Origin of the sequence: Paenibacillus sp. FSL H3-0329, from assembly GCF_037963285.1 — a bacterium.
Classification (GTDB): domain Bacteria; phylum Bacillota; class Bacilli; order Paenibacillales; family Paenibacillaceae; genus Paenibacillus_AQ; species Paenibacillus_AQ odorifer.
In genome coordinates this window covers 403,701-461,371 of record NZ_CP150150.1, presented here as the reverse complement: position 1 = coordinate 461,371, position 57,671 = coordinate 403,701, and the positions used below count along the sequence as shown (strand labels likewise).

54 protein-coding genes and 2 riboswitches (2 of these 56 cut by a window edge) are annotated in these 57,671 nt (G+C 44.0%); of the genes, 30 read left to right on the top strand and 24 right to left on the bottom strand.

Annotated features, from left to right (window positions below):
• The 8 genes from NSQ66_RS02060 to NSQ66_RS02025 form a co-directional block, all read left to right on the top strand.
• On the top strand, positions 1-836 hold the 3' portion of the coding sequence (locus NSQ66_RS02060) for an MFS transporter (RefSeq protein ID WP_076215041.1). The gene continues 385 nt to the left of window position 1, outside the view; the window shows 836 of its 1,221 coding nt (coding positions 386-1,221); the start codon falls outside the window, past its left edge; it ends in the stop codon at positions 834-836.
• 72 nt (positions 837-908) lie between these two features.
• Entirely contained in the window at positions 909-2,372 is a 1,464-nt protein-coding gene (locus NSQ66_RS02055) for a hypothetical protein (protein WP_076101301.1), read from the top strand.
• Positions 2,373-2,530: 158 nt separating this feature from the next.
• A riboswitch (TPP riboswitch) is annotated at positions 2,531-2,641 on the top strand.
• A 161-nt stretch (positions 2,642-2,802) separates the two neighbouring features.
• On the top strand, positions 2,803-3,852 hold the full coding sequence (locus NSQ66_RS02050) for an ABC transporter substrate-binding protein (RefSeq protein ID WP_076101299.1): 1,050 nt from the start codon (positions 2,803-2,805) through the stop codon (positions 3,850-3,852).
• A gap of 339 nt (positions 3,853-4,191) precedes the next feature.
• Positions 4,192-4,350 (top strand): hypothetical protein, encoded by a 159-nt coding sequence (locus tag NSQ66_RS02045; protein ID WP_339279521.1) that lies wholly within the window; start codon positions 4,192-4,194, stop codon positions 4,348-4,350.
• Between the two features lie 62 nt (positions 4,351-4,412).
• Positions 4,413-4,706 (top strand): MTH1187 family thiamine-binding protein, encoded by a 294-nt coding sequence (locus NSQ66_RS02040; RefSeq protein ID WP_036682688.1) that lies wholly within the window; start codon positions 4,413-4,415, stop codon positions 4,704-4,706.
• A complete protein-coding gene (locus tag NSQ66_RS02035; protein ID WP_036682669.1) occupies positions 4,703-5,464 on the top strand; it encodes an ABC transporter permease in 762 nt (253 codons plus the stop codon). The genes NSQ66_RS02040 and NSQ66_RS02035 overlap by 4 nt, the downstream gene beginning before the upstream one ends.
• Before the next feature lie 34 nt (positions 5,465-5,498).
• The gene (locus NSQ66_RS02030; protein WP_076101297.1) at positions 5,499-6,332 is read left to right on the top strand and encodes an ABC transporter ATP-binding protein; all 834 of its coding nucleotides are present in this window, start codon (positions 5,499-5,501) and stop codon (positions 6,330-6,332) included.
• Between the two features lie 229 nt (positions 6,333-6,561).
• The gene (locus NSQ66_RS02025; RefSeq protein WP_339192698.1) at positions 6,562-7,257 is read left to right on the top strand and encodes a hypothetical protein; all 696 of its coding nucleotides are present in this window, start codon (positions 6,562-6,564) and stop codon (positions 7,255-7,257) included.
• A gap of 632 nt (positions 7,258-7,889) precedes the next feature.
• On the opposite strand, the gene NSQ66_RS02020 is transcribed toward NSQ66_RS02025, so the two are convergent.
• Entirely contained in the window at positions 7,890-8,639 is a 750-nt protein-coding gene (locus tag NSQ66_RS02020; RefSeq protein ID WP_038568435.1) for a WecB/TagA/CpsF family glycosyltransferase, read from the bottom strand.
• A gap of 363 nt (positions 8,640-9,002) precedes the next feature.
• Positions 9,003-9,884: a nucleotidyltransferase domain-containing protein gene (locus NSQ66_RS02015; protein ID WP_076101246.1), complete on the bottom strand. Its 882-nt coding sequence runs from the start codon at positions 9,882-9,884 to the stop codon at positions 9,003-9,005.
• Between the two features lie 186 nt (positions 9,885-10,070).
• Here NSQ66_RS02015 and NSQ66_RS02010 point away from each other — a divergent pair, with 186 nt between their 5' ends.
• From NSQ66_RS02010 to NSQ66_RS02000, 3 genes are all read left to right on the top strand, one after another.
• A complete protein-coding gene (locus NSQ66_RS02010) occupies positions 10,071-11,117 on the top strand; it encodes a YncE family protein (RefSeq protein WP_051491257.1) in 1,047 nt (348 codons plus the stop codon).
• Positions 11,118-11,213: 96 nt separating this feature from the next.
• Positions 11,214-11,903: a helix-turn-helix domain-containing protein gene (locus NSQ66_RS02005; protein WP_076142611.1), complete on the top strand. Its 690-nt coding sequence runs from the start codon at positions 11,214-11,216 to the stop codon at positions 11,901-11,903.
• Between the two features lie 20 nt (positions 11,904-11,923).
• Positions 11,924-12,778: an IS3 family transposase gene (locus tag NSQ66_RS02000; protein ID WP_081390719.1), complete on the top strand. Its 855-nt coding sequence runs from the start codon at positions 11,924-11,926 to the stop codon at positions 12,776-12,778.
• Between the two features lie 118 nt (positions 12,779-12,896).
• Here the strand turns inward: NSQ66_RS02000 and NSQ66_RS01995 are convergent, their stop codons facing one another.
• Positions 12,897-14,420, bottom strand: a complete 1,524-nt coding sequence (locus tag NSQ66_RS01995) for a DHA2 family efflux MFS transporter permease subunit (RefSeq protein ID WP_036682711.1) — start codon at positions 14,418-14,420, stop codon at positions 12,897-12,899.
• A gap of 204 nt (positions 14,421-14,624) precedes the next feature.
• Here NSQ66_RS01995 and NSQ66_RS01990 point away from each other — a divergent pair, with 204 nt between their 5' ends.
• The 5 genes from NSQ66_RS01990 (at position 14,625) to NSQ66_RS01970 (ending at position 20,087) form a co-directional block, all read left to right on the top strand.
• A complete protein-coding gene (locus NSQ66_RS01990; protein WP_249267784.1) occupies positions 14,625-15,515 on the top strand; it encodes a TetR/AcrR family transcriptional regulator in 891 nt (296 codons plus the stop codon).
• Between the two features lie 77 nt (positions 15,516-15,592).
• Entirely contained in the window at positions 15,593-16,282 is a 690-nt protein-coding gene (locus NSQ66_RS01985) for a response regulator transcription factor (RefSeq protein ID WP_076124606.1), read from the top strand.
• Positions 16,279-17,283: a sensor histidine kinase gene (locus NSQ66_RS01980; protein WP_038568424.1), complete on the top strand. Its 1,005-nt coding sequence runs from the start codon at positions 16,279-16,281 to the stop codon at positions 17,281-17,283. The genes NSQ66_RS01985 and NSQ66_RS01980 overlap by 4 nt, the downstream gene beginning before the upstream one ends.
• Before the next feature lie 106 nt (positions 17,284-17,389).
• Complete coding sequence (locus NSQ66_RS01975; RefSeq protein ID WP_038568421.1) at positions 17,390-18,151, top strand: ABC transporter ATP-binding protein; 762 nt, start codon at positions 17,390-17,392, stop codon at positions 18,149-18,151.
• A complete protein-coding gene (locus NSQ66_RS01970; protein ID WP_038568418.1) occupies positions 18,141-20,087 on the top strand; it encodes an ABC transporter permease in 1,947 nt (648 codons plus the stop codon). Before NSQ66_RS01975 ends, NSQ66_RS01970 begins: the two co-directional genes overlap by 11 nt.
• Before the next feature lie 164 nt (positions 20,088-20,251).
• Here NSQ66_RS01970 and NSQ66_RS01965 read toward each other — a convergent pair whose 3' ends face one another.
• Complete coding sequence (locus NSQ66_RS01965; RefSeq protein ID WP_076142319.1) at positions 20,252-20,923, bottom strand: O-methyltransferase; 672 nt, start codon at positions 20,921-20,923, stop codon at positions 20,252-20,254.
• Between the two features lie 228 nt (positions 20,924-21,151).
• Here NSQ66_RS01965 and NSQ66_RS01960 point away from each other — a divergent pair, with 228 nt between their 5' ends.
• Complete coding sequence (locus tag NSQ66_RS01960) at positions 21,152-22,048, top strand: LysR family transcriptional regulator (RefSeq protein WP_076142320.1); 897 nt, start codon at positions 21,152-21,154, stop codon at positions 22,046-22,048.
• Positions 22,049-22,113: 65 nt separating this feature from the next.
• Here the strand turns inward: NSQ66_RS01960 and NSQ66_RS01955 are convergent, their stop codons facing one another.
• The 3 genes from NSQ66_RS01955 to NSQ66_RS01945 form a co-directional block, all read right to left on the bottom strand.
• On the bottom strand, positions 22,114-22,596 hold the full coding sequence (locus NSQ66_RS01955; RefSeq protein ID WP_076142321.1) for an NUDIX hydrolase: 483 nt from the start codon (positions 22,594-22,596) through the stop codon (positions 22,114-22,116).
• A 35-nt stretch (positions 22,597-22,631) separates the two neighbouring features.
• The gene (locus tag NSQ66_RS01950) at positions 22,632-24,347 is read right to left on the bottom strand and encodes an ABC transporter ATP-binding protein (protein ID WP_076142322.1); all 1,716 of its coding nucleotides are present in this window, start codon (positions 24,345-24,347) and stop codon (positions 22,632-22,634) included.
• 306 nt (positions 24,348-24,653) lie between these two features.
• The gene (locus NSQ66_RS01945) at positions 24,654-26,906 is read right to left on the bottom strand and encodes a glycoside hydrolase family 127 protein (protein ID WP_076142323.1); all 2,253 of its coding nucleotides are present in this window, start codon (positions 26,904-26,906) and stop codon (positions 24,654-24,656) included.
• A 145-nt stretch (positions 26,907-27,051) separates the two neighbouring features.
• On the opposite strand from NSQ66_RS01945, the gene NSQ66_RS01940 reads away from it, so the two are divergent.
• Positions 27,052-27,945, top strand: coding sequence for a helix-turn-helix transcriptional regulator (locus NSQ66_RS01940; protein WP_036682739.1), 894 nt, complete (start codon positions 27,052-27,054; stop codon positions 27,943-27,945).
• Between the two features lie 111 nt (positions 27,946-28,056).
• Here the strand turns inward: NSQ66_RS01940 and NSQ66_RS01935 are convergent, their stop codons facing one another.
• The 7 genes from NSQ66_RS01935 to NSQ66_RS01905 form a co-directional block, all read right to left on the bottom strand.
• Entirely contained in the window at positions 28,057-28,911 is an 855-nt protein-coding gene (locus NSQ66_RS01935; RefSeq protein WP_081388102.1) for an IS3 family transposase, read from the bottom strand.
• 20 nt (positions 28,912-28,931) lie between these two features.
• Positions 28,932-29,621 (bottom strand): helix-turn-helix domain-containing protein, encoded by a 690-nt coding sequence (locus NSQ66_RS01930; protein ID WP_036683516.1) that lies wholly within the window; start codon positions 29,619-29,621, stop codon positions 28,932-28,934.
• A gap of 103 nt (positions 29,622-29,724) precedes the next feature.
• Positions 29,725-30,702 (bottom strand): phosphotransferase, encoded by a 978-nt coding sequence (locus NSQ66_RS01925; protein WP_038568402.1) that lies wholly within the window; start codon positions 30,700-30,702, stop codon positions 29,725-29,727.
• Between the two features lie 102 nt (positions 30,703-30,804).
• Complete coding sequence (locus tag NSQ66_RS01920) at positions 30,805-33,195, bottom strand: ABC transporter permease (protein ID WP_076142324.1); 2,391 nt, start codon at positions 33,193-33,195, stop codon at positions 30,805-30,807.
• Positions 33,196-33,461: 266 nt separating this feature from the next.
• Positions 33,462-35,036 carry a sigma-70 family RNA polymerase sigma factor gene (locus tag NSQ66_RS01915; RefSeq protein ID WP_076142325.1) on the bottom strand — a complete coding sequence of 525 codons (1,575 nt, stop codon included), beginning with the start codon at positions 35,034-35,036 and terminating at the stop codon, positions 33,462-33,464.
• 85 nt (positions 35,037-35,121) lie between these two features.
• Positions 35,122-35,451 carry a carboxymuconolactone decarboxylase family protein gene (locus NSQ66_RS01910; RefSeq protein ID WP_036682746.1) on the bottom strand — a complete coding sequence of 110 codons (330 nt, stop codon included), beginning with the start codon at positions 35,449-35,451 and terminating at the stop codon, positions 35,122-35,124.
• A gap of 1 nt (position 35,452) precedes the next feature.
• Positions 35,453-35,857 (bottom strand): tautomerase family protein, encoded by a 405-nt coding sequence (locus NSQ66_RS01905; protein WP_038568393.1) that lies wholly within the window; start codon positions 35,855-35,857, stop codon positions 35,453-35,455.
• 110 nt (positions 35,858-35,967) lie between these two features.
• On the opposite strand from NSQ66_RS01905, the gene NSQ66_RS01900 reads away from it, so the two are divergent.
• Together NSQ66_RS01900 and infC are read left to right on the top strand one after the other, a co-directional pair.
• Positions 35,968-36,873 (top strand): LysR family transcriptional regulator, encoded by a 906-nt coding sequence (locus NSQ66_RS01900; protein WP_076142326.1) that lies wholly within the window; start codon positions 35,968-35,970, stop codon positions 36,871-36,873.
• Between the two features lie 61 nt (positions 36,874-36,934).
• Positions 36,935-37,453 (top strand): translation initiation factor IF-3, encoded by a 519-nt coding sequence (gene infC / locus NSQ66_RS01895; RefSeq protein WP_076142327.1) that lies wholly within the window; start codon positions 36,935-36,937, stop codon positions 37,451-37,453.
• Positions 37,454-37,985: 532 nt separating this feature from the next.
• Here infC and NSQ66_RS01890 read toward each other — a convergent pair.
• The 9 genes from NSQ66_RS01890 to NSQ66_RS01850 form a co-directional block, all read right to left on the bottom strand.
• Positions 37,986-38,162: a histidine phosphatase family protein gene (locus NSQ66_RS01890; RefSeq protein ID WP_143758693.1), complete on the bottom strand. Its 177-nt coding sequence runs from the start codon at positions 38,160-38,162 to the stop codon at positions 37,986-37,988.
• Between the two features lie 18 nt (positions 38,163-38,180).
• On the bottom strand, positions 38,181-38,783 hold the full coding sequence (locus NSQ66_RS01885) for a response regulator transcription factor (protein WP_036682756.1): 603 nt from the start codon (positions 38,781-38,783) through the stop codon (positions 38,181-38,183).
• On the bottom strand, positions 38,780-39,934 hold the full coding sequence (locus NSQ66_RS01880) for a sensor histidine kinase (RefSeq protein ID WP_076215715.1): 1,155 nt from the start codon (positions 39,932-39,934) through the stop codon (positions 38,780-38,782). Before NSQ66_RS01880 ends, NSQ66_RS01885 begins: the two co-directional genes overlap by 4 nt.
• A gap of 4 nt (positions 39,935-39,938) precedes the next feature.
• Entirely contained in the window at positions 39,939-40,673 is a 735-nt protein-coding gene (locus tag NSQ66_RS01875) for an ABC transporter permease (RefSeq protein ID WP_036682760.1), read from the bottom strand.
• Between the two features lie 2 nt (positions 40,674-40,675).
• On the bottom strand, positions 40,676-41,584 hold the full coding sequence (locus tag NSQ66_RS01870) for an ABC transporter ATP-binding protein (RefSeq protein WP_036682763.1): 909 nt from the start codon (positions 41,582-41,584) through the stop codon (positions 40,676-40,678).
• Positions 41,585-41,779: 195 nt separating this feature from the next.
• On the bottom strand, positions 41,780-42,532 hold the full coding sequence (nfsA, locus tag NSQ66_RS01865; protein ID WP_076101226.1) for an oxygen-insensitive NADPH nitroreductase: 753 nt from the start codon (positions 42,530-42,532) through the stop codon (positions 41,780-41,782).
• A 31-nt stretch (positions 42,533-42,563) separates the two neighbouring features.
• Entirely contained in the window at positions 42,564-45,026 is a 2,463-nt protein-coding gene (locus NSQ66_RS01860) for a heavy metal translocating P-type ATPase (protein WP_036682766.1), read from the bottom strand.
• Between the two features lie 113 nt (positions 45,027-45,139).
• Entirely contained in the window at positions 45,140-45,340 is a 201-nt protein-coding gene (gene copZ / locus NSQ66_RS01855; protein WP_036682768.1) for a copper chaperone CopZ, read from the bottom strand.
• A 53-nt stretch (positions 45,341-45,393) separates the two neighbouring features.
• Positions 45,394-45,741 (bottom strand): metal-sensitive transcriptional regulator, encoded by a 348-nt coding sequence (locus tag NSQ66_RS01850; RefSeq protein ID WP_051491259.1) that lies wholly within the window; start codon positions 45,739-45,741, stop codon positions 45,394-45,396.
• Between the two features lie 259 nt (positions 45,742-46,000).
• On the opposite strand from NSQ66_RS01850, the gene NSQ66_RS01845 reads away from it, so the two are divergent.
• The 8 genes from NSQ66_RS01845 (at position 46,001) to NSQ66_RS01810 (ending at position 52,773) form a co-directional block, all read left to right on the top strand.
• A complete protein-coding gene (locus tag NSQ66_RS01845) occupies positions 46,001-47,521 on the top strand; it encodes an MDR family MFS transporter (RefSeq protein WP_339279520.1) in 1,521 nt (506 codons plus the stop codon).
• A gap of 5 nt (positions 47,522-47,526) precedes the next feature.
• Positions 47,527-48,093, top strand: a complete 567-nt coding sequence (locus NSQ66_RS01840) for a PadR family transcriptional regulator (RefSeq protein ID WP_076134833.1) — start codon at positions 47,527-47,529, stop codon at positions 48,091-48,093.
• Between the two features lie 89 nt (positions 48,094-48,182).
• Positions 48,183-48,398, top strand: coding sequence for a hypothetical protein (locus NSQ66_RS01835; protein ID WP_051491260.1), 216 nt, complete (start codon positions 48,183-48,185; stop codon positions 48,396-48,398).
• Between the two features lie 52 nt (positions 48,399-48,450).
• Complete coding sequence (locus NSQ66_RS01830; RefSeq protein ID WP_036682775.1) at positions 48,451-49,428, top strand: aldo/keto reductase; 978 nt, start codon at positions 48,451-48,453, stop codon at positions 49,426-49,428.
• Between the two features lie 379 nt (positions 49,429-49,807).
• Positions 49,808-50,983, top strand: a complete 1,176-nt coding sequence (locus NSQ66_RS01825; RefSeq protein ID WP_038568378.1) for a hypothetical protein — start codon at positions 49,808-49,810, stop codon at positions 50,981-50,983.
• A gap of 1 nt (position 50,984) precedes the next feature.
• Positions 50,985-51,575 carry a signal peptidase I gene (locus NSQ66_RS01820; protein ID WP_076101220.1) on the top strand — a complete coding sequence of 197 codons (591 nt, stop codon included), beginning with the start codon at positions 50,985-50,987 and terminating at the stop codon, positions 51,573-51,575.
• A gap of 90 nt (positions 51,576-51,665) precedes the next feature.
• A complete protein-coding gene (locus NSQ66_RS01815) occupies positions 51,666-52,274 on the top strand; it encodes a TasA family protein (RefSeq protein ID WP_036682781.1) in 609 nt (202 codons plus the stop codon).
• Positions 52,275-52,443: 169 nt separating this feature from the next.
• Positions 52,444-52,773, top strand: a complete 330-nt coding sequence (locus NSQ66_RS01810) for a helix-turn-helix domain-containing protein (RefSeq protein ID WP_036682795.1) — start codon at positions 52,444-52,446, stop codon at positions 52,771-52,773.
• A 107-nt stretch (positions 52,774-52,880) separates the two neighbouring features.
• Here NSQ66_RS01810 and NSQ66_RS01805 read toward each other — a convergent pair whose 3' ends face one another.
• Positions 52,881-53,036: an anti-repressor SinI family protein gene (locus tag NSQ66_RS01805; RefSeq protein ID WP_232061118.1), complete on the bottom strand. Its 156-nt coding sequence runs from the start codon at positions 53,034-53,036 to the stop codon at positions 52,881-52,883.
• Between the two features lie 27 nt (positions 53,037-53,063).
• A riboswitch (cyclic di-GMP riboswitch) is annotated at positions 53,064-53,148 on the bottom strand.
• Between the two features lie 470 nt (positions 53,149-53,618).
• Here NSQ66_RS01805 and NSQ66_RS01800 point away from each other — a divergent pair.
• Positions 53,619-56,486, top strand: coding sequence for a 2-oxoglutarate dehydrogenase E1 component (locus NSQ66_RS01800; protein ID WP_076142329.1), 2,868 nt, complete (start codon positions 53,619-53,621; stop codon positions 56,484-56,486).
• Between the two features lie 52 nt (positions 56,487-56,538).
• Positions 56,539-57,671, top strand: partial view of a 2-oxoglutarate dehydrogenase complex dihydrolipoyllysine-residue succinyltransferase gene (odhB, locus tag NSQ66_RS01795; protein WP_076142330.1) — the 5' portion only. Its footprint extends 154 nt past the window's final position; the window shows 1,133 of its 1,287 coding nt (coding positions 1-1,133); the start codon lies at positions 56,539-56,541; its stop codon lies beyond the right edge, outside the window.

The window sequence follows — 57,671 nt, the reverse complement described above, 5'->3', positions numbered from 1 at the left end:
GCCGGCTCGAAGTTCTATTCGGGATAGGCGCACTCGTGATGCCGCTTATCGCCAGTCCGCTCATTGCTGCCGGAGCGTGGAGATTGGCCTTTCTAATCGTCGCTGCCTTCTCTTTGATTTCTCTTATCCTCTGGGCAAGAGGACACTTCGGTAATCTACAACGCATGCTGGATGAACGTGCCTCTGTCCAAGGAGCAGACAATTCGCATTCCTCAAGCTCACGTTCTAACAAAAAATTTCCGTATAAAGGTAAGCAATGGATTCTGCTAGGGATCTTCATCGTTTTCTTTTTTCTTTATGTAGGCACAGAGATGAGTTTAGTCAACTTTATGCCGGCTATCTTTATTGCCAAGCTAGGGATGACAGAGTCTGCGGCAGCACTGACAGTCACTTTCTTTTGGCTGGCGATGTCTACAGGAAGATTGTTTGCGGGTGTAATTGCCGAAAAAATATCTTATCGCGTGTACATTCTCAGCAGCTGTTTACTAACCTTGTTACTGCTGACACTCTTTCCGTTCACTGACAATCGAATGACTGCTTTCATTGTAATTCTGCTGCTGGGGCTGTTTATGTCCGGTATTTTCTCCATTGCATTGGTTTTCTCCAGCAAAATGCTGCCTGGCACCGAAGAGTCAACACCCAGCATTATGATTGCTTCCGGAGGCGTTGGTGGTGCTTTGCTACCTCTGTTTACGGGCTGGTCTATGGACCATTTAGAAGTGGCACAAACAGCCGGATTACTTGCCACTTTTGCTGCCTTCTTGTTCCTGCTAAGCATTGCCGCATGGAGATTCCAAGCCAGGCAAGCGGTGGAAGGAAAGAGTTCCCGTATTTAGAATAGTATCAACGTTATCCTTTTAGGGTAATGTGATCTATAAGCATATTCTGAGCACAAGGATGGACAATGAATGAATGAGTCTTTAAATGAGTCTTCAACTGAGCCTTTGTTACATACTGCGCTTATGCAGTTTATATTTCCCTTCTCTATAAAAAAGGGCGATTCTAAGCAGCTTATCCAGCAATTACAGGACGACGGATTCACACGTTTTTTTCTGGATAACAAAGAACTGGAAGCTGCCTATTATGGAGAAGGTTACTGTGTTTCCCATGAACGAATGGAGCGCACCTATTTACCGTTTGCCGCACACGTCCTTTTTCCGCGCAGGAAGGATGCCGACTCGTTTCGCCGTTTTTCCAGAGTAAATAATCTCGACTGCATTCTGGAGATTCCGCAGCAATCTATATTTTTCAAAATTCTCTCGACGGATATATTCATATGTCCCTTTCAGCTTGGATTCGTGACGATACGTGTCCAGCTGGAGGGGGATTCGATTCCCTTTAGTATTGCCCTAGAATTCGCGGATCGTTTCCGTGCGCTAGAGAAAACCTTCATACAGGATGACTACACTTATATTCATTGCGGGGAACAGACCTATGAGATGGTAGAGGATTTTGTCTTCCGAAATTTGGTGGATGGACTGGAGCCATATCTGGATCAATCGGATATCAATGGGGCTTATTTTGAGACCCTTCCTTTTTTCGTAGATGAAAGAATGCAGGTACAAGCTTTTTACGGCTTTCAGAATGAAGAAAGTTCTGATGAGATTAGTGTAAATCTACGCTATCGCGCCTCACAGCTTGATGGAATTGATCTGAACGGAAAGCCCTATGCCAGTGCAAGCGATCCAGCGTATATTGCAAACTATTGTCATGAGCATTCCTATAATCGCTGGGGCCCAGACACGTATTATATGATGAATGAGCAGACCTTTTGCTGCATGACCCGCGCTGAACAGGAAATTGCTGTTAGTCTAGCCAACCAGATGTACGGGCAATATTATTACGGATTTTTACTCAATATTTTCCACAAAATCGTTCTGCTAAAGCTTGCCAACATGCACTCCCGACTTCGGATTAATCATGATTATGAGGAAATAGACAATCTAATCTACTCCATTAATAAGTTCTCGGCAAAGTTCTACTTCTTGGAGTTGATTTCCCAGTCGCAGGGCCGGGAGATATTTCTTCAGCTGCGTAAAGTATACGGAAACGACGCTTTGTTCGAGGAAGTGAAAGAAACCTTAAATGACCTGTTTCAGTATCAGGATAAGTTTCAATCCAAGCGACGGGATAATCTGCTGATGATTCTCACTGTATTTACGGTAGTAAGCGGGATTTACGGCATGAATCAGGTCATTGACGATCTGGATGGAAAAATCCAATGGAGTAAAATGATTGGTTATTCCCCCTTTGAATTTCTTGCCCTCTTCGTGATCATGAGCGGGATTCTGATCAGCGTTGTCCTCACGCTAGGGGCGCTGGTTAGTGAGCTTAAACGGCGTCACCGCAAGAAATATAAAGATCTAGACTAGCAAAAAAGAAACTACTGGATTGGAAAAATTCAGGAGTGCACTACTAGACATTCCGAGTACAGCCGTCTATAATACACCGTATGCGAGAAATATAAGATATAAAGTATGGGTACAAAACTTATACTTACTTATATTGCACATAGAAATACCCGTTAACTTCATAGAACCAGGGGTGCTGGAATTGGCCGGCTGAGATTGTATCCCACAAGATACTGACCCTTATACCTGATCTGGATAATGCCAGCGTAGGAATCGCCAATTGGTTCTGGTCCCTGTGACCTTGACTAACCTTGCGCCAAGCCAGCGTCCCGATCACTCGGGGCGCTTTTTTTGTAAGATCACTAAAAGATGTAGAAAAACGTACATACTACACTTTACGGTTCATGTTGTGAAGACGGGATTCTTGTAACCTTAAAGGAGAGAAGAAGACATGCACCTCAAAAAAGCACTTACGTTGTGCCTCACCTGTGTACTCATTCTTGCCATTGCCGGATGCGGCAGCAACAATGGGAATACAGCCGGAAACAAAGCAAATGCTACTGATCCAACTGCAGCGGCTGGCACGGATGCTCCAAAAGAGCTCACCAAAGTTAAAGTCGCACTCGACTGGACACCGAACACGAATCATACCGGTCTATACGTAGCTAAGGATCTTGGTTACTACGCTGAAGAAGGTCTGGACGTCGAAATCGTTCAACCAGGCGCAGCGGGTTCTGATACTATGGTTACTTCTGGCGAAGCCGCATTTGGCATCAGCGCCCAAGAAGGATTAACGCTAGCCCGTCTACAAGGCGTACCCCTTGTCTCGATAGCAGCTATTATTCAGCATAATACATCGGGATTCGCCGCTCCAGTAGATCGCAATATTAAATCACCAAAGGATTTCGAAGGTAAAACCTACGGAGGCTGGGGCTCACCGGCCGAAGAAGCAGCCATGAAGGCCATCATGGATCCTGAAGGTGGCGATGTGAAAAAGGTGAAGCTGATCAGTATCGGTGAAGCTGATTATTTTACCGCCGTCAAACGTGACATTGATTTCGCCTGGATTTTCTACGCTTGGACTGGAGTTGAGGCTGAGTTGCGTGGCCAGCCATTGGATATGCTGTACTTAAAGGATTATGCGCCACAGCTCGATTATTACACGCCTGTGCTGACGACGAGTGAGAAGCAAATTGCAGATCATCCTGAGCTGGTGAAGGCCTTCATGAAAGCCACATCAAAAGGTTATCAATATGCTATTGATCATCCGGAAGAGGCTGCCGGTATGTTATCGAAGGCCGTTCCTGACCTGGACGCCGACCTTGTCCTAGCTAGCCAAAAATGGCTTAGCCCAAAATACAAGGACGATGCTGCCCGCTGGGGCGAGCAAAAAACCGAGGTCTGGCAAAATTACGGCGACTGGATGTATGATCTGAAGTTGCTGGATAAACCGCTGGATGCTGCTAGTGCATTCAGTAATGATTTTTTACCGGCGGAGTAGAGAGCGGACTTCAGAACCAAGAAGGTTGGACGTTACTTGAGGAAGGAGGAACGGAGCGTAGTGATGTGCTACGTGAGTACCGGACTTCCCAAGTTCGTTCAAGATTCGATGTCGAGTTTGCTTCCTGAGTTACTTCGTTATCAAAGTTGGCTTTTTGAACTTACCTTATAATTTAAGAGCTCAAAAAGTCGGCTTTCAGAACCAAGAAGGTTGGACGTTACTTGAGGAAGGAGGAACGGAGCGTAGTGATGTGCTACGTGAGTACCGGACTTCCCAAGTTCGTTCAAGATTCGATGTCGAGTTTGCTTCCTGAATTACTTCGTTATCAAAGTTGGCTTTTTGAACTTACCTTATAATTTAAGAGTTCAAAAAGACGGCTTTCAGAACCAAGAAGGTTGGACGTTACTTGAGGAAGGAGGAACGGAGCGTAGTGATGTGGTACGTGAGTACCGGACTTCCCAAGTTCGTTCAAGATTCGATGTCGAGTTTGCTTCCTGAATTACTTCGTTATCAAAGTTGGCTTTTTGAACTTACCTTATAAAATGAGAGGATTGATTATTGTGGCTAACACCCTACTAAGCATTCAAGTAATTCCAAAAACTCCGAACAATGAGGATTCCATCCCATACGTAGATAAAGCGATTGAGGTCATTCAAAAATCCGGTGTTAAACATCAGGTGAATCCGCTGGAAACCACAATGGAAGGTGAGCTTAGCGAGCTGCTGGAGGTTGTGCGTCAGATGCAAGAGGCGTTGATCGAAGCAGGCAGTCCAAGCGTAATTTCGCAGATCAAAATCGCTCATAATCCTAACGGAATCAGCATGGATAAATTGACGGAGAAATATCGGCCGTGAGATCGACCTGGAAGCTAATATGGCCGCCCCTTGTGGCGGTCGTCTTCTTTTTAACCGTATGGCAGCTATCTGTATCTGTATTTCATATTGAATCCTGGATTCTGCCGAGTCCTGCTGATATTGCCCGTGAATCCACCAGTAACGCTTCTGGTCTTTGGGCTCATACGATGGCTACGCTGCGGCTCACTTTAATTGGTTTTCCCATCGGTACGGGGGTAGGTCTGATCGTCGCTTTGCTTTTGCATCTTTTGCCTTGGGCTAGACGGGCTTTTTATCCACTCATTATTCTGAGTCAAAATGTTCCCTCCATCGCGCTCGGCCCCCTGCTCATTATCTGGTTCGGCTTTGGTCTTTTGCCCAAAATCGTGCTGATTACACTAGTATGTTTCTTCCCTGTAGCTGTCGCTGCGATGGGCGGCCTGGCCCAAAGTGATCAGGTCATGATGAATTATATGAAAATGGCTGGCGCAAGCAAGTGGCAAATCTTTACCAAGCTGGAGCTGCCCTCTTCTATCCCGGCACTATTTTCCGGTGTAAAAATATCTGCTACTTATGCGGTTATGGGCGCCGTGGTCGCTGAATGGATTGGCGCGGATAAAGGTATTGGCTATTATATGCTTCTGCAGAAATCCGCTTATCGTACGGATCGGATGTTTGTCGCTATTGTTATTATTGTGCTTTTAAGTCTTGTACTCTTTGCTATTATTGCATTGCTGGAAAAATGGCTGGTTCGCTGGAAGCCGCGCCGTAACTCATAGAAAGGAAGATGCCTGTATGTCTCAAGCGACGCAAATGCAACACAGAACAACAGAAGTTATAAGCTCCCCTGAAGCTCATACCGTGGCACCCGCCCTTGAAGTGAGCGGCATCTCCAAATCTTTTTTCCATCGTCGCCGTAAGACAAAAGTTCTGAATAATGTCTCTCTCAAGGTAGAGCAACAAGAATTCGTTTCGATCGTTGGTCCTTCCGGCTGCGGAAAAAGCACCTTATTCCATATGATTGGCGGCCTTGTGAAACCCGATGCAGGCACGATCCGCATGAACGGTAAGGTCGTTACAGGTCAACGCGGTGAAATTAGTTATATGCCGCAGCAGCCTGCTCTTTTTCCTTGGCGTACGATTGAGGATAATGTGCTGCTTGCTGGGGAGATCAAGGGCGCACTGCGGGATGGAGCCCGCGAGGAAGCACGCCAGTGGCTTGCCAAGGTTGGGTTAAGCGGGTTCGAACATGCTTATCCGCATATGCTGTCTGGCGGGATGCAGCAGCGTGCAGCTTTTCTCAGAGCATTGCTCGCTCCGCAGGAGCTAATGTTGCTGGATGAACCTTTCAGCGCACTCGATGCACTAACTCGCAGTGAAATGCAGCGCTGGCTGCTTGAGCTGTGGGAAGAGAATCGCCGCTCTGTGCTGTTCATTACTCACAACATCGAAGAAGCGTTGCTGCTCTCTAATCGTATCTATGTATTTTCCGGCCGCCCCGGCTCCATTCTGCATACAGTCGATGTGCCATTTCCGCGGCCACGCCGTGATGAGATTACGGACTCTCCCGAGTTCCTTAAGCTCAAACGCCAGTTGTCACAGTGGATGCGAGAGGAACAAGCTAAAAATAGGCAGCCGCTAGCTTAATCGCTAAGCACTGTAAACTGATATCGCTGGTATAGCGGTGTCAGTTATTTATTTGCAGCGATAAATTCCCTAACATATTTACAATTGGTGCGGATGTATCTGCTCATTTAACAAATTTCACTCATCCTAGTAGGGATCACATTAAATGTGTGGCGAAAACGGCCTCCGTGTTGGTAATGGATAGTAACCGGGTTGGGCTGGGGACATTTACGGGATTTATACCGTTGATTTGTTTCGTTGGGCCGGATTCGGCTCATTCTACGGGATTTATACCGTTGATTTGCTTCGTCGGACCGGACTCGGCTCATTCTACGGGATTTATACCGTTGATTTGTTTCGTCGGGCCGGATTCGGCTCATTCTACGGGATTTTTACCGTTAATTTGCTGCTTCGGGCCGGATTCGGCTCATTCTGCGGGATTTATACCGTTGATTTGCTGCTTCGAGCCAGACTCGGCTCATTCTACGGGATTTATACCGTTGATTTGCTGCTTCGGGCCAGATTCGGCTCATTCTACGGGATTTATACCGTTGATTTGCTGCTTCGGGCCAGGTTCGGCTCATTCTACGGGATTTATACCGTTGATTTGCTGCTTTGGGCCAGATTCGGCTCATTCTACGGGATTTATACCGTTGATTTGCCTCTTCGGGCCGGATTCGGCTCATTCTACGGGATTTATACCGTTGATTTGTTTCTTCGGACCGGATACGGCTCATTCTACGGGATATATACCGTTGATTTGCTTCGTCGGGCCGGACTCGGCTCATTCTACGGGATTTATACCGTTGATTTGCTGCTTCGGGCCAGATTCGGCTCATTCTACGGGATTTATACCGTTGATTTGCTGCTTCGGACCGGATTCGGCTCATTCTACGGGATATATACCGTTGATTTGCTGCTTCGGGCTGAATTGCACCCGATCTAGGGCATTTTTGCCTTTCTTTTACCACTTCGGGCGGAATCGCACCGATTCTAGGGCATTTTTGCCTTTCTTTTGCCTCTTCGGGCGGAATTCCAGTGACTCAAGGGAATTTATCCCCTTATTGTACCCCTTTAGCTTTTAGCTTGAATTAAATACGAGGCTATGGCATCAACCAGAATCGGTGTTGTTTATTATTATTAATTTGTTTAAAGGTCACAACTATAGTCGCACTTACATTCTACTCCCTACCTCAATCCCACTACTCACTTTTACTCCTACTCCTTACCTCAATCCTACTACTCACTTTTACTCCTACTCCCTACCTCAATCCCACTACTCACTTTTACTCCTACTCCTTACCTCAATCCCACTACTTACTCTTGCCCCTACTCGCTACCTCAATCCCACTACTCACTTTTACTCCTACTCCCTACCTCAATCCCACTACTTACTCTTGCCCCTACTCCTTACCTCACTCCCACTAACCACTATTACTCTTCCCCCTACTCCTCACCTCACTCCCACTAACCACTATTACTCTTCCCCTTACTCCTTACTTCCTACTCTCACACCTGCCTCCTCTTCCTCTCACACCAACCGAACCAAAAAAGGTCCCCATAAACGAGGCCTTTTCTTCATTTCTTAATCATAGCTCGGAACACGAATTTGGGCAGCACTGCCTGTCTGCGCCATCGCGACTTTTGTCCCTTCGCAACTGGAGCGAACAAAAGTCGATGCAACCACTCCAGATTGAGTTTTTTCCATAGCGCTGGTGCAGGAGTAACTTTTCCCGCTATTACATCCAAGCTGCCCCCCACGCCAAAAACAACTTTTACCTGCGTAAGCTCCTGTTTGTGCTTATATACCCATTTGTCAGAGTATGGCGCCCCCATCGCAACGATCAGAAAATCCGGCTGTGCACGCTGAATCTCTGCTACAATGGCAGGCTCCTCTTCCTTGGTAAGAAAACCATTATGTCTTCCTGCAATCTTCACATTCGAATATAACTCCGTGATCTTTTCGACCGCTTTACAACTGGTAAGCTCATCTGTTCCCAAGAAATAAAAACTCCATCCCAAGCTATTTCCTTGCTCCAAAAGCTCAAGAAGCAGCTCATATCCAGTTACCCTCTCAGCAATAGGATCGCCTTTTCTTTTTGAAGCCATCACAATGCCAATCCCGTCAGGAGTGATTAAATCCGCTTCTTGAAGTATGGTTCGTAGCAGCTCGTCCGATTGACTTGTTATCGTAATTTCCGGGTTAGCCGTGATCAAATGGAAAAGTTTCGGTTCTCCGGATTGAATATGTTTTGTTAGATGAAGTGTTGTCTCATGTAGTGTTAGTTTTGAAAAGGGAACTCCTAATATTGAAACTGTCCCGTCCATATAATCACCTCTCACTAAAATTCCACTTCAATATACCTTACCATAATCAAGAGGAGGAAGGGGAGTCATTTAAGTTACTTAATCACTACAGCCACTTACCCAAACACTATAGCCACTTCAACCACCCGACCATTCCACCACCCTAGCCACCACAGCTACTACGCTACTACAGCCACTACAGTCCACCATAGCTTCACCTCATAATAACCATTTCACTCCCTCCGCCACCTCTCCAGCCACCACAGCTACTACGCTACTACAGCCACTACAGTCCACCGTAGCTTCACCTCACAATAACCACTTCACTCCCTCCGCCACCTCTCCAACCACCCCAACCACTCAACACTCACCCTATAGCTCCACTCACTCCTCCATAAACTTCCACCACTCTACTAACCAAGGTTCATTGATCCCCCGCATGCGGAATTCCTCTACAAGTATCTTCCGGAAACGTTTTTCCATTTTGACAAAGTTATTATCCTCTTGGTACATAGGGGCAAAGGATTCATCATCTCTAATAAAACTCCAAAAATCGCCCGCACACTCCGTAATCTTTCGTCCGACAGTCGTTTGTTTGGCTACAGGTACCAGCCATTTGTCGTAGGGGTAGGGATAACCTTCAATAGTAATGGCACAGCGTAATGCTTCTTTATAAAGAGAAACCGCTAAAAATAAAATAGGAAAGGCGTCGCCACGCACTACAGGATTATCTAAGCTTTTGGCATAACTTCTTAACTGTATGTATGAATTCTTACGAAATCTCATTAGGACTTCAGGTTGGAGGGGGACATAGGCATCAAAAAGTGACTTTACATCCAATCGGTCATAGTAGATATAAGAAATAGAAGCATTCCACAGCCATTCCATATTTCCGCTCATTAACGCCGCTTTAATTTCTGATATTTTATGCAGTGTGTAATGTCCGGACTTGCCGCTGGGAAGTCGTAAATCCATAAAAAAACTACTTTGCTCCGGGATCAGCCCCGCTTGTTCGAACCGATGATTAATGCTGCTATAATACTCGTCCTGACAAATAATGATTACATCCACATCCGACTGCTCATCCACCACACCAAGTGCGGTCGATCCATCAAGGAGAATACTTACCCGCTGACTCTCCTCTTTCATTAACGGATGATTTAGAATTTCTTGCGTGATATACTGCCCAATTTCCTCTAACAATTCACTATGAAGCTGCGTCTTATCAGGTGTTAATAAAATATCCGACAACACTGATTTCACCATCTCAACCCCAACCTCCAATCAATCTCAATTTTTCAAAAAAATAAAACGCTTACACCTAACCTAATATTTGGATAATGGAGTACCATTCTACACTCCTAATATATATCTTGCAAGGATAAATGAAGTACCCTTTTGCCTAAGCCTAAATATAATGAAGTATCTATTTACTTGGAAAGGGGTAAAAGCATGGCGCAGCCAAAAGTGATTGCTACAGTCCGCTCTGCCGGACCGATCGGAGATATAAAAGTAAATGTCGTCACGAATCGAGTATACTTTGTAAACCCAGACACCGAGGCTGGAACTATCGGGGTATTGGAGGGCAGAACTAATCGCATTATCGCTCGGATCCCTGTAGGAAGACTGCCGTCTCAGCTCGGAATCAACCCCCAAACCAACCGGATTTATGTACCTAACTTCCGTGACGAAAATGTCTCTGTCATAAACGGGCGGACAAACCAGGTAATCAAAACTGTCAAAGTAGGCCGATTCCCAGACAATATCGGAGTGAATGTTCTAACCAATCTGATTTATGTAACTAGCGCATTCGGAACCCTATTCGTCATAGACGGGAAAACAAATCAGGTCCGCAAAAAGATTGAAATCGGTGGACGCCCATCCAGAATCGTTATCAATGAGCTTACAAACCGTGTCTATGTGACCAATACAGCAAATGATAGCGTCACCGTCATTAACGGAACTACACAGGCTATCATTGCGACAATAAAAGTCGGAAGTAACCCCGTGATAGCGCCAGCACTTAATAAAATTACCAATCGTATTTATGTCGCTAATAACTTAAGCCGGTTTCTTTCTGTGATCAATGGCCGAACCAACAAATTGTTGCGTAATGTACAGCTGGGACGTCTGCAAAGCGAGGTCGTTATAAATCCCCTGACGAACCGTATTTTTGTTTCAAGTGCACAAGTTGAAGGTAAAGGAAAGCTATTCGTCATCAATGGAAATAACAACAAAATCATTACAACAAAGGTTCTTCCTACTTCCTCCAACATAACCATTAATCCGAATACAAATCATTTATTTGTTGGTAATTTCGATAAAAATCATATGTCCGTTTATAACGCCACCACGTTTAAACGGCTCGCAAGATTCCCCTCTGTATCAGGCAGTACTGTGCTAAACCCGCTCACAAATAGAATTTATGTAGGTGGAAACGACTCCATAACGGTCATTCAGGATGGACCAAGACTCACTCAGAGCTCTATTTTTAATTAAGACAAAAAAGACGCCCACCACAGTGATATGCTCCCGTCATAGTAGACAGTAGAAAAAACAAAAACTTCTACTGCTACAATGACGGGAGTTTTTCTAATGTCTAAAAGAAGTCCAGCATCTTTAGAAGTAAAATTACATGTCGTACGGCTGTGCCTTGAGCACAAGTCGAATCCAAACTATGAGGCAAAACAACGAGGTCTTAGTTCGCACACGGTTAGAGAATGGATTAGGAAATATAAAGCAGATGGTTTGGACGGGTTAAAGGAATCGAGAACATGGAAAACATACTCAAAGGAATTCAAACTAGCTGCTGTTAAAGAAGTGTTGTCTGGTCGTTTCTCCGTTGAAGAGGCGACAAACAAGCATCATATTTCAAGTAGAAGTGTTTTGATCAAATGGATTACCAAGTATACTAATGAGATAGAATTAAAACCTACACATAAAGGAAAAGGACTATCTCATATGAACAAAGGACGTAAAACAACTTTCGAAGAACGTATTGAAATTGCACAATATACCATCGCTAATGGATTGGATTATCAGAAAGCGATTGAAAAGTACGGTGTATCTTATCAGCAAGTTTACGCATGGGTTCGGAAATATCAAGCTGGCCGTGAGGAAGCTCTTCAGGACAATCGAGGCCGTAAAAAGCCTGTAGAAGAACTAGAGGAGCATGAACGTCTTAAGCTACGGATTAAAGAGCTAGAAGCGCGAAATGAATACCTAGAGATGGAGAATGACTTCGCAAAAAAGTTGGCGGAGATCAAGCGACGAAATACACGCTAACCCTCGTTCGACAAGTAAACTTGTATCAAGCGATTCAAGAACTGAACAAAGAAAAAGGTCACGCAATTACGAAGTTGTGTGCGTTAGCTGGGGTTGCTCGATCTGCCTATTACAAGTGGTTAAAATGGAAACCCTCTTGCATAGAACTTGAAACCCGTGCGTTAGCGAAAGAAGTAAAGCTACGATATGACAAGCGAAAAGGGATTCTTGGCTACCGTCAAATGCGCACGCAATTAAACCGAAAGCTCAAAAAGCAGTACAACAAAAAGCGTTATTACCGAATTATGTGTGCTCTTGGGCTTAAAGCCGTCATTCGCAGAAAACGAGCGAGTTATATGAAAGCTACGGAGATCCATGTAGCAGAAAATGTAATGAACCGTAACTTTGATGCCAACTCTCCTAATTTAAAATGGTGTACAGATGTGACAGAACTAAAGTATGGGAATGGACGAAAGGCCTATTTGAGCGCCATTATTGATGTATATGATAATTCTATTGTCTCATGGGTATTAAGCCATTCCAACAACAATAAACTCGTGATGGATACGCTGAAGAGGGCTTACGCAAAGAATCCTGGCGTATCCCCTCTTTTACAAAGCGACAGAGGCTTCCAGTACACGTCTCATGAGTACAACCGACTTCATATAAAATACGGATTTAAGAAAAGCATGTCTCGTGTGAGTCGGTGTTTGGACAACCAACCTATTGAGCGTTTTTGGGGTACATACAAGTCAGAAAGCTATTATCTTACAAAGTATGACACCTATGATGATGTCCTTACAGAGGTTAGCAAATATATTCACTACTACAATAATTACCGCTACACAGAGTGTTTGGATGGCTTGTCACCTAGCGAATACCGACGAGCTGCATAACGAAGATACCTCAGTTCTGGCAATACGAACTGAGGTATCTAAACTAACTATTTTTGTTTTTTACACTGTCCACTTGACAGGGAGCACTTCACAGGTGAGCGTCTTTCTGCATAGCAAATTACATCGATCTAGCGGATGAAACTTGTTTAACAGCCACTTTTTCTTCGACTGTTTCTGTATCCTTAGGCTGTATCCCTCTTTTTATGAAGAAAGCTAGGATAAAGGCAATGATGGCTACGCCTACTGACACTAAGAACGCATCGTTAATTCCTTCGATCGTTGCTTTTGCGATGACTTGATTTTGAATACCCAGCAATTGCTCTGCAGAAGGTTTAGCCGTTAATTTACTCACAGCTTCTGCTACCATATCTTTGACATGTGAAGTGGTACTGTTAGACATAATCGTTACAAGCAGCGCCCCGCCAATCGCCCCGGAGACTTGCTGAATCGTACTGTTCATGGCTGTACCATGCGGTGTATATTTAGCCGGGATGGAGTTCAGACCATTGGTCATCACAGGCATCATAACCATTGAAATCCCGAACATTCTCACAGAATACAAAATCATAAGTGTCGAATATTTCGTTGTTTCAGTTAGATCACTAAAGAAATACGTACTGATCACTACGATAGCCAGACCCATTAACGCCAAGACTTTGCCGCCGAATTTATCGAACAATTTACCTGTGATTGGAGACATAACCCCCATAATCAACGCACCAGGCAACATTAGGAGTCCCGAATCCAGAGGTGAAATGCCTCTAATATTTTGCAGGTAAATCGGCATTAACATCATCGCTGAGAACATCGCCATATTCAGTGTAATCGAAATCGCTGAGGATAAAGCGAACATCGGATATTTGTACACTCTGAAGTTAAGCATAGGCTCCTTCATTCTCATCTGGCGCATTATGAATATCACTAAACCAATAACCCCGATAATAAGGGTGGAGTAGACCATTGGATCATCCCATCCTTTATTCCCAGCGGAACTGAAGCCGTATAGAAGACCCCCGAACCCAATCGCTGATAGAACTACAGATAGAATATCGATTTTAATAGCCACATCTTTTTTAGGATCATGCAGTTTGAAGAAGGCAAGAATGAACACCAATACGGCGATAGGTGCAATCATAAAGAACAGCACAGGCCATTCATAATGCTGAATAATCCATCCTGACAGTGTAGGACCAATGGCTGGTGCAAAAATCATAACCAAACCAAACATCCCCATGGCCGAGCCGCGTTTTTCAGGTGGAAATGTGGTAAACAATACATTCATTAATAATGGCATCATAATTGCGGCCCCTGAGGCTTGGACCATTCTCGCAATCAATAATACAGGGAAACTTGGAGCAAAGCCTCCAATAAAGGTCCCTATTGCAAATAATCCAATGGCGATTAAGAATAATCGTCTCGCTGTATACTTTTGAATTAAAAAGGCCGTTGAAGGAATCATGATCCCGTTCACTAGCATATAACCCGTCGATAGCCACTGTACCGTTGAGGCACTGACATCAAAATCCTTCATAATCGATGGTAAAGCTATATTGAGTAGTGTATTACTTAGTAAAGCAACAAATGCACCAATCATAAGGATTGCCAAAATCCCATAGGACGCTTTACTTTCTTTCGTTTTCATTTTGGAATCCTCCATCCTATAATCATACCGTCGGTTCAAATTTGAACTTATGTTACAATGTAGAATATATTACTCTTATATTTACTGCTTGGCAAGTCAGAATTCATTTAAAAACTAAATTGTATTAAGTGGAAATATAAGCTAGTCTATTCTACGTGAAGTGTTTTTTTGCACAAAAGAGTCCAGCTTAAAGGGGCACCTAAGATGATAAATAAACGGAAAGAGCAAGTGATTCAAAAAGCACATGAATTATTTATTGAAAAAGGCTACCACGCCACATCCATACAGGACATTCTGAATCACAGCCGGATCTCCAAAGGATCTTTTTATAATTATTTCCCTTCCAAAGGGGATCTCTTTAAAGCTGTATTCACCTCTATTCATGACCAGCTGGAAGAAGGCAGAAATGGCCTGCTCATTGGCCAGGACCCCTCTGACATTGATATATTCGCTAAACAAGTTCAACTGGTTATGAAAATCAATAAGAAAAATAAATTGTTGCAGCTGGTTGAAGATGCCCTGGTCTCCAATGATCCGGACTTAATTACGTTCATCAAAAAAACTAAATTCACCTTATTAACCTGGGTGCATGAACGTTTCCTGCATATATTTTCTGAAGATAAGAAGCCCTATCTACTGGATGGAGCCATCATTTTCACAGGCATCTTGCAACATATGCTGCAAATTAACAGTGCCATGAATGAAGTCATTACCTCTCAACAAATCATTAATTATTGCACTACTCTTATCCAGACGATTGTTGAGGATGTAAGCGAAAAGGGAATCCAGCTTATCTCCCCCGATCATGTAGGGAAACTATTGCCTGTTGCTGAATACACTGATTTTTTTAATAATGATTTATCGTTTGCGACCGTAAGCTTAAAAAAAATCATTGATAAATCATTCGCCGCCGATGATCCTAGCCTGTCCAATGCACTGAAGCTGTTATATTTTATCCAAGAAGAGATCATGAACAACAAGGAACCAAGAGAGTTCTTAATCGAAAGCGCCCTGCTCTCCTTGAAAATGTGCCCTCAGTTTAATGAAACGAAGGAATTTGCGCATTATCAGACAGTGTTATCTGCAATGCTCTAAGCACAATCAAAGTATGGCTTCAATCATTTAAGCGTATTCTAAATGCAAGGCACGAAACTAAAAGTGTGGTGACCGATTTGTTCAAGCTTTTATTAATCGAAGATGATACAACGCTGTTTAATGAGATCAAAGAACGGCTTACGCAGTGGTCTTATGATGTATATGGCATTCAAGATTTCAACAATGTTACGCAGGAATTCACGGAAATCAAACCTGATTTAGTGATAATTGATATCCAATTACCCAAATTCGATGGATTTCATTGGTGTAGAATGATTCGCTCTCACTCTAATCTGCCGATTATCTTCTTATCCTCCCGGGATCATCCGACAGATATGGTGATGTCCATGCAGCTGGGAGCCGATGATTATATCCAAAAGCCCTTCCATTTCGATGTACTCATTGCCAAGGTGCAAGCCATTCTCCGGCGGGTGTACAATTACAATACGGATAACATTGAACTCAAAACGTGGTGCGGAGCCACCGTCGATTATGAACGGAATTCAGTGACCAACGACACGGGAACGATTGAGCTTACCAAAAATGAGATTTTCATATTGAAATTGCTCATTGAGAAAAAGAATAAAATCGTCACCCGCGAGGAATTAATTAATAGCTTATGGGACGATAAGCGCTTTATTAGTGATAACACTCTTACCGTCAACGTAAATCGGCTGCGCAAAAAGCTCGACGAGCTTGAATTAGGGGCGTTTATTGAGACGAAGGTTGGACAAGGGTACGTAGCCATTGAAGAGGATTCTCTATGATTAAAAAGTACCTGCTCGAAAGACTCGGTTGGATTTTGCTTTTTCTCTTTGTACATCTATTTATGCTCTTTATCACCTTTATGGACCCGACCATCCCCCTGTCTTCAGTGCTCTATCTGGTCTCTTTATCGATGATTTTTTTCGTAATTTTTCTAGTCATTCGCTATCCTAAGGAAACCAGATTTTATAAAAGCTTAAATGAGCGGGACGATGATCTCGATCTGACAAGCATCGCTCTTGCCGAAAGTCCTTTTGAGAAAATCATCGAAGAGAGCATCACCAACCAAGTGAAATTGTTAAAGCGGACTGCTTCAGACAATCTAATGAACTTGGAGCAAGAGAAGGATGAGCTGTTATCCTGGATTCATGAAGTAAAGACTCCACTGACCGCAATGCATCTAATGATTGAACGTATAGAAGATGATGTTATGAAGAGGCACTTGACCTATGAGTGGCTGCGTATTCATCTGCTGCTGGATCAGCAGCTCCACCAAAGACGGATACCCTTTATTGAAAACGATCTGTATATGGAGCAAATCGATATAGAAACGCTTATTTTTAGTGAGATTAAGACGTTACAGTCTTGGTGTATTCAGAAGGGAATCGGCTTTGAGTTGCACTTAGAAGCTGCTGAAGTGCTTAGTGATGCTAAATGGCTGGCTTTTATCCTCAGACAACTACTAACCAACGCCGTAAAATATAGTGAAGCTTCTGATATTACAGTGAATAGCTACCAGCAAGCTGAACATATCGTTCTTGAGGTGAAGGATTCCGGGCGCGGGATAGATCCGAAGGACCTGCCGCGCATCTTCGATAGAGGGTTTACTTCCACTACTGTACATCGCGACAATGCAGCCACAGGCATGGGCTTATATTTAGCTCAGAAAGCAGCTCAATCCTTACTCATCAGCATCGGAGTTCAATCCAAGCTTGGAGCGGGATCAACATTTACTCTAACCTTCCCACTCAAAAATGAATTCGTTAAAATCTCAAGCATGTGACAACAATGTCACATGCTTTTATATTTTGTTCGGGCAATCGCAGGATAAGAACAATAAACTTTTTTATAATAAGGCTATACAAGAAGAAACGAAGGAGTGAATCATTATGGCAATTCTAGAAGCTACTAAAATTCATAAAAGCTATGGCAATAAATTAAACAAACAATCCGTGTTAAGCGGACTCGATATTCGTATAGAAGAAGGCGAATTCGTTGGCATCATGGGGCCTTCCGGTTCAGGTAAAACAACCCTACTCAACGTACTCTCGTCGATCGACAAAATCAGCAACGGATCTATTACCATTGAGGGCAATGAAATCTCCAATATGAAAGAGAAGCAGCTCGCGGAATTTCGCAAAAATCATTTAGGTTTTATTTTTCAAGAATATAATCTCTTGGACACACTGACGGTAAAGGAGAATATCCTGCTGCCACTATCCATTACCAATACACCCAAGAAAGCCGCCAATCAGAAATTCGAAAGTCTCGCAAAGGAATTGGGGATTTTGGAATTAAAAAATAAGTACCCCAATGAAATCTCTGGCGGTCAAAAACAACGTACCTCAGCAGCTCGTGCCTTCATTCATGATCCAAGTATTATTTTTGCTGATGAGCCTACCGGGGCGCTGGATTCTAAATCCGCTTCTGATTTATTAAATAAGCTAAGTGAACTCAATCAAAAACGAAAAGCAACTATCGTTATGGTTACACATGATCCAGTGGCTGCCAGTTATTGCAGTAGAGTTATTTTTATAAAAGATGGAAAAATCTATACGCAGCTAAATAAAGGAGAACAATCAAGACAAGTTTTCTTCAACGACATTATAAAAACACAGGGTGTATTAGGCGGTGTGCAGAATGAGCATTAATGTATTAATGATTCGAAATCTGCGAAAAAACATTCGAAATTACTACCTATACGTGTTTGCGCTAGTTTTTAGTGTGGCCTTATATTTCGCCTTTGTCACCTTGCAATATGATCCCTCGATGGATGAGCTGGAAAGCTCTATCAAAGGGGGCGCAGCAATCATGGCTGCCTCGATTTTACTAGTCGTAATTGTCTCTATTTTCCTGTTATATGCTAATACGATCTTCATCAAACGACGCGGTAAAGAAATTGGCTTATTTCAGTTAATTGGAATGACCAAAAATAAAATCTTCCGCATTCTTTCGGCAGAGAACTTTATTCTGTATTTCGGTTCCTTGGTCCTGGGGATATTGGTTGGCTTTTCTATCTCAAAATTAATCCTCATGATCTTATTTAAGATAATGGGGGTCGATGCTATAGCCTCCCTTCATTTCTCTATCGAAGCTTTGATTCAGACGTTAATCGTATTCTGTGTGATTTATCTTTTGATCATGCTGATGAATTATGGATTTATTAAAAGACAAAGTATTTTATCCTTGTTCCGGGTGACCTCAACAACAGAAGGTACAGTGAAAAAGTTATCCTTCTTTGAAATGATCATAGGGATTGTCGGAATTGGCCTAATCCTACTGGGCTATGTGCTCTCCTCTAAATTACTTACCGAAGACGTAACCTCAATGAATCAATTGGCTATATCCATGATTACTATTTTGGGATCCGTCATTATTGGGACCTATCTATTTTATAAAGGCTCGGTAAGTTTTATTTTTCATATCATTCGTAAGCGGAAAAACGGCTATCTGAACATTAGAGAGGTTCTATCTCTTTCCTCCATTATGTTTCGCATGAAATCCAATGCCGTATTATTAACCATCATTACAACGGTATCGGCACTAGCCCTGGGTTTATTATCCCTTAGCTACATTTCCTTTTACTCTGCTGAGAAAACTTCCAAGCAATATGTCCCAACGGATTTTGTATTCACGAATGCCCAAGAGGCTGAACAATTTACAAAGATCCTAACGGCAAATGATTTAGTATTTACAGAAAGAAGGACCCAAGTCCTTCAGGTCGATGTAGATGTTGAAGAGATTCTTGTTAAAAAACCGGACGGAGACAATATGTTTTCAAATATTATGACCCTGGCGGTCATAAGTGAAAATGCACTTGAAGACGTTGATCTAACTCCAGATAAAGCTTATTTCACGAAATCAAGCAGTACATTGGATAATTTTGTTACTATGAAAGATAAAGGTGCGATTGAACTCAAAGGGTTACATGAGGTTTTTCCGCAGGATTATAAAAGATTAGATATCGAAAGTCCCATTTCAGGGTATTACACAGGTGGTGGCTTACCGGTTGCAGTTGTAGACGAATCGATCTTCAAGCGCTTAAAAAAGGATTTAGATCCTGCCCTTCAAAGAGGATCCTCCCTTAATATCGGGATTGATATGAAAGTCCGGGCCAGCGTTGAACAGGCAAATGAACTTTTCAAGACCTTAAAATTTGATGAGAATAACAAACAAGACTCTCAATTAGAGTCGATAAAAGGTCAAAAACAAAATATGGGACTCATTATGTTTATCGTTGCTTTTCTGGGGTTAACCTTCTTGATTACCTCCGGATGTATTCTATACTTTAAACAAATGGATGAAAGTGAAAATGAAAAACCTAACTACACCATTCTGAGAAAGCTTGGATTCACGCAAGGTGATCTGCTCAGAGGTATACAGATGAAACAATTGTTCAACTTCGGTATTCCATTAGTCATAGGTCTGCTTCACAGCTACTTCGCCGTTAAATCCGGCTGGTTCTTATTCGGCACAGAGCTTTGGACACCGATGATTCTGGTGATGCTGTTATACACTGCTTTGTATTCGATCTTTGCAATATTGTCCGTCTTCTATTACAAAAAGGTGATTAAAGAGGCGCTTTAAAATAACGAAGGTGTTCCTAAAGCCATCATGGCTTAGGGACACCTTTGTTTGATTTGATATCATTTACAGGTAGGAGGCACCGGCATCTATCGGACACAGATGAACCTCTTTCTAAGCAATAGCGTCACTGGGGTCCGTAACGCTCAGAGGACCTGTGGAATCCCTCAGCTATTCACAATCCCCAACACAAATCCATCATAACCTTTGCTTCCCACCGTCTGAATGGCAGTAGCCGAAATTCTAGACTCTTCAGCCAACAGATCATAGAATTCCCGTACGCCTACTACACGAGCGTCTTCGCTATTCTCATTAATGACCTCACCTTCACGAATCACATTATCTCCAAGGATCACCGATCCGGGCTGGGAGAATTGCAGCGCCCACTTTAAATAGTTAGGATTATTCGGTTTATCGGCATCTATAAAAATAAAGTCGAAGGGTTCAACGCCCTCTTGTTTCATCTGAGACAGTTGCTCTAATGCATCCCCTACACGAAGCTCTACCAGATGATCCACCTCGGCAAGCGAAAGATTAGCTTTAGCTACCTGCGCATGAATGGGATCCAGCTCCAAAGTAACTATCTGTCCGTCAGACGGCAGGGCTCTTGCCATCCAAATCGTACTGTACCCGCCCAAGGTGCCAATCTCCAAAATCCGGCGTGCACCTTTCATTTGCACCAGTAGATTCAGGAATTTCCCCTGACTAGGCGAAACATCAAAGGGCGGCAGCCCTGCCTGTTGATTGGTGACCAACACTTCTTCCAACACAGCGTCCTGTGGAATCAGGCGCTCTTTAATATACTGATCGACTTTATCCCAAGTAGTCGTTTGATTCATATTTATCACTTCTCCTTTAGTATTTGTTCATGGTTGAAATCCGGAGACAAAGGCGATCGCTACGCTCCTACAGTTCCAAACCTCCTCTCCATTACTCCTTTCCCTAATCTCATTTTTCCAAGTTCATCTTTATATCTGTATTGTAAATCAGTTATAATCATAAATATAATATATCTTTAAGTCTAATTTATATATTTAATATATAAATCGAAGAATGGGAGTTTAACCATGAACCTACATGCCTTACGCTTATTCCATGTAATCGCATCGACAGGCAGTGTGACACGCGCTTCAGAAATTTTAAATATAAGTCAGCCTGCCATCACTGCGCAGATTAAGAAGTTCGAAAAAGAACTGTCCTTTACCCTATTTAAACCTCAAGGCAGAGGAATCGCTTTAACGGATGCTGGGGAAGAGCTTACTCTACTCGCCAAGCGACTGTTCGCCGTAGAACAACAAATTGAGCAATTCACTCAAGATTATGTTAACGGCACTAACGGAAGTATCCGTCTAGCCGCAACGTATTTGCCTGCTCACTTTCTCATTCCTACCTGGATTGCAAAGTTTAAGCAGCAATATGAACAAGTGGAGATGATGATCACCACTACCAACTCAAGTGATGCCCTCAAGCAGCTGTTAAATGTAGACGTGGATATAGCTATTTATGGAGGAATCGCCGAGGCTTATCCAGATACAATCCAGACAGAGGAGTTATTTCAGGACGAGTTATGGTTTGTAGTCGCACCCGATCATCGTTATGCCAATCAGCAGGTTTCTCTATCCGAAATGATGAAGGAACCCTTTGTTATGCGTGAAAAAGGAAGTTCAACGCGGGAGCGATTATTATCTTTATGCCGCACATACAACACACCCGCTCCTATCATCTCTTTGCAATTTAATGGACTACATGAAGCCATCAAAGCCGTTATCGCCGGATATGGTGCAAACTTCGTTTCTTCATTAGTCGTACGCAAATATGTAGAGCGTGGAGAATTGTGCCGAGTATATGTAGAAGGAATCCATCTGAAGAACACCATTGCGATCTGTACACGTAAAAATGAGCCCTTATCAGCAGCCGCAGTGAATTTAATTGAGATGATTCGTCACAATCCTTATACGATATAGCGGAATGATCGCTCATTCTCAACAAAAGAGGCCTTCCCTTTCGGGAAAGCCTCAAAGTATCTTTTTTACACCATCCGATCCAATTTAACTTCGAACGCACCTCCAGTTACATAATCCATATACCTAGTATTTCCATCGAAATCCAAATAAGCTTGATAGCGGGTACGAATAGCCGCTGCAGAAATCAGATCCAGCACCTTCTCCTTGGCTACCCACATCACTTCAGATGTTTCCTCTGAAGTACTTAATTCTCCTCCCACGGGCTTGCAGATAAAGTCTAACATGACCTTGGTAGGAACATCCGTCTCACCGTCATACCATTTATGCATACCTGTATTCGAATACACGCCAATCAATTGAGAAACAACGACATCTATTCCACTTTCCTCTTTAATCTCGCGAATTAGTGCATCCATTAGGTTTTCTCCAACTTCCACTTGTCCTCCAGGAAATACCCACCCACCATGATGTGTTTTTACTAAAAGAATATCTCCCTCTTCATTTATTGCAATTCCACCCACCGCTACAATATGTGTTGGCCAAGCCATCGATAGCACCTCTTTTTTTAGAAGAGTCTAGCAATTTATCGATAATCTGTAAACGATATTTTTCTATTCCATAACGCTTTAAAAGCTTCGCACTGTTCTATTAAATCATCAAACTTCCCTTCCCCAACAATTGACCCTTGATCCACTACCAGTATCTTATCAACGTCTTTTATAAAATTAAGCCTGTGGGCCACAATGATGATAGTTTTGTCCTTAAATTCATTCAAAATCGTCTCCATAAGACTCTGCTCAGTGATATTATCAAGCGCTGACACAGGCTCATCCAGAATTAGAATATTTCTTTTTTGGGCAATGATTCTGGCAAAGGCTAATCGCTGTCTTTCGCCTCCTGATAATTTTAGACCTTTTTCGCCCACCAAAGTATCTAAGCGATCCGGCAAATGGCTTACTTTTTCCTGCAAATGAACTTTTTCCAAAATCTCATATAGCTCTTCATCGGACAGAGTATCCTCATCGAATACAATATTATCTCTTATCGTAGCATCGAAAATCGGCGTGTCTTGGGATAGATAGGAAATATGATCATAGTAGCTATTCAAACGAATCTCATCGATATCCTTACCGTCCAGTAAGAGTTCACCTTCGCCCTTTTTTAATAACCCCACAATCAATTTAATCAGCGTAGATTTCCCGCCTCCACTTAATCCGACAATAGCAACAGAAGTTCCTCGCGTAAGCGAAAATGACAGGTTATTCAGTATCTGCACATTCCCATAAGTAAAGGACACCTCCCTAAACTCAATATTGCCTTGGAGCTCAGTGATGGCTTCTCCGGATTCCAAGTTCTTATCTTCTGGGGCAGCAATAAATTCCTCGAATCTTCTGTAAGTCACTTTATTCAGTCTGTAATCTACAAATAAAACATTGAAGATGGCAATTGGGGTATAAATTTTATCGATGAACATAAACAATGCGACCACAATACCAAGTGAGGTCTCGCCTGCGACAATGCTTTTCACACCATAAATCAGGACAACAACTTTAATGATCGTGACAAATAACTCGAATATAGCAAAAAAAGCTTCATGGATCATTTTTAGCTGAGCATTTTTATGAATGATAGTGCGTGCGGTCTGGCTTAATTTCTCGATCTCTTTCTCATATCTCTTGTTGGTTCTAAAGACGACCAATTCCATAAACCCGCGGATAGAGAATCTGGACATCTTTTCTTGCTCTTGGAGAATGGTTGCCTTCATGGCATACAGAAATTTCAACAGCAGATTTGTTATCAGAAAGACGACCACATAGCCAGCTGCAATCACTAACATGATCCTTAGATCATAGAAGCTGATAAAGACTAGACTGAATAGAAGAGTAGGTAATAGCTCATGTAGTGTTTTGAGAAAAAAAGAAAAAATAATACTGTTTCCAGCCGCTGCCCCGTTCTCGATCACCTTAATCATTTGCCCTGTCCCCATATCCTGATACGCTTGATAATCCATTTTTGATATTTTGGACAGTGCAATGATCTTTAACCTCTCCGTGATGCTGTTCGATAAAAACACACTCGGGTATTCGTCTATATAATTCAGGATCGCCACCCCAGCCAGCAGAGCCCCATACACCATAATTAATGTTGCTATTTCATCAAAACTGTTGATTACCGTGGCCTTATCTAATATTTTTTGAAAGACAACAACACCTAAACTACTTAACAGCTGAATGGCAAAACCCAATAAAATATAACCACCTACCCAACACTTTAGGTGAGCTAGACTCTTTTTTAACATATCGTTTATCCCCTCTTTTAATTGAATGCAAAAAAGCCAGGCACCCCTATCTCACTGTAAAAAACCATCCACAAATAAACGGTTCTCTAAGTTAAATAGGTTAAGTGCCTGGCTCTACAAAAACAGCTGCCTATGGCACCGTACAAAGCTCTAGTTAGTTGTAATCAAAAGGGTAGACTCCCCCCTTGATAGCTGGTACGCGTTTCACCCAGCCCGATAACTAGTTCCTTGTAACGGTACGGAAAGACATCCATTTCACCTCAATTAAAAGAATTGACCCTATTATAATTCTGTAAGCCTTTTAATTCAAGAATTACGTTTAACGATACGAAGTCCGGCCACTTGGCCAACCTTATGTCCTTCATGAGAAGCAAACTTGATCGTAACCGCTGATTTGCCGCTCGTGATCGGTTGCGGGAGTTCATAGCGAATCGTCTCCAGCTTATTCATCTCCTCAGACTCAAGAGTGCCTACACCAAGTTGCTCCCCATCCGCCAAAATATCGAATGCCAGCGAAGTATCGTTCGACTTCAGATACGTGACCACCAGATCCACTTGCTCATCCGGCAAAACTTCCATCGTGAAGGAGAACCAGCCATTGATCCAGCTGTCCCGATACTTGCGATTGTGGATTTTGCCTAAGCCTACAAATTCACCTGTGAAATTATGATCGCGTTCAGGCTGCATTTCAGCAGGTTGTACGGAATCGACAGTTAACAGCTCAAGCAGCAAGTTATTCTCCACGGCTTCGCGATATTCAGCCTCTGCCAGTTTCCACTCTTCCGGTGTGAACAAATCCCAATACACGGAATAACGATGATCATGCATAGGGTAGAACGGACGAAGCTCATGATCCCCTGTATACCCTAAACCTTTCATCCGGAACACATTTTTGCTCACAGTAGATTGGATGAGGTTGTCCGTCAGTGTGTCCCGATCTCCGATTAATACGGAGGCAAGGGCGCGATCGCTATTGGCCTCTGCATTTATAGACCCAAAATCACCTGCGAGCACAAGTGGCCCGTAAAGGAAGGCAACTCGGTTGGGATTATCCGGCATCGTCTCGATTCTCACCGACATCGGAATATCGTATTCGACAACGTCTCCATCCTGCCACTCTCTATCCAAAGTAAAGTAGTTAGATTTGCCTACATTTACTTGAACATCTTCACCATTTACGCTAACACTCATCCCTTGCTCAGCCCAGTAAGGATGTCTTAGCTTTAATGTGAATTTCGTTGGCTGTGCTGCACTGATCCGCAGTACACCTTGTCCCTCTGCCGGGAACTTGGTCTCTTGCTGCAAGCTAATGCCTTGCTCTTTCCAAGCCACTGTAGAAGGTACGTACTGATTGACATAAAGCTCATCTGCACTATGGAAGTATATCGCCGAGCCATACATAGAATGGCTTTCCATTCCCGAGCCTACACAACACGTAAAGCTTTCGAACTGCGAATTAAATGATTTATGTCCACCCATCTCGAGAGATACAAAGTAACATACCCGGCCATCTACCGGCTCCTGAGAGGCTAAGATGTGGTTATACATCGCACGTTCGTAGTAATCCGCATACGCTGCATACGCATCCCATTGGAACATATGCTTGGTCAGCTTCAGCATGTTGTACGTGTTGCATGTCTCACAGGAGCCTTCGCCCAATCGGTCATTTAACTTATCCGGTTCACCAAAATGCTCATTATAGCTGTTGCCGCCGATCACATAAGAATGATGATTCACGACCCGATCCCAGAAGAAGCGGGAAATACCTGCATAATGCTCCTGCCCTGTTACCTCATATTGTCTAGCAGCTCCGATGATTTTTGGAATCTGTGTATTAGCATGTCTTCCAGCTAGGGTATCTTTTTCTATAGCAAGATCATTAAGCACTTCCCCATGATAAAAGCTTTCCGCTAACGCGAGGAAACGCTCTTCCCCGGAATCCTCTGCCAAATCCGTCAGCGCTTCATTCATGCCGCCAAACTCACAACGCAGCACCTCTTGGATCTGATCTTTACTCAGCCCTGCAAAAATATCCTCAAGCCACAGGCCCAGCTTCGTTTCAATAACGAGCGCCTTCTGATTGCCGGCCAGTCGATAAGCATCGCGAAGACCTGCAAACAGCTTATGCATCGTGTAAAGTGGCACCCAACCTCCGTTGAGGTCAAAGCCCTGTGAGCGAATGTCGCCTGCCTTCACTTCCTCAAATAACTCCTTGCCACGAGGAATGCCGGAAATAAAGCCATTGCCATGCGCATCCTGACATTGCTCTAATTCATCTACTACATAATTCACGCGTTGTAGCAGCTCTTCATTTCCCGTAGAGGCATACATTAACGCACATCCAGAAATATAATGGCCTAACGTATGGCCGCTAATCCCCTGAGATTCCCAGCCCTCGTAGTGAGCAGCCTTAGGCTCTAAGCCAGCATATTCGCGAAAACGCGACAGAAGCCGATCTGCCTCAAGCTTGAGTAAATAATCAGTATTTAACTCCATCGCATGGAGAAGTGGACCTGAATCAATTCGTACGTTCTGTAGATCAAAAGCTTGCGTCTTCAATGAAATCGCTCCCTCGCAATCTTGTCAGGGTTAGATGACAAGTGTATATTTGTATCCATAAGATAACACCGGAACGTTGATTTGTCGGTAGATCAGTCGTACAAATAGTGGACAAACCCGACTTATTGATTGCTAGGAGGACCGCATGAGCTATTTAAAAATAAATGCAGATGTACCTGTTCATTTTACAGCGGCAGGTGAATTTATCTCAGAAACACCATGGAAGCATGTGGAGCGTGTTATGGGGAACTACGAACTAATCATTGGCGTGAACGAAACAGTATATTTGAGTGAGGAAAACAAACAATTTGAAGTAGGCCCTGACGAAGCTCTTCTGCTCATGCCTAATCGCACACATGTCGGCTATAGAGAGTCACGACCCGGGGTTAAGTTTTATTGGTTTCATTTCGAACTGACAAACGAGGGGCTATTGCTGAGTGAGGAGGAAATGAAGCCTGAGGCAGAAGAAATCTTTTCGCGCACACAGCGCTTATGGTCCGTACATGATCTATATCTGCCCCAAATCATAAAAATCGAACATAGTGACCGGATTCATATTCTGGCGAATCAAATCCTTCATGTGGCCAATTCGGGGTATTTAACCTATTCCAGCGTTAATTATTTGCTGACCTCGCTTTTAATTGAGCTATCTGAGCATGCACTTCAGCCGTTCGCCAGTAAGCTGATCCGCGCACAGCAAGATGTCACCTTCGTCAAAATAGCTGAGTGGACAAGGATACATGCAAGCGAACCGCTTACCGTGGCCATCATCGCGGATAAATTCAATTACAACAAGGACTATTTAGCTCGGCTATTTAAACAGCATACCTCCATGGGGCCATTGGAATATATCCATTCAGCACGTGTGACTAAAGCGAAGGAGCTACTAACCAGAACCGCATTAAGCGTGAGGGAAATCGCGACAGAGACGGGGTTCACCGACGATAAATATTTCATGCGCCTCTTCCGAAAATACGAAAACATGACGCCCACCCAATATCGTAACGCTTATCATAAGACGTTTATGAATAATGACTGAAGTAAAGCCACCCCTAAATATGAAGTGCTCCCTGTCAAGTGGACAGTGTAAAAAACAAAAATAGTTAGTTTAGATACCTCAGTTCGTATTGCCAGAACTGAGGTATCTTCGTTATGCAGCTCGTCGGTATTCGCTAGGTGACAAGCCATCCAAACACTCTGTGTAGCGGTAATTATTGTAGTAGTGAATATATTTGCTAACCTCTGTAAGGACATCATCATAGGTGTCATACTTTGTAAGATAATAGCTTTCTGACTTGTATGTACCCCAAAAACGCTCAATAGGTTGGTTGTCCAAACACCGACTCACACGAGACATGCTTTTCTTAAATCCGTATTTTATATGAAGTCGGTTGTACTCATGAGACGTGTACTGGAAGCCTCTGTCGCTTTGTAAAAGAGGGGATACGCCAGGATTCTTTGCGTAAGCCCTCTTCAACGTATCCATCACGAGTTTATTGTTGTTAGAATGGCTTAATACCCATGAGACAATGGAATTATCATAGACATCAATAATAGCGCTCAAATAGGCTTTGCGCCCATTCCCGTACTTCAGTTCAGTCACATCTGTACACCATTTTGAATTAGGAGAATTGGCATCAAAGTTACGGTTCATTACATTTTCAGCTACATGGATCTCCGTAGCTTTCACATAACTTGCTCGTTTTCTGCGAATGACCGCTTTAAGCCCAAGAGCACACATGATTCGGTAATAACGCTTTTTGTTGTACTTCTTTTTGAGCTTTCGGTTTAATTGCGTGCGCATTTGACGATAGCCAAGAATCCCTTTTCGCTTGTCATATCGTAGCTTTACTTCTTTCGCTAACGCACGAGTTTCAAGTTCTATGCAAGAGGGTTTCCATTTTAACCACTTGTAATAGGCAGATCGAGCAACCCCAGCTAACGCACACAACTTCGTAATTGCGTGACCTTTTTCTTTGTTCAGTTCTTGAATCGCTTGATACAAGTTTACTTGTCGAACGAGGGTTAGCGTGTATTTCGTCGCTTGATCTCCGCCAACTTTTTTGCGAAGTCATTCTCCATCTCTAGGTATTCATTTCGCGCTTCTAGCTCTTTAATCCGTAGTTTAAGGCGGTCATGCTCATCTAGTTCTTCTACAGGCTTTTTGCGACCGCGATTGTCCTGAAGAGCCTCCTCGCGGCCAACTTGATATTTCCGGACCCATGCGTAAACTTGCTGATAAGATACTCCGTACTTTTCAATCGCTTTCTGATAATCCAATCCATTAGCGATGGTATATTGTGCAATTTCAATGCGTTCTTCGAAAGTTGTTTTACGTCCTTGGTTCATATGAGATAGTCCTTTTCCTGTATGTGTAGGTTTCAATTCTATCTCATTAGTATACTTGGTAATCCATTTTGTCAAAACACTTCTGCTTGAAATATAATGCTTGTTTGTCACCTCTTCAACGGAGCAACGACCAGACAACACTTCGTTAACAGCAGCAAGCTTCAATTCCTTTGGGTATGATTTCCATGTTCTCGATTCCCTCAACCCGTCCAAACCATCTGCTTTATATTTCCTAATCCATTCTCTAACTGTGTGTGAACTAAGACCTAGCTGCTTTGCCTCATAGTTTGGATTTGACTTGTGCTCAAGGCACAGCCCTACGACATGTAATTTTACTTTTAAAGATGTTGGACTTCTATTAGACATTAGAAAAACTCCCATCATTGTAGCAGTAGAAGTTTTTGTTTTTTCTACTGTCTACTATGATGGGAGCTTATCAATATGGAGTGGCTTCTTGTTTGGGTATTGTCTATTGGATAGAATGAACTTCACACCAATTACGTAGGAATTGCAGATTAGTATTGAAGTAATGATCGTTTTGCCACCCACAACTCCAAACCTGTGCGTTCCCTGTGTGCAGACCCATCAACCATATCTCCCGGATAGCAACAAATATAGGGATTGCCTTTAGATCGTTCTCAGATAATACTTTATGCTTTTGGTATGACTCCAGGAAAACAGTCCATTGTTCATTGTCAAAATGCTCTCGTTCTTTCCCTCTAACCCTTGACCACAAAAACACGGAAACATCATAGGCCCTCCAGCCAAAACCTCCGCAATCAAAGTCGAAATGAGTCAGGGTATCCTCGTAGAAATGTACGTTCGCTCCATGAAGATCACCATGACATGCCCCCCAATCCAGCTCTGATGAGATTTCAGCTATGCTATTTGCCAATACTTCCGACAAAGATTCTAGATAATCGATATCCTCTTGCCTGTGGGATAAAGGCTTGCGAATCGATTGAAGCGGTTCTTTAAGCAGATGATCCAGATTAAGCGTAAATCTTTGCTGCCCACATTCGAAATCATCCATAGCCAGATGCATCTTAGCCACTTGTTCACCGTATAATTCACAGCTAGTTTTTTCATCGGAATAATTGCCTTTTGCAAAAGTAAACAGTACTGCGTAACGTGTTCCTTCAGGAGCCTCCAGCTCAATTAGGTAACCACCATCCCTGCTGATTACCGGAGCCGATACAGGGATATTCTTCTTATTTAAGTGATTCAATACCTCCACTTCAAAATCAATCTCATGTTTATTTCGCCAATGAGCTTTATAGATCCTAAGAATGTATTTATCAATAGAGGTCTTTAGTAAATAGGTATCATTAAGTCCGTTCTCATAAAAACTACACTCCAAAACATCCCCGATTTCATAAAGATCATTAATTACGGGTACTAAGGCATGGGAAGAAATAACGGAATGATACACCGGTAGTTTCAGCATATAAATCACCCTTCAACGTTAATTGCTACTCACTATTTATTTTCACGTTTGGCCCGTATAAAGGCGAGGGATTTATTAAATATAGCTAAACTTTCCGCATCGTTAATTTAATTGCTCTATAATGCTCTGCTTCGATATTGTTCGTCTAACAAACTGAACCATACCAGTCTGGACAAGTAAAATAACCAAGAAATACAGGAAAATAGCACTCCAAGGGAATTGGTATTGAATGTAGGAAAGCCCCCCCATATTCCCCGCACTCTTACTTATCATGTATCCCATTAGATTGCCCGTAACAAGAGCCATCGTAAAGCTTCCGACAACTAAAAATCCTGTTTCATAGGTTAACATAGCCATTAATTGTTTTCGGCCCATTCCTATGGCTTGCATAAGGCCTAGCTCCCCTTTTCTTGCAGAAATAGTGGTGATTATGGTGTTCAAGAGATTGATCATACTGAATACTGCTATAAAAACCATAAAACTATACACTGAAATAGTGATAGTTCTAAAAGCAATTCTATTGGATTCCACAACTTCGGAAAAAGACAATAATTTGAGTGTATCCTCATTGAGAATCATACCCTCTAACTCACTCTTTATTAACTCTTCATTCGCTTTATCCATAGTAATAACTTCGTAGCTCTTATTGCTATTAAAAGGGGCTGTAGTTTGCATTACTTTGGGTGGAAGATAAAATGAAGTTCCTGAATTCTTATCCGGAATATCTCCAATGATCTCAAAATCATGTTTGGCCTTCTCCTGATCATTAGCAATTATGAATGAAATATGATCACCGACAGAGTAATGAGCCCCGTAATAATCTAAGTCACTACTGGCGCTGTTCAAGAGAATGTAGGATGCATCCGATGAATCAACATCCGGGATCTTCCCCTCAGCCAAATGACTACTCCATCTTTCGTTGTATAACGTAGGGATATTCTCAATACTGACTATCGCGGCCCCGTCATCCGTTTTTATTCCTTCGATAGCAGCTTCAATATACTGATGTTCGATTACGTCCTCAACTTCATTTATAGCTAGGATTTTATTTTTTAAAGAAGTAGATAGTTGCCCTTCCGTCTGAAGATCACTTAATGAGGTTGTTTCAGAATACAAATCATTATTAATTTGAATATCAAACTGACCATGATTTGGAAAATATTTCTCTGCTTTTGAGATTGGGTCGACCGAGTTTAACAATGTCCCCAAGGAAACAAATAGCGTTCCGCTTAAAAAAAGAGACAGCAAAGTTAACACCGTCTTTTTCCTGCTTCTTGATAAGTTCAATGCAGCTAAAGAAAATGGTGTTAGTCTTTTAGAGTTTCTTTTCTCCTTTTTTGTATTAACATCGGCATCTACATGTCTAATCGCTGTTATAGGGGAGATTCTTGATGCGAATTTAGATGGTGCGTTTAATGAAGCTCTAACTGTTACTTTGGTGAGCAAACCTGCTAAAAAAGCAAGTGAAAAACTTGGAGCTGCATTCCAGTGAAAGCCACTTAAAATCCAGCTCATTAAACATCCAAAGATAACTCCAATAGGGATATATTTTCTTGAAAGATTTTTCCCTTCATATAGAACAAGCTGTTTTATCTGCTTTTTTGTTGCACCGATTGCTCTAAGTTGTCCGTATTGTTTAATTCGCTTAGTAATTGAAATATAAAAGATATTGTAGATGACAAGCCAACAAGCCAGTACGATAATCAGCATGATAGACAGGATGGTTATCACAGTGCTTCCTGACAGATTATTACTATCCACATTCACATTATTGATCTGAATATTTCTCTCAGGGATACCCATTCGCTGCCCTATTTCTTTGATTTTTGACTTCAGTTCCTCGTTGGAATAACTGCTGCTATTGTTGATGCTAATTGCCGCGGAGTAATCTTCTTTGGAAAGAAACGGATCCGCCTCAACGAACGCGCTTGATACCAGAGCATTGTAACCGATTCGATTCTCGTTACCTGATGCGGTTGTTTGCAGAATTCCAGTAATCACAAATTGGCTGGTTTGAAATTCTTTGCTGGCATTGTTTCTAAATTGCAAAGAAATAGAATCGCCAAGCCCCAGGCTTCGATCATCGGATAACTGAAAGTCTTTTTCTATTGCAATTTCATTTTCTTTTGTAGGAAATTTCCCCAGAACGATATTGGCATTTGATAAATCCATCATGGCTGGATCCGTGTAGAGAATGGACAATAAACGTTCTTCTTTTTTCTCTCTGCCTATTTCCTTATAGAGTCCGATTTTATTAATTTCCTCTATTTCTTTCAATCGTGAGATTTCATTGTTATTGAGGTTATAGAATAAAGCTTGGAAATTCGACTCATTTTGTAGGTTAGTAAAAGAATTATAACCAAAGGTCATTACAACAGTTAATAAAAATGCAGCTAAAGCTATTACACTGCCTACAAAATAATTTTTGGTTTTTTCCGCTTTTAAATTCGCTTTTGCAATTCTTATCATTACTGTTTTATTCTGTATGGACATTGATACATCATCCTCCTATCGTGTAACGAATATTCCTCCCTTTACATCAACAAGTGAATACTTTCACTATTTATTCTATAGATAATATTCTCCAACAAAGATCAATCACCCTTTAAATAGATGATATATACTATATTTACTATTCATATAATATATGGATACAACACAAAAAGACTTCCCCCTCTGGAGCGCTTGAGTATCTCCAAGTTAGTGGAAGTCTTTTTATGCTCAATATGCCTTGTGTAGCAAACATTTAGATTAATAAATTACGCCTCGGCACTTCTATCCTGAAGCGCACCGACCAACGGATTCCACCGCCAGCGCGGAGTCAATCCTTGCAGATGTACACCTCCAAACCACTCATCGCTGTCATTCTTCTGCACCCAGTCTTCGTTTCCAGCTATTACACTCTTACCTAGCTCTGTTAATACAAGCTCACAGACTTTAAATTGTATTACTGAATCGTTATAAACAGGGAACTCATTGCATCCATGGGTTTGTAGCAAAGGGTACGGGCCTTGTACCAGCTTTCTTAGGATATGCCAATATTGCAAGTCGCCCATTCCTAAGATATGAAGCTGATCACCCACATTTTTGAACAGCTCATAGGGTGATTTTATTCCCTCATAGATCATCTCCAGCGTGAGTTGTTCTACGATACCAAGTCCGTTTGTAGTAGAGGGAAAGCGCGATAAATGCGCCTGAAAAGCGTCATGTGCAAAGGGCAAAGCCGATGTATCGGTAGTTAATCGTTGTTGCAGCAATTCTGGATTCGGTGATACATAGGCTTCCCAGAGTGCTTGACCTGCTTCTAGTTCTTTGGCTCCGATTAGCTTCCATGTGCCTGATAATGTTTCCATCTGCTCTATAGAAAGTTGTCCAAGTCCTCGAAATAACTTTATTCCCGGATACTCTCCAATGCATAGTAAGCTTAGCTTGGTGGTTAACATTTTCTGCTTCGAGAACCAATGGAGTAAATAACTGAGCATCGTCTGATCGAAAAGATCATGCTCGAACCATAACACCACTTCTTCATATTTATGAAAATCAGCTAAAATCTTCTCTTGCCTCTCACTATTTTCAATAAATTCCCTCTGCGGAATTCCCATCGTTTGTTCCAAATATTGCGCTCGAACTGCACGGTTATCTCCATCGGCAGGATCCAAAAATACGGGCCCATGCGAATATACCTCTCTCCACACCAGTACATCACCTTTAACGATTCCTTGCCGCAGCTTCTCTCCCACTACATCTCCATTTACAATGTGAAGCACATCTTTTCCCCCTTCGTACAAATGGTTGAATACGGAAAGAACATCTGCCACAGGCAATGCACCTTTCAGTTTGCGGCGGGCATCAAAAAGTCGCTTCTTCAATACCGAAACCGAAGTCCCCAGAAAGTCAGCAATCTCTTGTAGTGAGTAGCCTTGAAAATAATATAATTGAACGGCAATCCGCATATTGGACGTTAATGCAGCTATAGACTCGTGAACCAGCCGCTGGGTTTCCTTTTTTTCAATAATATCTGCTATAGAAAATGAAGATTCTGTCGCTTGCGCAGCTTCATCGTAGGGTAATGCAGGATGCTGCTTTCTTCGCAAGATACGATAACATTGCCGCACCACAATAGCTTTAAACCAGCCCGGGAATGCCTCTACTGCTCGTAATTTATTCAAATGCAAAAAGGCTTCTGTGAAAGCTTCCTGCACAGCATCTTCCGCTAATTGATAGTCACGCAGCTTTTCGAACGCAACTGCATTGGCCATCGGTGTAAAGTGCCTAACAATCTGTTCAAAAGCTTGTCGGTCTCCTTGTTTAGCCTCTTCGATATACTGAAGCATTTTCTCCCCCGCTCCCTTCTTCCGTATTATATACAAGTGCCAATGAAGTTCCTAAAGGTTACGGATGGGATTGAAAAGTCAGACGTTATTTATTTTTTCCTATTACATCCTTTGCAACCTCTAGAGCAGAAGAGGCTCGCGGCCAACCTACATAAAAAGAAAGGTGGGTGATAGCCTCCACGATTTCTTCAAGTTGTAAGCCGTTCTCTAAAGCCAAGCGCAGATGATAGGGGAGTTGTTCCGTCATGCCCCCCATCACCAAGGCAGAAATCGTAATCATGCTACGATCCCGAAGTGATAATTGCTCACGTCTCCATAAGTCCCCAAATAACACATTTTCCGAGTATTCGACGAATGCCGGAGCGAACTCGCCTAACGATTCCCGTACATTTGTGGCGATTTTCTGATGCGCCATATTACGCCTCCCTAACCGGAGGTTGTAGCATTTGAGCAACACCGTTACCAAACGACCAATCTTCGAATTCCGTATCGACGAGCACAATGAATATATCTTCTTTTCTGATGTTTAGCGTCATCGATAATTCCTCGGCTAGCCTCGCGTAAAAGCTTTTCTTCTGTTCCGTTGATCTTCCGGATTTTAGCGTAACTTGGATATATATCAGTCCGTCGCTTCGTTCAATATTTAAATAATCTTTACTATAAAAATATTCCCCCGCTTTATGCGCATGAAAAACCTGAAACATATCATCCTCCGGTACATGGAAATGCTGAATTAACGCGCTCATAATCGCTCTGCATATTCCTTCTAGCTGATGAATGTCGTATTGTTGCTCCAGATAACTGACTCTAATGAAAGGCATTTTAATTCACTCCTTCTTTGGAATTCTTTTATTGTACTCTCAGTATTTTGATTTATATAATTGAATAAGATAATAATCTTAATCAATTATACCGATAGAGGTGACAATCGATGGATCTAAAAGAACTGATGGCTTTTAAGACCATTCTTCAAGAAGGCACTTTCTCACGCGCTGCCGAGAAGTTGAATTATGCGCAGTCTACCATTACCAACCAAATTCAACGACTTGAAAAAGAACTGGGCATACAACTCTTTCACAGAGGCTGGGAAGTAGAACTGACAAGTGCTGGGCAAGTTTTTGCAGCGGAAATCGATAACCTTATTCAACACTGGAACTATGTATCAGAACTCACCAAAGCTTTACAGCATGACGAAATTGGCACACTTCATATCGGAGGCATTGAATCCATGATGGAATCCGTCCTACCGAACGCCTTGCGAAAGTTTCAGGAGCAAAAACCAAAAATGGCATGTAACTTCATTCAGGGTAACACTGATTCCCTCTCACAGCTTGTTCTACAAAGTGAACTGGATTTCGCCATCTGCGGCGAGCCGTCCGACCTGTCCTTCTTTTATTTCGAACCGCTCTATCACGAGAAAATCGCTTTTATAGTAGATGAACATCATCCTTTAAGCGGACGAGACGATATTTCATTTCGAGAAATTCTTGAATATCCAATTATAGCTGGAGGGCGCACTTGCTTATATTACCTTCGGTTAGCTAAGCAATTTTCGAGATTCGAATCAAAGCCCACTTTATCCACCATAAGCCAAATTTCTGCTATTCCTCATTTTGTAAGAAAGAACCCTGGGGTAGGGGTAGTGCTTGATTCGACAGCTTTAATGACAGATATCGTAAAAATAGATGTTGAACTAAGCGAGCCGTTCATTCAAGTAGGTATATTGCAGCGGCGCAACCGAGAATATCTAGCAACATCATCTAAAAAACTAATCCTAAAAATCATAAAAGAAGAAATTGAGAGGATTAGTAACGCTAATCCTACGCTCCACATTTGAACCTCAAGCTAGTTCCATATATGATAGCTTTATCATCGTTATCAGGGGAGGATTCATAGAAGTGGCAGTATTAATCAATGAACAAATCAGAGCATCCGAAGTAGTCCTTACAGGACTTAGGGGTGAGAAGCTGGGTATCGTCTCCCGGGAAGAGGCGCTGGCCATGGCCAGATCAGCAGGTGCTGATCTGGTATGCACCTCGCTAATGAGCAGCCCACCGCCCTGCAGCCTAACTGCAAAAGGCAAAGCAAAAGCGGCCGCGCAGAAGGAGGCAGCCTCAGCACGCAAGGCCAGTGGGGGTTCAGCTGCAAAGGGCGGCAGCAAGGAGAAGGTCAAAGAACTCCGCTTCACTGCTCATATTAAAGAGCACGACTACGATACTAAGCTCCGTCAGGCTGATAAGCATCTCCGCTCCGGCAAGCCGGTGCAATTAGTCGTGAAGGCATCCGGCGCCAAAGAAGCGGCTGCCTCCAAGGCCGTATTGGAGCGACTAGTGACTGACTTGAAGGACGTTGGAACGAAGGAAACGGGCATACAGACAGGCGGCAAAGGTTCACAGGTGAAATTAAATCCACGGTGAAGAGTGGAATTTCAGATAGAGTAGGCTCAAAACTAAAATGAGTCGACCATTTCATGAAAAGCTGCTGCTATCTGCCAATGTAGCTTTATTGCGAGCAGAATTCAGAATTGCGTTCGGACACCACAGCCCTTATTCGTAACTATTTCGCTGTTCTGGGATGCTAACGGACTTCAGAGACTTTATATCACTAAAATAGCACGATATTCCCTCCATTTATGGAAAATAAGATCTCTCGAGTCCGCAACTTCCTCCAAAAGGCTTAAAATGTACAAATAGCTGCATCTAAGTCCGTTAGTACAATAGCAAGTGGAAATCAGGAACTGGGCAAGGGGCACGATTCTTATATGCAAGCAAAAATGCCTTCGATGTCCCTAAAGAACGGTAAGCGCTTATGCGAGAAATAGAAGGTAATGTATCGTGCCGAACTTATACGTTCTTGTTGTATTTAAAAAAAAGGCCATCCTCTGCGGGATGGCCTTTCACTTCATAGACAATATCCTAGCTCGCTCTTAATCAGTCACCTTAAACATGATTACCCATTAATCCCCTTGGGCGATAGTTCATACCCCAATGGTGAAGCATATAATTCAACCAGACCGATAGATGCCATGCGTTTTCCCAATGCCGCTGCTGCTTCCTGATGCCCGAATTCCGTTAGATTATCTATGGAATAGTCCGGATCACCATGACGAATCAGAAATATTTGCATAACAATACCCTTCTCCCCTCAAATCCAGCCTTTTTCTTCCGCCAGCCGTACCGCCTCAATCCGGCTTTTCACTTCCAGCTTGTTGAGTATTTCAGAGATGTAATTGCGGACAGTGCCGTAAGACAGATGCAGCGAAAAGGCTATCTCGCTCGCGGTTTGCCCTTCTCCAGCCAGTTTTAAAATCTCTCGCTCCCGTGCTGTTAATGGATTCTCCTCCCGCAAACTGCCAAAGACTAACTCCGGAGATACCTCCCGATGTCCAGCCATGACACGACGAATAGATTCAGCTAGCTTATCTACAGGCTCGTCCTTCAACAAATACCCTTGAATACCAGCCTTTACTCCACGCTCAAAATATCCCGGACGGGCAAAGGTAGTCAAAATAATAATACGGGTCGGACACCCCTTACTCCGCAATATTTCTGCAACCTCCAGCCCGCTCTTGAACGGCATTTCAATGTCCATGAGACAGACATCCGGCTGAAGCTTGTCGATTAAAGCTAACGCCTCCGCCCCATCACAAGCTTCTCCGACTACTTCGATATCGTCTTCAAGATCCAGCAAAGAAGCCATCGCTCCCCGAAGCAGACGTTGATCCTCCGCTATAACAATGCTTATCATGCAGTCTCACCCCCTTGTGCATCTTTTACGATTAGCGGGATGGCAACGATCAGCTTAGCTCCCTGACCCTCAGCTGAGCTTAGCGACAGGGAGCCATCAATCAGGGATAGGCGCTCCGCCATCCCCTTCATGCCATTTCCATCGTTAAGCCCGCCGTTCCCTTTCTCCCCGTGCTGTAGGCCAATACCGTTATCTTTAACGGTAATTCGCACTTCTCCAGCCAGCTTTGCCACTCCTATGAAGCATTTATCCGCTCTGCTATGCTTCACGATATTAGTCACCGCTTCTTTGATACAGAGGCTGAGGATATTTTGCGTCAGGTCGGATACCCCCTCCAGAGAGATATCCCCTTCCACTTCTAAGGCGATCTCTGCCGTCCGCAGCATCTCTCCAGCTTCAGCCAGTTCCTCTGCTACTGAGACCGCACGCATTTCCGACACTAGCTCACGCACTTGACGGAGCGCAGCCCGTGAAGTGCGCTGGATTTCCCGCGCTTCCTCTTGGGCTCGCTCCGTATTTTTCGTCACCAGCTTCTCTACGAGTTGGCTCTTTAACGTAATCAAGGACAAGGTATGGCCAAGGGTATCATGCAGGTCACGGGCGATTCGCATTCGTTCCTCACGCTTCACCAGCTCTTTAATTACCTCATTCGCTTGATCCAGCTCTTTCTCCAGCTTCTGATTCCGATTCATGGACCTCACTCCGAACGGACTAATCAACATAATAATAATAAACGGAGCTAAAAATATCACACTTCCCCACTCCATCCCACGACCCACTAAGACCAGCACCGAAAGGATCATGATCACAAAAGAAGTAAATGCAATTTTGAAACCTTTATTCTCCGTATAATATGCGATAAAATTTGCGGTGAAAAAGCCCATGTACAGATTATAGGGGGTATAGAACACACTAAGCACCACGATGATCAACATTTGAATAATTAACCAAACATTAAACACTCCACCCCGCACCCAATACAGCTGGCGATAGCTGAGGGCAAATACCGCTATCATAATCCCGCCCAGAATGAGCTTCATTCCAGTCTCCCCGCGCAAATTCAGGATGGGCAAAACCAGATAAACAGCCCATACAAAAGGGAAAAACCCCTGTTTTTGTGGAAATAACCGGAACTTCGCACGCTCAGCCATTCATTCACACCGCTTCCTGTTTTTTTCGAATATAGACCGATAGTAACATAAAAACTACCAAATATCCGAGCAAAATCAAGACATTACTCCACGTCGGAGCTGATCCACGAACGATCTCCCAGGCTCCATTCCCATAGTTATAGGAAGGCAACCAATGACCAATCCGCTGCATTAATCGTGGCAGAATCTCAATCGGCATCCACATGCCCCCTGCTACAGCAAGAGCCATATAAATCACGTTGCTGACTCCACTGGCTGTATCCACCCGTTTCATAGCACCTACAAGCGTACCAATCGCTAAAAATGGTAGAGAACCGATCAGGATCCACAGCCCGCTAAGCACCCATTGACCCGCGGATAAAGAGACGCCATTGATTAAATAGCCTGCGATAAAAATACAAATGACCGAAAACAGATGCATCATCGTCTGTCCGAACATTTTTCCGAAAAAATAGATCGAACCCGGCAGCGGTGTAATCCGAATAAAGGTGGTCCAGCCCTGTGTTCGCTCTTGCACCAACCGGATGCCAAGCGTCATAATGGCTGAGCCCATTACACTGAAGGTCGCCATAGACATTAAATAATGAGCACGCCACGTTAGGTCATCGCTACCTGTATTGACCACCCGGGTGAAGATGAAATAGAACATGATGGGCATGAGCAAAGACCAGAACACATAATAGGGATTACGGATGATCCGCAGCATTTCTGCTTTACACTGTACAGTAATTAGTCTCATGGTTAGACAGCCTCCTCTTGGTTCATGGTCAATTGTTCAAAAGCCTCATCCAAACGTCCCTGATCAATTCGAACATCCTTCACGGGAAGTCCAGCCACAAAAATCGCTTTAAGCGCCTCATCTGTATCCTCTGTGGTCACATGAATGCGGCCATCTTTTTCATAACAATCCTCTATAGCAGCTAGGTCAAGCAGGTTGCTGCGCAATTGCGAGCGATCACCCACAGGCAGGAAGGACACGGAACGCTTCACAATCCGCGATTTAATCTCATCTGGACTTCCGTCCGCAACTAAGTGGCCTTTACTGAATAACAGAATACGATCCGCGATATCTTCTGCTTCCTGCAAATAATGGGTCGTGAACACAATCGTTTTTCCTTGCTCCGCAAGTCCACGAACCGTTTCCCAGAACCGCCGCCGGGAAGTAATATCAAGTCCGACTGTAGGTTCATCGAAAAAGATCAGCTCCGGATTACCCGCGAGGGCTAGCGCAAAACCCAAACTACGCTTTTGACCGCCCGAGAGCTTCTCGGCGTATCTATTCAAATCGGCTGGCGCAAGTCCAGTAGCCTTAATTAGAAACTCCATATCCATAGGCTTTGGATAATAACTGCGGATCAGGTCAATGATCTCCCGCACCTTTAGCCGATCCATTACACTTACCTCCTGCAGCATCGCTCCTGTCTTTTCTCGTACCACTTTATCCTTCGGATGATGCCCGAATAACTCCACTGTACCCTCGGTAGGCTCTATTAGCCCCAGCAGCATGCCTAATGCCGTTGTTTTACCCGCTCCATTCGGTCCCAGAATAGCTGTAATCGAACCTTTAGCAATGTTAAAGCTGATATTATCTACAGCCTTTTTATCCTTATATATTTTGCTGACTCCGTGCATTTCTATAATATTATCCATAACGTAATCCCTCCGCTTCCGAATGCGTTTGATCTATTTCAATCATATGGAAAAAGAAGACATGACATTAGTATGGACTGTCATTTCTTTAAGATGACAACTGTCACCTTCCTGGCTCCGAATAAAAAAGAGAGGCTGCCCTATCAGTAGAATGAACTACTAATAAGGCAGCCTCTTTAGGTGAAGAAAGTTTAGTTATCTTCGAAGGAATCCTTTTTCCAGCAGGAACTCCTTCATATGCAGCCGTGCTGGCTGTGCCAATCGCTCCGCCATAATGGCCGACCAAGGGGTGTCTTTGGCACCGTGGGTCCGCTCACGCATATAGTCTGAAGAGACTTTATCGTAAGTTTTGACCTGCTCCACAGTGGTTTCCGCATTGTAGCGATTACGATGCAGAACAGCCTCTAGTGGAAGCCGCGGACGCAGGCCCGAAGCTCCGTCAGGATAACCCACACACATCCCAAATATCGGGTAGACCAATTCAGGCAGTCCCAGCAATTCCGATACCTCAGCGATCCGGTTACGGATTCCACCGATATATACAATTCCAAGTCCTAGTGATTCCGCAGCCACTGCAGCATTCTGTGCAGCAAGCGCAACATCAACGGTAGCTACAATCAGGTTCTCAGCAGAATCTTCATAAGAAGTCTCTCCCTGCAAATGAGGTTTCGTCACCTCGCGCAGCCGATACAGATCAGCGCACCAGACCAAAAACACTGGGCATTGTTCTATATAAGCCTGATTGCCCGCTAATCCCGCAAGCTCCGTCTTTAGTGCCGGGTCAGTAACTGCAATAACACTATAGGCCTGAACATTGCTTGAGGTTGAAGCCATCTGAGCTGCTCCAATAATAGCGCTAAGCTGATCTTCACTTACTGGCTTATCCTGAAACTTGCGGACAGAGGCATGTTTCATTAACAGAGAAATTGTATCGTTATTTACTTGCACTGTGGCCACTCCCTAAATAGTGATGGTGATATTACAGCTTTACCCGCTGTAGCCGAAGTGCATTCAAGACAACAGACACGGAGCTAAATGCCATCGCAGCTCCTGCCAGCCATGGGGCTAGAAACCCAAGTGCAGCAATCGGTATTCCTATTGTATTGTAAGCAAGCGCCCAGAACAAATTTTGTTTAATATTTCTCATCGTTTTGCGGCTCATCATAATCGCATCAGGAATACTCTTCAAATCCCCGCGCATCAGCGTAATATCTGCTGCTTCCATAGCTACATCCGTTCCTGTCCCAATCGCCATACCCGTATCGGCAGTAGCCAGTGCCGGAGCATCGTTGATCCCATCCCCAACCATGGCAACCTTAGTCCCATTTTGCTGGAGCTTGCGAACCTCTTCAGCTTTGCCCTCTGGCAGAACCTCTGCTAACACTTTTTCGATCCCTGCCTGCTTCGCAATAGCCTCAGCTGTAATTTTATTGTCACCAGTGATCATAACGACTTCAATACCCATATCATGAAGCGCGGCTACAGCCGCTTTTGAGGTCGGTTTAATCGTATCAGCAACGGCCACAATTCCAGCGATTTCTCCCTCTACCGCTACTAGCATAGCTGTCTTTCCCGACTCCTCCAGCTTCTTCATAATTGGAGTCCATTCTGTGATATCGAGCTGATGATCTTCCATCATCCGCCGTGTGCCTACCATAACCTGCTGATCAGAGATAACCGCCATAATTCCACGTCCGGGCACATTATCAAACTGCTCAGCAGTAGGCAAAGCCAAACCTCTATCAGCGGCGCCAGCAACAATAGCCTCCGCAAGTGGATGCTCTGATAGCTTTTCGGCGGCTGCAGTTAAAGCTAACAAACGGTTTTCCGCGTTTTCTTTTCCATAAGCTGCAATTCCAGTTGTTGTCACAACATCAGTAAGCACGGGTTTACCATTCGTCACTGTACCTGTTTTATCTAGCACAACGGTCTGGATCCCTTGCGCTCCCTCTAAATGCTCCCCACCCTTGAAGAGGATTCCAAGCTCTGCTGCCCGGCCCGATCCTGCCATAATGGAGGTTGGCGTTGCCAGACCTAGCGCACATGGACAAGCGATTACGAGCACTGCAATGGCTTTTTCGAGGGCATCAGCGAACTGGCCAGGGGCTGCCCAGAAATACCAGATCAGAAACGTTATCACAGCAATACCCACAACAATCGGCACAAAAATCCCTGAGATTACATCGGCAATCCGTTGAATCGGAGCTTTGGAGCCTTGAGCTTCCTCCACTACTCGGATAATTTGAGCCAGCGCAGTGTCGCGACCCACTTTATTTGCTTTGATTCTCAAGATACCATTCTTATTCATAGTGGCACCGATCACGGTATCCCCTGGTTTTTTCTCCACAGGAATACTTTCTCCGGTCAACATCGACTCATCCACAGAAGAAGATCCCTCGACAACTTCGCCATCCACAGGCACCTTAGTACCGGGCTTCACCAATACAATATCGCCAGGAATGACTTCATCTGTCGGGATATTCATTTCTTGCCCATCCCGAATTACGAGGGCGGTTTTTGCCTGAAGCCCCATTAAGCTTTTGATTGCGTCAGAGGAACGGCCTTTCGCCAGCGCCTCAAACCATTTACCGACGAGGATAAGGGTAATGAGTACAGCACTCGTCTCATAATACATTTCTACAGTATGATTCATTCCCTTCATGCTTAAGGAATCAATGGTCAGATAAAGACTGTAGAAATAAGCTGCCGACGTCCCTAATACGACCAACACATCCATATTGGCACTCCGGTTACGAAGGGCTTTATAGGCACCGACGTAGAACTGCCAACCGATGATAAATTGCACAGGGGTAGCCAGAACAAGCTGGAACCAAGGATTCATAAATATATCCGGTGTTGGAATCCAGCCGGTGAAGGAGAAATGACCCGCCATCGCCCATAACAATGGGAACGAAAGAATTGCAGAAATGATCCATTTCCACTTTTTATGCTGAATTTCTTTTCCACGACGATCCACATGATCTTTGCGGTCTTCTTTAAGAGAAGCTTTATAGCCGATACTGCTTACCTTCTCCATGATCTCCCTTGGACTGATATTACCGGGTGTATATTCTACATGTGCTGTTTCCAGCGCCAAATTCACATTAACTGCTGCTATGCCCGGTGTACGGCTCAACACTTTTTCAATCCGTGAGGAACAAGCAGCACAGGTCATCCCCGATATATCAAAATCCGCAGATTCTTTAATAGTGTCATAACCAAGAGAACGGATTTTATCTTCAATTTGTGGCAACCCTGATACTGTCGGATCAAATCCAACAGTAGCCTGTTCCAAGGCTAGATTCACATTCGCACGAGATACGCCGTCCATCCGGGACAAACCTTTCTCAATCCGGGTTGCACAAGCGGAACAAGTCATCCCTGTAATCTGTACAGTTGCCTGCTGTTCGTTTGGTGAAGCTGTTGTTTTGGTTTTATCCATGATTTCCACGCCTCCACATACCCCTATAGGGTATGATAATTTCTAAAAGAAAAGGCATTGGAGCTTCGGGTTGCTTCCCCATATCACTCCAAGCCTTATTACTGTGCTTCAAACTAAACTACGTCATACCCTTGATCTTCAATCGCTTCTTTAATCGCGCCAAGGCTTACTTTGTTCTCATCATACTCGACGGAAACTTTCTTAGCAGCAAGATCAACTTTAGCTGTTGCTCCAAGATTGCCTACGGCTTTCTCTACGGAGTTAACACAGTGACCACAAGACATTCCTTCAACGTTTAATGTAGCGTTTGACATTAATATAACCTCCAATAAATGTTGTGAAGCTATGCTCTAGAAGCATTAGCTTATTATTTCATTAATTTGTTAACCGTAATTAGGAGCTCGTCGATAACCTCATGTTCGCCAGCTTCGATTCGCTCAACAATGCAACTTTTCATATGCCCTTCTAGCAGCAACTTACCGACACCATTTAACGCCGCCTGTACCGCTGCGAGCTGGTTGAGCACATCATCACAATAGGTATCCCGCTCAATCATACCCTTTACCCCGCGGATCTGGCCTTCAATCCGGTTGAGGCGCGTATTCAAGTTATTCTTGAATTCTGCCGAATGATGACTTTTTCGTTCTCCTGATGATGAAGAATGACAATTTATGTCGCAGGATTCTGCAGCTTGCTCTTTCTTGGCAGTAGACATAAGAATCAGCCTCCTTGGTTATAATATAATATACCCCCGTAGGGTATGTCAAGAGGCATTCCTAATTCATCCACAGATGATCTCCACCGGTAGTTTGTCCCTTTATTACCGCCGTATTCTTCTATGGTTGGCTATACATCTCTATTTTTCAAAAAAACTATTGCCTCCCTATTCAAATTTGAATATAATAAATTTTGCTTCCAATTATGAACATTTTTCGAACAGAACTATCACTATTTAGAAGAAGGAGCTGCGAAGCATGCATACTAAAGAAAGTAATCTTAAACTCGTAGTAGTTGGCCTGCTGCTTGGTATTCTTATGTCCGCAATGGACAATACCATTGTAGCTTCAGCTATGGGAACGATAGTCTCAGATCTCGGCGGTCTGGATAAAATCGTATGGGTCACCTCGGCTTACATGGTAATGGTAATGGCCGGGACCCCTATCTTCGGCAAGCTCTCTGATATGTACGGACGTAAACGTTTTTTCATTTTCGGATTGATTGTATTCCTGATTGGCTCGGCTCTGTGCGGTACTGCCACCAGTATCACACAGCTCAGCATTTACCGTGCCATTCAAGGGATCGGCGGCGGTGCACTAATGCCAATCGCCTTCACCATCGTTTTCGACATTTACCCGCCTGAAAAAAGAGGGAAATTGACCGGTCTCTTTGGAGCCGTCTTCGGAATCTCCAGTGTACTTGGACCTTTACTCGGTGCCTATATTACCGACTATGTTGGTTGGCAGTGGGTATTCTACATTAACCTGCCGCTAGGAATTATTGCACTGTTCCTGATTGCAACTTCTTATAAGGAGTCGATCTCCCACGCTAAACAGCGCATTGACTGGGGCGGAGCCTTCACTCTGGTTGGCGCGATTATCTGCCTAATGTTCGCTCTGGAACTTGGTGGTAATCAATATGCTTGGGATTCCAGTGCCATCCTTGGCTTATTCGTAGGTTTTGCTGTTCTCTTGCTGGCGTTTATCCTTATTGAGAGAGTAGCTGCTGAACCTGTGATCTCGTTCGCTATGTTCCGCAAACGGTTGTTTGCAACAAGCAGCGTGACCAGCTTATTTTATGGTTCTGCTTTTATCGTAGCTACTATTTATATCCCTATCTTTGTGCAGGGTGTATTTGGCGGCTCAGCTACGAACTCAGGGCTGATCCTTATGCCGATGATGATCGGTACGGTCGTTGGCAGTCAGACCGGGGGGCTGCTTACAACAAAAACCAGCTTCCGCAACATTATGATCCTATCCGCAGTCTGCTTTGTCGCAGGGGTCTACAGCCTAAGCACTTTATCACCAGATACCTCCCGCCTCATGCTTAATGTATTTATGGCTCTGACTGGGTTCAGCGTAGGCTTTTCCTTCTCCGTGCTGAGCATGGCAGCTATCCATAATTTCGATATGCGTCAACGGGGGTCGGCAACATCAACCAGTACCTTCATGCGCTCCCTTGGAATGACGCTGGGAATTACGATCTTCGGGATTATTCAGCGGAATAGCTTTACTAACAGTCTAAGCGATGCTTTTGGCGGTAGTGAACAGTCAGCAGCTTTCGGAGATCCACGCGCTGCGTTAACACCTGAAGCAAGAGCGAAGATCCCTGCTGAAATATTAGAAAAAATATCAAGTGCGTTATCCACCTCTATTGCACAAACCTTTATGTGGGCTTTGATTCCTGCAGTGCTCGGTCTAGTCTTTGTACTGCTCATGCCAAAAGACCGTCTTACCATTCCTGCTAAAGCTGTTCAGGCGTCAGAGGGCAAAAGGTAACCATTATGTCCATGAAATTAGCCATTTTAGGTTTACTGCTGGAGCGGAACATGCATCCCTATGAAATCACATTAGTGATGAAGGAACGTTCCATGGACCGGATCACCAAGCTGCAGATGGGATCACTCTATTATGCTGTGGATAAGCTTGCACAAGATGGTTATATAGAAGCTTTAGAGGTCATCCGCAGCAGTGATCGGCCGGACAAAACGATCTATGCCATAACAGAGCAAGGTAAAGCTTTATTCGAACAACTTATCCTGCAACAAATTAAGAAAAACGAACCCTTCTATCATCCGATGTATATGGCGCTTGCTATGTCCCGTCATATCGATCAGAGCAAGGTTGAGAAGCTGCTCGAGGAACGTCTCCGGGAAACAGAACATCAGGTTAATCTGGCTTATCAGGTATACGAGGAGCATATCTCCATCGTGCCTCGTTCTGCCCTGCATCTAATGTACGGTACATATGAGCACACCCTGACTGAGCTGAAATGGCTGCAGCGCCTATACGATGATGTTGTAGCACGCAAGCTAAAAGACGTAGGGACACCGTTGAATTTAGAGGCCTAATGGCCTCTTTTTCTGTTTAAGGGAGTCAAAATACGTTTATTAACGAGCACAATATCCATTAAATCTCAAAGGAAGGCGAGGCGGTAAAAATGACCCAAGAAAAACATCAGCTGAATAGTGACAAACGGGATCACCCGGAACAATATCCAACAGAGAAAGAAAGTCTATTCGATCTTCATGAAAGTGAGCAGAATGTAGACCCGATTCCGATGGAAGATTTGACACTGGAAAAGCAAGAAGAAAAGAATAAAGAGGAGACCAAACACCGCTCTTCCAGCGACAAAAAATACCATACGGGCTTCTGAGAGTGTACAATAACTACAAGTACGCAATCATATTTTCCAAGGAGGAATCACATTGTTGAAAGCGTTACCTTTAAACAAGCGCGGGATTCCCGCAAGCCGCATTGCTTTAGGCTGCATGGGACTAGGCGGTGACTGGGACCATGAGCCGATTACTGCGGAGAATGTTAAACAAGGGCATGAAGCGGTCGATGCCGCACTTTCTATCGGCATCAACATGTTTGATCATGCAGATATTTACACTCGTGGCAAGGCGGAGAAGGTATTCGGTCAGATTTTTAAGGATCGTCCAGGACTACGTGAAGAAATCATAATTCAATCTAAATGTGGAATTAAGCTAATGGAGCCTGGGGACAGCACTAATACGTTTGATTTCTCTGGCCAACATATTCTGAACAGCGTGGATGGAATATTGTCACGACTTGGGACCGAATACATTGATATTCTTCTATTGCATAGACCCGATCCCTTAATGGATCCTGAGGAAGTAGCCTCCGCATTACATCAACTGAAGGCCGCTGGTAAGGTTCGTCATTTCGGGGTTTCCAATATGAGCGCCGCTCAGATCAAGCTGCTGCAGACTTATTGCGATGAACCTTTTATCGTAAACCAGCTGCATATGAGCTTGGCTAAGATCAGCTGGGTGGATGCTGGAATCAGTGTAAATCGTGAACCCTGGAAGGATATTATCTTTCCTGAGGGAACCCTTGAACATTGTCGAATGGAGAACATTCAGCTTCAAGCCTGGGGGCCACTCGCCCAAGGTCTATTTAGCGGGCGTTCATTAGAGGATCAACCGGAGAATATCGTCCAAACAGCAGCTATGGTCCAACAGCTTGCAGATGAAAAAGGAACAACACCCGAAGCTATTGTATTGGCTTGGCTAATGACACATCCAGCTGCCATTCAGCCTGTTATTGGAACTGTGAATCCGAAGCGTATTACTGCCTGTGCCGATGCGGACAAGCTGGAGCTTAGCCGTAAGGAATGGTACGACCTGTATGTTAGTTCACGTGGTTCAAAACTTCCGTAACATATACATTTATATTCTCAACTTCATTACTCCACTTATACCCGGCTCGCGTTTTTACTGCGAGCCGGGTATTTTTATGCGAATCACCCTAATAGATCGTTCTTTATTGCGAATATATTTAGTAATCGAGCGATAAATGGAGTTATTTAGAGATAAATTATCATTTTTGTTCTTTATAGAGTACAAATGCGCGTTATTGGCAGTTTTCTTTTTGTTTTATTCCATGTATGATTCATTACAGAAGTTGTTCTTAATAAAGAACGATAATAACGAACCAAAGAAACAGACATTGAGGGGAGGTATTCCTCTGAGACCCAGATCAGCAAGGAGAAGACCTAGAAGAAACAGGAAAATTGGTTTACGTATACTGCAATCAGGAATGGCTGTCTCCGTCTTATTTCTATATACCTCGCAGCAAGTTGGTGGTACCTATGGAGGCTTTGGAGCTGCTGCGCAAACCACTAGCACGATTAGCTTTTGCGAAGTATTTCCGAATTCGATCAAGGCACTGCTTACAGAGTTCAAAGAACATGTTAATCGAGCGCTCACTTTAAAAGAATCACTACAACCCTTTTCCTCATCAGCTAACTACTCGGACGTTTCGGGAATAGAAGGGATGTCGCTGGAAGAGCTTGATGTCGCTGCACAAGAGATTTCTTCGCAAATAGCGGCGCTTCAATCCCAAATAGATAGCGTTAACGAGCAACTGGCGGCTAACAGCCAAATTTGGAATCAAATCCACAATGAGCTAAGTGCAGCAGCAGCCTTACTCTTCCAGATAGGAGGATATATGACTTCTCTAGATTCAAACTGTCTAGAAATCAAGGATGAGCAATTTTTCAGAGATTTACAAAGCAGCCTGAATCAAAGTGGTGTGATCTCGGAATCCTTGAATGCTTCCTTAAATGGAGTTATTAGTTACCTAACCTCCATACACGATGTCGGTCTTCCATTCGCTTCGGTAGTTACCAGTGATGTTTATGGACAACTTGAATTACGCGAAGGAGAGTTCCCACAGCCACTGCCATTCCTGATTACCTTCACTCAACCAGATGGCGTGATCTCTAGCGACCTCACCTCCACTTATGAAGCTCTAAATACCGAATTGACTAACCTTAAAGAATCGGCAACCTCAGGTATCACTACCCTTCAAGATAAACTCCAAATGATCAGTCAGACTCGCGAGCAAAAACTAGAAGAGCTTGAAAAAGCTCGGCTAGAAGAAGAGCAAGCAAAGAAAGAAGAAGAAGCGAAGAAGGAAGAAGAACGTTTGGCTGAGGAGAAAAAGCAACAAGAAGCCGAGGATAAAGCGAAAGCTGAGGCAACCCCTCCAACGTCAGGTGAAGCTGCTCCGGAAGCCCCAAATAAAGAACAACCTGAAGCCCCAGCCACTGACCCGGTTAAGCCGGAAATTGGTGAAGAGCTCACAATTCCAAAAGATGTTCCTCAGCAAGAGGCTCCACAAGAGACGCCAAAGGCGGAAGACAGTACGACTACCCCGCCGGTAGCAACCCAGGCTCCTTCGGACCCTCAACCTGAGAAAGGTGGAGAATAAGATGCGAATTAAAAAAATTATCAATAATACCTTATCGAGCTTAATGCTTGTGATCTTTATTCTGCTGGTGGCAGCCGTAGTGTTATCCAAGGCCTCCGGTGGTGAACCTGCTTTCTTCGGATATGAGATCAAAACCGTACTCTCAGGATCGATGGAACCAGGAATTCAGACAGGCTCAATTGTCGCATTAAAACCCGGAGGGGATATGAATCGTTTCAAACCAGGCGATGTCATCACCTTTAGGAACGAAGATAATCTGCTCATTACTCACCGGATTGTAGAAGCGACCGTCAATAACGCTACTGGTGAAGCTGTTTATCGCACTAAAGGCGATAACAACGACGCACCCGACATGAACCCTACCAGTTCTGCGAATGTTGTAGCTCAGTATACCGGGGTCACTGTACCCTATGTCGGTTACGCTATGAATTTCGCGGTTTCCAAAGCTGGAAGTGTAGTCCTCATGATCGTGCCTGGCTTGATGCTTCTGCTCTATGCTCTGTATACCTCTTGGAAGGCTGTAGCTGCATTAGAAAAGAAAAATGCTGCCCTACTGCCAGCCTCACCGTCCCCAACAGAAACACAGCCCTAAGTTGATTGTCCACTTCCGCTTACGAACCGGAAGATACAATATATAAATTTTATAAAAAATTCAAACACAAATTTGAGGAGGAATTTTATTATGGGTATCAAGAAAACATTGGGTCTTGGCGTAGCATCTGCAGCACTGGGTTTATCATTAATCGGCGGAGGAACCTTCGCATACTTTAGCGACACTGCGCAAAGCACAGCTACATTCGCAGCGGGTACACTCGATCTGAACTCCGACCCTTCTGTCATCGTTAATATTCCTAACCTGAAACCAGGTGATACTGTAACTAAATCCTTCAAATTGAAAAACGATGGTTCGCTCGATATCGGATCTATCATTCTGAATACATCGACTCAAATCACGGATGCTAAAGGAGATAACTACCTGGATTTAGCCGAGTTCATTAAAGTTAAATTCCTTAGAAATAATGATAAAGGAGTACCTATCGTCTCTCCTGAAAATGTAGTTTATGAGACTACACTTGCTGCTTTAAAAAGTCAGCATCCGGATCTCGTAAAAAATACAGGTTGGGATCAACTCTTTACCGAAGCATCCGGTATTAAAGCCGGTACCAATGACAGCTTCTCCGTCCAATTCGAATTTGTGGAAAATAACCAAGATCAAAATATTTTCCAAGGCGATAGCTTAACACTGACTTGGGATTTCGTAGCTAAACAAGGTGCGAAAAAAGACTACTAAGATCAATAAAGTAATTTAATAAAATACTCGAAGAGCAGCAGATCCTGAATCCGGCCACGGATAAGCAGATTGCTGCTCTTCTCTTTACAATAAACTTTGTCCGATTTATTGATATTTGCTATACTAATAACAAAAATTACGGAGGGGCGTCAGCATAGTGCCACAGAATATGGGCCAACGTATCCAGCAGCTCCGCCTAGACAAGGGTTTCTCCCTATCTGAGCTTGCGGACAGAGCAGATGTGGCTAAGTCGTATCTTAGCAACGTGGAGAGAAACATCCAATCCAATCCATCCATCCAGTTTATCGAAAAGATCGCTGACGCGCTTCAGGTATCCATTCATGCCCTACTCTATGGAGAACCAAATGATGCAGAGGAATCACATTTAGATTCGGAATGGTTCCGATTGGTGCAGGAAGCTATGGACTCAGGCATTAGCAAACGCGAATTCAAAGAATTTCTGGACTATCAGAAATGGAAGCTCGATCAAAAGGATTAATACTTCCTACTAATCTGGTACGATCCTCTCTTCTACTAAATCATATCGAAAAAGGACACAGCGAAGAACCGCTGTGCCCTTTTTCGATATGTAACCCCTCTAATGTATTACTGCACGATCTGCACAGTTTTCTCATGAAAGAACTGGCGGATTTCATCTGCCTTAATGCCAGCCTTCTTAGCTGCTAATAATAAATGTACCCACTCTTGATCCAGATCAATAAACTGCTGTTCTCTGTTGCTACCCTGGTTGGACTTTTCCAAAAAATCTCCCCCTAAGATTTTACGTCCCCAGGCAATCCGGCTGTCATAGTATCTCTACCTTAGACCCGCGACTTTGTGCCCCTGCCTTTCGGCAAGTTTACCTTTTACTGGACCCTTTTCACGAAAGGATCTGCTTAAAAAACTATAAAATTACTATCTGCAATAACATTATACAAAAAGAAAGCGGAAAAGTGTGTCGATTCCTGGTTACTTTCTATTTTAAAAACGAAAAATAAAAGATTTTTTTTCAAAGATCTTGTCCGATTATCACGATACTCGTCCGTTACATAAAATAAATTGTACTAGCAAAATAAATATTTACTGACCTAATAGTTAAAAATAAGGATAATAGAATCATTTTAATAGGCCTTTAGAATGGGTAATGAGAAGAAACACCCTTCTTTTCATTAGAACAAGCTAACCTATACCATTTTGCGAACGTATTGGACGAAAGAATGAATTGATTACAGTGGCTGAAAGTAGCACAATAAGATGAGAAATGAAACCGCAATCATCACAGCTCCAGTAAGCGTTGACACAAAATGTCACGTATGGAGTTCATCCGTTAAGGAGGATGTATTCATGGCAGCCAAAGAGCCCTATAACGAATCCATTTGGAGTAAGTATTACGGACCCAATTTAGGCTACATTCAAGAAAGATATGAACAGTTTGTGAAAGATCCCTCCACCGTAGAAAATAATTATCGCGAGCTTTTTACAAATTCGGGACCCCCTCCCCTAACTCCGGATAGCGAACCGGCTCCTCAGCCGCGCATCTCGGGAGACACCGAATGGCTTAGAAAAGCAGTAAGAGCTTCCAAGCTAATCGCCAATATTCGTATATATGGCCATATGGCCGCTGAAATTGATCCGCTGGTACGCGATCAGAATCCCATGGCAAAATATCTTGAGCCTGAAACCTATGGTCTGACCCGCGAAGACCTGATTGCACTGCCTGCCACGCTTATATGGGAAAATGCGCCGAATGATGTGCATACCGGGTGGGATGCCGTGCAACGTATGCGTCAGGCATACACCAAGACTATCGCCTATGAATTCGGGCATGTGCATGAAGAAAAAGAACTGCAATGGCTAAATAGACAGGCAGAATCCACCAGCTCACCAGCACCCCTGAATAATACAGAACGCAAAGAGCTCCTGAACCGCCTGATTCAGGTAGAGCAATTTGAAACCTTCCTCCACAAGACTTTTGTAGGTCAGAAGCGTTTCAGTCTTGAAGGCAATGATGCTCTTGTGCCGATGTTAGACGAAATCGTACGCGCTGCTGCACATGACGGTGCAGAGCATATTTTGATGGGCATGGCGCATCGCGGTCGCCTCAACGTTCTTGCACATATTTTGGGCAAACCTTATGATATCATATTTTCAGAGTTTCATCATTCTCCGAACAAGGAGCTTTTCCCTTCCGAAGGCTCCACAGGCATTAACTATGGCTGGACAGGTGATGTGAAATACCATCTCGGTGCAGACCGTGCTGTCCGTGAAGGAGAAACCGTACGCACAAGAATAACACTAGCGAATAACCCAAGTCACTTGGAATTCGTCAATCCTGTCGTGGAAGGTTTCACTCGTGCCGCACAAGAAGATCGGAGCACTGCAGGACTGCCGAAGATTGATACCAGTAAAGCTATGGCGGTGCTGATGCATGGTGATGCTGCTTTTCCAGGTGAAGGAATTGTTGCAGAAACGCTTAATATCGGCAAACTTCAAGGTTATCAAAATGGTGGGACGATCCATATCATTGTTAATAACCGAATTGGTTTTACGACTGAAAGTGAAGATTCCCGTTCTACGCATTATGCGAGTGACATTGCCAAAGGGTATGAAATCCCGATAGTCCATGTCAACGCTGATGACCCAGAGGCCTGCGTAGCAGCCGTACGTTTAGCTAGCGCATACCGCCATCAATTCAAAAAAGATTTCGTAATTGATCTCATCGGCTACCGCCGTCATGGTCACAACGAAATGGATGATCCTGAAACCACACAACCTATTGTCTACGGCAAGGTTCGCAATCATCCGACCGTCTACAAGGTTTATGCAGAGAGACTGAAAAACGAAAAGGTTCTTACCGCCGAAGACGTACAAAAGATGAATGCTGAAGCAGAAAGCGTATTGCAGCGTGCGTACGATAATATGAAGGAAGGCAATCATAAGAAAAAAGAACCCAAAGCCTTCATTCCTCTACAAACGGACCGCGCAGCGGCAAACACTACAGCGGTATCCATCTCCAGCCTGCAGGAGATCAATCGTGAACTGTTGACGGTTCCAGCTGGATTCCAGGTTTATCCGAAGCTGGAGCGCATTTTACAACGTCGTAAAGATGCACTGAATGAGGGTGAAAAGGTCGACTGGGCACTGGCTGAAACGTTAGCCTTCGCTACCATTTTGAAAAATGGGACGCCCATCCGACTGAGCGGTCAAGATGCCCAACGCGGAACCTTCGCACATCGCCATCTGGTGCTGCACGACAGTAAAACAGGAGATTTATTCTCTCCGTTACATCAGCTAAGCGATTCCCGTGCCTCCTTTGGCGTATACAACAGTCCATTGTCAGAGGCATCAGTATTAGGCTTTGAATATGGTTATAATGTGTTCGCACCGGAAACCTTCGTAATCTGGGAAGCACAGTATGGTGATTTCGCCAATGCGGGTCAGGTTATTTTTGACCAGTTCATTGCGGCTGGACGCGCCAAATGGACACAGCGCAGCAATCTCGTCATCATGCTGCCGCATGGCTACGAAGGACAGGGACCTGAGCACTCCAGCGGTAGGCTGGAACGGTTCTTGCAGCTATCCGCTGAGGAGAACTGGACAGTCGCTAATCTGACTACCGCTTCGCAATATTTCCATCTGCTGCGGCGCCAAGCAGCGTTATGCGGGCAGGAAGATGCTAGACCGCTAGTCATTATGACGCCGAAAAGTCTCATTCGGAATACGCGCAGCACTTCTGCCGGAACCGAGCTGGCTTCAGGACAATTCAAGCCTGTATTAGCTGAATCTTTGCTTGGCCAGAAACCAAGTGAAGTTAAACGGCTCGTAGTCTGCAGCGGTAAAGTCGCTATCGACATCCAAACAGAACTGGAAGCAGCACCGGATAAGGATTGGTCATGGCTGCATGTTCTTCGCCTAGAGCAGCTTTATCCGTTCCCGGAACAAGAGTTAAGCGAACATTTAAACTCCTTCAGCTCCCTTCAGGAAATTGTCTGGGTGCAAGAAGAGCCGAAAAATATGGGCGGCTGGAGCTATAGTGAGCCTCGGTTACGCGCCATCGCACCAAAGAATGCCGGCGTAAGATATATCGGCCGTCCGGAACGTTCCAGCCCGGCCAGTGGTTATGCAGATGTGCATAGCTTCGAACAACGTAGAATTGTAACAGAAGCCCTAAAATCAAATTCGAACGTACAAGCGGCTGTACCGTCCTCTTAAGAGGACGGTATCACAATAGCGTAAACCATTATGTTTGGGGAGGAAACGGCCTGTGTCAGAAATCTTAGTACCCGATCTGGGAGAATCCATATCCGAAGGAACCATCTACAAATGGCTGGTTAAAGAAGGCGACACGGTAGGTCAAGGCGATGTGCTCGCTGAGCTGGAAACGGATAAAGTCAATCTGGAAATTAGTGCAGAGGTGGAGGGTGTCATCTCCACCATCCTGCGTCAAGCGGGCGAGAACGTAGCCGTTGGCGAAGCCATCGGCATCATTGGAGCCGCAAGCGGCAATACGCCGCAGGCCGCTGAAAGCGAAGCCGAAGCGCCTAAAGCGGCTCCGGCGGGCGGCAGCGCAGTAGCAGCCGCCGCGCCTGTAGCTGCGCCCGAAGTGCCTGCAGCAGGTGGCGACAGCCATGCTGCCTTGGCATCGCCGGGCGCACGCAAGCTGGCACGGGAGCGCGGCATCGACCTCGGCGAGGTTAGCGCCCGTGATCCTATCGGCCGGATTGGTCAGGCCGATGTGTCCGGTCATGGTGCGGCAGCGCCGCAGTCCGCTGCACCGGTAGCTCCGGCGCCGCAAGGCAAGCCGGAGCCAGCGAAGCCGGCAGCGAGCAAAGCCACGCCGGACGAGGGCAAAAACGTGGAGCGCAAGCGCATGTCGCGCAGACGGCTCACGATTGCCAGCCGCTTGGTCGAAGCGCAGCAGACCGCGGCCATGCTTACCACCTTCAACGAGGTGGATATGACAGCGATCCTCGACATCCGCAAGCGCCGCAAGGATGCTTTTAAAGAGAAACATGAAGTTGGACTGGGCTTCATGTCCTTCTTCACTAAAGCCGTGATCGGTGCGCTTAAAACCTATCCACTGCTGAACGCCGAAATCGACGGTGAAGATCTGGTCGTTAAGAAATTCTACGACATCGGTATTGCTGTTGCAGCGAAAGAAGGACTTGTAGTTCCAGTAGTCCGTGATGCGGATCGGCTCAGCTTCCCGGAAATCGAGCGCCAGATTGGCGAGCTCGCTTCCAAAGCACGCGCCAATACGCTCAGCCTCTCCGAGCTGCAAGGCGGAACATTCACCATCACCAACGGTGGCGTATTCGGCTCCTTGTTATCCACACCGATTCTGAATACACCACAGGTGGGTATTCTAGGGATGCATAAGATTCAACTGCGTCCGAT

Excerpts from the sequence above, each read along its gene's own strand:
- NSQ66_RS02055 (WP_076101301.1), top strand. The coding sequence starts at position 909 with ATGAATGAGTCTTTAAATGAGTCTTCAACTGAGCCTTTGTTACATACT.
- NSQ66_RS02050 (WP_076101299.1), top strand. The coding sequence starts at position 2,803 with ATGCACCTCAAAAAAGCACTTACGTTGTGCCTCACCTGTGTACTCATT.
- NSQ66_RS02030 (WP_076101297.1), top strand. The coding sequence starts at position 5,499 with ATGCAACACAGAACAACAGAAGTTATAAGCTCCCCTGAAGCTCATACC.
- NSQ66_RS02020 (WP_038568435.1), bottom strand. The coding sequence starts at position 8,639 with ATGGACGGGACAGTTTCAATATTAGGAGTTCCCTTTTCAAAACTAACA.
- NSQ66_RS02015 (WP_076101246.1), bottom strand. The coding sequence starts at position 9,884 with ATGGTGAAATCAGTGTTGTCGGATATTTTATTAACACCTGATAAGACG.
- NSQ66_RS02010 (WP_051491257.1), top strand. The coding sequence starts at position 10,071 with ATGGCGCAGCCAAAAGTGATTGCTACAGTCCGCTCTGCCGGACCGATC.
- NSQ66_RS02005 (WP_076142611.1), top strand. The coding sequence starts at position 11,214 with ATGTCTAAAAGAAGTCCAGCATCTTTAGAAGTAAAATTACATGTCGTA.
- NSQ66_RS01995 (WP_036682711.1), bottom strand. The coding sequence starts at position 14,420 with ATGAAAACGAAAGAAAGTAAAGCGTCCTATGGGATTTTGGCAATCCTT.
- NSQ66_RS01990 (WP_249267784.1), top strand. The coding sequence starts at position 14,625 with ATGATAAATAAACGGAAAGAGCAAGTGATTCAAAAAGCACATGAATTA.
- NSQ66_RS01980 (WP_038568424.1), top strand. The coding sequence starts at position 16,279 with ATGATTAAAAAGTACCTGCTCGAAAGACTCGGTTGGATTTTGCTTTTT.
- NSQ66_RS01975 (WP_038568421.1), top strand. The coding sequence starts at position 17,390 with ATGGCAATTCTAGAAGCTACTAAAATTCATAAAAGCTATGGCAATAAA.
- NSQ66_RS01970 (WP_038568418.1), top strand. The coding sequence starts at position 18,141 with ATGAGCATTAATGTATTAATGATTCGAAATCTGCGAAAAAACATTCGA.
- NSQ66_RS01965 (WP_076142319.1), bottom strand. The coding sequence starts at position 20,923 with ATGAATCAAACGACTACTTGGGATAAAGTCGATCAGTATATTAAAGAG.
- NSQ66_RS01960 (WP_076142320.1), top strand. The coding sequence starts at position 21,152 with ATGAACCTACATGCCTTACGCTTATTCCATGTAATCGCATCGACAGGC.
- NSQ66_RS01955 (WP_076142321.1), bottom strand. The coding sequence starts at position 22,596 with ATGGCTTGGCCAACACATATTGTAGCGGTGGGTGGAATTGCAATAAAT.
- NSQ66_RS01950 (WP_076142322.1), bottom strand. The coding sequence starts at position 24,347 with ATGTTAAAAAAGAGTCTAGCTCACCTAAAGTGTTGGGTAGGTGGTTAT.
- NSQ66_RS01940 (WP_036682739.1), top strand. The coding sequence starts at position 27,052 with ATGAGCTATTTAAAAATAAATGCAGATGTACCTGTTCATTTTACAGCG.
- NSQ66_RS01930 (WP_036683516.1), bottom strand. The coding sequence starts at position 29,621 with ATGTCTAATAGAAGTCCAACATCTTTAAAAGTAAAATTACATGTCGTA.
- NSQ66_RS01925 (WP_038568402.1), bottom strand. The coding sequence starts at position 30,702 with ATGCTGAAACTACCGGTGTATCATTCCGTTATTTCTTCCCATGCCTTA.
- NSQ66_RS01920 (WP_076142324.1), bottom strand. The coding sequence starts at position 33,195 with ATGTCCATACAGAATAAAACAGTAATGATAAGAATTGCAAAAGCGAAT.
- NSQ66_RS01915 (WP_076142325.1), bottom strand. The coding sequence starts at position 35,036 with ATGCTTCAGTATATCGAAGAGGCTAAACAAGGAGACCGACAAGCTTTT.
- NSQ66_RS01910 (WP_036682746.1), bottom strand. The coding sequence starts at position 35,451 with ATGGCGCATCAGAAAATCGCCACAAATGTACGGGAATCGTTAGGCGAG.
- NSQ66_RS01905 (WP_038568393.1), bottom strand. The coding sequence starts at position 35,857 with ATGCCTTTCATTAGAGTCAGTTATCTGGAGCAACAATACGACATTCAT.
- NSQ66_RS01900 (WP_076142326.1), top strand. The coding sequence starts at position 35,968 with ATGGATCTAAAAGAACTGATGGCTTTTAAGACCATTCTTCAAGAAGGC.
- NSQ66_RS01890 (WP_143758693.1), bottom strand. The coding sequence starts at position 38,162 with ATGCAAATATTTCTGATTCGTCATGGTGATCCGGACTATTCCATAGAT.
- NSQ66_RS01885 (WP_036682756.1), bottom strand. The coding sequence starts at position 38,783 with ATGATAAGCATTGTTATAGCGGAGGATCAACGTCTGCTTCGGGGAGCG.
- NSQ66_RS01880 (WP_076215715.1), bottom strand. The coding sequence starts at position 39,934 with ATGGCTGAGCGTGCGAAGTTCCGGTTATTTCCACAAAAACAGGGGTTT.
- NSQ66_RS01875 (WP_036682760.1), bottom strand. The coding sequence starts at position 40,673 with ATGAGACTAATTACTGTACAGTGTAAAGCAGAAATGCTGCGGATCATC.
- NSQ66_RS01870 (WP_036682763.1), bottom strand. The coding sequence starts at position 41,584 with ATGGATAATATTATAGAAATGCACGGAGTCAGCAAAATATATAAGGAT.
- NSQ66_RS01860 (WP_036682766.1), bottom strand. The coding sequence starts at position 45,026 with ATGGATAAAACCAAAACAACAGCTTCACCAAACGAACAGCAGGCAACT.
- copZ (WP_036682768.1), bottom strand. The coding sequence starts at position 45,340 with ATGTCAAACGCTACATTAAACGTTGAAGGAATGTCTTGTGGTCACTGT.
- NSQ66_RS01850 (WP_051491259.1), bottom strand. The coding sequence starts at position 45,741 with ATGTCTACTGCCAAGAAAGAGCAAGCTGCAGAATCCTGCGACATAAAT.
- NSQ66_RS01845 (WP_339279520.1), top strand. The coding sequence starts at position 46,001 with ATGCATACTAAAGAAAGTAATCTTAAACTCGTAGTAGTTGGCCTGCTG.
- NSQ66_RS01840 (WP_076134833.1), top strand. The coding sequence starts at position 47,527 with ATGTCCATGAAATTAGCCATTTTAGGTTTACTGCTGGAGCGGAACATG.
- NSQ66_RS01835 (WP_051491260.1), top strand. The coding sequence starts at position 48,183 with ATGACCCAAGAAAAACATCAGCTGAATAGTGACAAACGGGATCACCCG.
- NSQ66_RS01825 (WP_038568378.1), top strand. The coding sequence starts at position 49,808 with ATGGCTGTCTCCGTCTTATTTCTATATACCTCGCAGCAAGTTGGTGGT.
- NSQ66_RS01820 (WP_076101220.1), top strand. The coding sequence starts at position 50,985 with ATGCGAATTAAAAAAATTATCAATAATACCTTATCGAGCTTAATGCTT.
- NSQ66_RS01815 (WP_036682781.1), top strand. The coding sequence starts at position 51,666 with ATGGGTATCAAGAAAACATTGGGTCTTGGCGTAGCATCTGCAGCACTG.
- NSQ66_RS01810 (WP_036682795.1), top strand. The coding sequence starts at position 52,444 with ATGGGCCAACGTATCCAGCAGCTCCGCCTAGACAAGGGTTTCTCCCTA.
- NSQ66_RS01800 (WP_076142329.1), top strand. The coding sequence starts at position 53,619 with ATGGCAGCCAAAGAGCCCTATAACGAATCCATTTGGAGTAAGTATTAC.